At 60.3% G+C, this 57536-nt stretch carries 50 protein-coding genes and 3 tRNA genes (2 of these 53 cut by a window edge); 28 read left to right on the top strand and 25 right to left on the bottom strand.

Translation table 11 applies throughout. The features are described 5' to 3' along the window. The 3 genes in view from dksA to EA797_RS03835 are tightly spaced (at most 9 nt apart) and all read left to right on the top strand, a layout consistent with a single transcriptional unit that may run on beyond the window. Positions 1 to 66 carry the 3' portion of an RNA polymerase-binding protein DksA gene (gene dksA, locus EA797_RS03845; RefSeq protein WP_122163847.1) on the top strand. It extends 339 nt beyond the left edge of the window, so only the last 66 of its 405 coding nucleotides appear in the window; its start codon lies beyond the left edge, outside the window; it ends in the stop codon at positions 64 to 66. Between the two features lie 9 nt (positions 67 to 75). Continuing rightward, positions 76 to 1278 carry a zinc metallochaperone GTPase ZigA gene (gene zigA, locus EA797_RS03840; RefSeq protein WP_122163846.1) on the top strand — a complete coding sequence of 401 codons (1203 nt, stop codon included), beginning with the start codon at positions 76 to 78 and terminating at the stop codon, positions 1276 to 1278. Next, positions 1278 to 1922: a DUF1826 domain-containing protein gene (locus EA797_RS03835; RefSeq protein WP_122164675.1), complete on the top strand. Its 645-nt coding sequence runs from the start codon at positions 1278 to 1280 to the stop codon at positions 1920 to 1922. Before zigA ends, EA797_RS03835 begins: the two co-directional genes overlap by 1 nt. Positions 1923 to 1972: 50 nt before the next feature. Here the strand turns inward: EA797_RS03835 and EA797_RS03830 are convergent, their stop codons facing one another. Then, entirely contained in the window at positions 1973 to 2302 is a 330-nt protein-coding gene (locus EA797_RS03830) for a four-helix bundle copper-binding protein (protein WP_122163845.1), read from the bottom strand. A 191-nt stretch (positions 2303 to 2493) separates the two neighbouring features. On the opposite strand from EA797_RS03830, the gene EA797_RS03825 reads away from it, so the two are divergent. The 3 genes from EA797_RS03825 (at position 2494) to EA797_RS03815 (ending at position 4943) form a co-directional block, all read left to right on the top strand. Continuing rightward, complete coding sequence (locus tag EA797_RS03825) at positions 2494 to 3093, top strand: IMPACT family protein (protein ID WP_122163844.1); 600 nt, start codon at positions 2494 to 2496, stop codon at positions 3091 to 3093. Between the two features lie 112 nt (positions 3094 to 3205). Continuing rightward, positions 3206 to 3487 carry a hypothetical protein gene (locus EA797_RS03820; protein ID WP_122163843.1) on the top strand — a complete coding sequence of 94 codons (282 nt, stop codon included), beginning with the start codon at positions 3206 to 3208 and terminating at the stop codon, positions 3485 to 3487. A 505-nt stretch (positions 3488 to 3992) separates the two neighbouring features. Further along, on the top strand, positions 3993 to 4943 hold the full coding sequence (locus tag EA797_RS03815) for an adenosine deaminase (RefSeq protein ID WP_122163842.1): 951 nt from the start codon (positions 3993 to 3995) through the stop codon (positions 4941 to 4943). A 14-nt stretch (positions 4944 to 4957) separates the two neighbouring features. Here EA797_RS03815 and EA797_RS03810 read toward each other — a convergent pair whose 3' ends face one another. Then, positions 4958 to 5887 (bottom strand): LysR family transcriptional regulator, encoded by a 930-nt coding sequence (locus EA797_RS03810; protein ID WP_122164674.1) that lies wholly within the window; start codon positions 5885 to 5887, stop codon positions 4958 to 4960. 105 nt (positions 5888 to 5992) lie between these two features. On the opposite strand from EA797_RS03810, the gene EA797_RS03805 reads away from it, so the two are divergent. Beyond that, positions 5993 to 7006, top strand: a complete 1014-nt coding sequence (locus tag EA797_RS03805; protein ID WP_122163841.1) for a zinc-binding alcohol dehydrogenase family protein — start codon at positions 5993 to 5995, stop codon at positions 7004 to 7006. 21 nt (positions 7007 to 7027) lie between these two features. Here EA797_RS03805 and EA797_RS03800 read toward each other — a convergent pair whose 3' ends face one another. After that, positions 7028 to 8224: a multidrug effflux MFS transporter gene (locus EA797_RS03800; protein ID WP_122163840.1), complete on the bottom strand. Its 1197-nt coding sequence runs from the start codon at positions 8222 to 8224 to the stop codon at positions 7028 to 7030. A 205-nt stretch (positions 8225 to 8429) separates the two neighbouring features. Between EA797_RS03800 and EA797_RS03795 the strand changes: the two genes are divergently transcribed. Beyond that, a complete protein-coding gene (locus EA797_RS03795) occupies positions 8430 to 9059 on the top strand; it encodes a TetR family transcriptional regulator (RefSeq protein WP_122163839.1) in 630 nt (209 codons plus the stop codon). Between the two features lie 32 nt (positions 9060 to 9091). On the opposite strand, the gene EA797_RS03790 is transcribed toward EA797_RS03795, so the two are convergent. Then, positions 9092 to 9283, bottom strand: a complete 192-nt coding sequence (locus tag EA797_RS03790; protein ID WP_122163838.1) for a heavy-metal-associated domain-containing protein — start codon at positions 9281 to 9283, stop codon at positions 9092 to 9094. Positions 9284 to 9440: 157 nt separating this feature from the next. Here EA797_RS03790 and EA797_RS03785 point away from each other — a divergent pair, with 157 nt between their 5' ends. From EA797_RS03785 to EA797_RS03775, 3 genes are all read left to right on the top strand, one after another. After that, the gene (locus EA797_RS03785) at positions 9441 to 11822 is read left to right on the top strand and encodes a heavy metal translocating P-type ATPase (RefSeq protein WP_122163837.1); all 2382 of its coding nucleotides are present in this window, start codon (positions 9441 to 9443) and stop codon (positions 11820 to 11822) included. A 44-nt stretch (positions 11823 to 11866) separates the two neighbouring features. Next, positions 11867 to 12274 carry a Cu(I)-responsive transcriptional regulator gene (gene cueR / locus EA797_RS03780; RefSeq protein WP_122163836.1) on the top strand — a complete coding sequence of 136 codons (408 nt, stop codon included), beginning with the start codon at positions 11867 to 11869 and terminating at the stop codon, positions 12272 to 12274. A gap of 295 nt (positions 12275 to 12569) precedes the next feature. Continuing rightward, entirely contained in the window at positions 12570 to 14492 is a 1923-nt protein-coding gene (locus tag EA797_RS03775; protein ID WP_122163835.1) for a methyl-accepting chemotaxis protein, read from the top strand. Between the two features lie 60 nt (positions 14493 to 14552). Here EA797_RS03775 and bfr read toward each other — a convergent pair whose 3' ends face one another. Continuing rightward, the gene (gene bfr, locus EA797_RS03770; protein ID WP_122163834.1) at positions 14553 to 15020 is read right to left on the bottom strand and encodes a bacterioferritin; all 468 of its coding nucleotides are present in this window, start codon (positions 15018 to 15020) and stop codon (positions 14553 to 14555) included. A 234-nt stretch (positions 15021 to 15254) separates the two neighbouring features. Here bfr and EA797_RS03765 point away from each other — a divergent pair, with 234 nt between their 5' ends. From EA797_RS03765 to EA797_RS03755, 3 genes are read left to right on the top strand one after another with little or no spacing between them, the layout of a single operon-like run. Next, entirely contained in the window at positions 15255 to 16325 is a 1071-nt protein-coding gene (locus EA797_RS03765; RefSeq protein ID WP_244214077.1) for an efflux RND transporter periplasmic adaptor subunit, read from the top strand. Between the two features lie 4 nt (positions 16326 to 16329). Continuing rightward, on the top strand, positions 16330 to 19386 hold the full coding sequence (locus tag EA797_RS03760) for an efflux RND transporter permease subunit (protein WP_122163832.1): 3057 nt from the start codon (positions 16330 to 16332) through the stop codon (positions 19384 to 19386). Then, positions 19386 to 20885: an efflux transporter outer membrane subunit gene (locus tag EA797_RS03755; RefSeq protein WP_122163831.1), complete on the top strand. Its 1500-nt coding sequence runs from the start codon at positions 19386 to 19388 to the stop codon at positions 20883 to 20885. The genes EA797_RS03760 and EA797_RS03755 overlap by 1 nt, the downstream gene beginning before the upstream one ends. 295 nt (positions 20886 to 21180) lie before the next feature. Here EA797_RS03755 and EA797_RS03750 read toward each other — a convergent pair whose 3' ends face one another. Then, on the bottom strand, positions 21181 to 22071 hold the full coding sequence (locus EA797_RS03750; RefSeq protein WP_122163830.1) for a PA4780 family RIO1-like protein kinase: 891 nt from the start codon (positions 22069 to 22071) through the stop codon (positions 21181 to 21183). A gap of 158 nt (positions 22072 to 22229) precedes the next feature. On the opposite strand from EA797_RS03750, the gene ada reads away from it, so the two are divergent. The 3 genes from ada to EA797_RS03735 are packed head-to-tail and all read left to right on the top strand — an operon-like array spanning position 22230 to position 24377. Further along, a complete protein-coding gene (gene ada / locus EA797_RS03745; protein WP_122163829.1) occupies positions 22230 to 23267 on the top strand; it encodes a bifunctional DNA-binding transcriptional regulator/O6-methylguanine-DNA methyltransferase Ada in 1038 nt (345 codons plus the stop codon). 50 nt (positions 23268 to 23317) lie between these two features. Beyond that, positions 23318 to 23563, top strand: a complete 246-nt coding sequence (locus EA797_RS03740) for a hypothetical protein (protein WP_122163828.1) — start codon at positions 23318 to 23320, stop codon at positions 23561 to 23563. 34 nt (positions 23564 to 23597) lie between these two features. Beyond that, positions 23598 to 24377: a TatD family hydrolase gene (locus tag EA797_RS03735; RefSeq protein ID WP_122163827.1), complete on the top strand. Its 780-nt coding sequence runs from the start codon at positions 23598 to 23600 to the stop codon at positions 24375 to 24377. 131 nt (positions 24378 to 24508) lie between these two features. Here the strand turns inward: EA797_RS03735 and EA797_RS03730 are convergent, their stop codons facing one another. The 6 genes from EA797_RS03730 to nfi form a co-directional block, all read right to left on the bottom strand. Further along, a complete protein-coding gene (locus tag EA797_RS03730) occupies positions 24509 to 24877 on the bottom strand; it encodes a DUF3140 domain-containing protein (RefSeq protein WP_122163826.1) in 369 nt (122 codons plus the stop codon). Next, positions 24874 to 25392, bottom strand: a complete 519-nt coding sequence (locus EA797_RS03725) for a DUF5872 domain-containing protein (protein ID WP_122163825.1) — start codon at positions 25390 to 25392, stop codon at positions 24874 to 24876. The genes EA797_RS03730 and EA797_RS03725 overlap by 4 nt, the downstream gene beginning before the upstream one ends. Positions 25393 to 25483: 91 nt before the next feature. Further along, complete coding sequence (locus EA797_RS03720) at positions 25484 to 27514, bottom strand: methyl-accepting chemotaxis protein (protein WP_122163824.1); 2031 nt, start codon at positions 27512 to 27514, stop codon at positions 25484 to 25486. A 241-nt stretch (positions 27515 to 27755) separates the two neighbouring features. After that, positions 27756 to 28592 carry a regulatory signaling modulator protein AmpE gene (gene ampE / locus EA797_RS03715; RefSeq protein ID WP_122163823.1) on the bottom strand — a complete coding sequence of 279 codons (837 nt, stop codon included), beginning with the start codon at positions 28590 to 28592 and terminating at the stop codon, positions 27756 to 27758. 23 nt (positions 28593 to 28615) lie between these two features. Next, positions 28616 to 29167: a 1,6-anhydro-N-acetylmuramyl-L-alanine amidase AmpD gene (gene ampD, locus EA797_RS03710; RefSeq protein WP_122164673.1), complete on the bottom strand. Its 552-nt coding sequence runs from the start codon at positions 29165 to 29167 to the stop codon at positions 28616 to 28618. A gap of 75 nt (positions 29168 to 29242) precedes the next feature. Then, entirely contained in the window at positions 29243 to 29965 is a 723-nt protein-coding gene (nfi, locus tag EA797_RS03705) for a deoxyribonuclease V (protein ID WP_122163822.1), read from the bottom strand. A 167-nt stretch (positions 29966 to 30132) separates the two neighbouring features. Between nfi and EA797_RS03700 the strand changes: the two genes are divergently transcribed. Next, entirely contained in the window at positions 30133 to 31125 is a 993-nt protein-coding gene (locus EA797_RS03700) for a GlxA family transcriptional regulator (protein WP_122163821.1), read from the top strand. A 63-nt stretch (positions 31126 to 31188) separates the two neighbouring features. Here EA797_RS03700 and zapE read toward each other — a convergent pair whose 3' ends face one another. From zapE to EA797_RS03685, 3 genes are all read right to left on the bottom strand, one after another. Then, on the bottom strand, positions 31189 to 32283 hold the full coding sequence (zapE, locus tag EA797_RS03695) for a cell division protein ZapE (RefSeq protein ID WP_122164672.1): 1095 nt from the start codon (positions 32281 to 32283) through the stop codon (positions 31189 to 31191). Positions 32284 to 32435: 152 nt separating this feature from the next. Then, complete coding sequence (locus tag EA797_RS03690) at positions 32436 to 33794, bottom strand: tryptophan--tRNA ligase (RefSeq protein ID WP_122163820.1); 1359 nt, start codon at positions 33792 to 33794, stop codon at positions 32436 to 32438. Positions 33795 to 33889: 95 nt separating this feature from the next. Continuing rightward, the gene (locus tag EA797_RS03685; RefSeq protein ID WP_122163819.1) at positions 33890 to 34519 is read right to left on the bottom strand and encodes an alpha/beta hydrolase; all 630 of its coding nucleotides are present in this window, start codon (positions 34517 to 34519) and stop codon (positions 33890 to 33892) included. A gap of 233 nt (positions 34520 to 34752) precedes the next feature. Here EA797_RS03685 and EA797_RS03680 point away from each other — a divergent pair, with 233 nt between their 5' ends. After that, positions 34753 to 35184 (top strand): Z-ring associated ZapG family protein, encoded by a 432-nt coding sequence (locus EA797_RS03680; RefSeq protein ID WP_122163818.1) that lies wholly within the window; start codon positions 34753 to 34755, stop codon positions 35182 to 35184. A gap of 41 nt (positions 35185 to 35225) precedes the next feature. Here the strand turns inward: EA797_RS03680 and nadC are convergent, their stop codons facing one another. Continuing rightward, entirely contained in the window at positions 35226 to 36074 is an 849-nt protein-coding gene (gene nadC / locus EA797_RS03675) for a carboxylating nicotinate-nucleotide diphosphorylase (RefSeq protein WP_122163817.1), read from the bottom strand. 330 nt (positions 36075 to 36404) lie between these two features. Between nadC and EA797_RS03670 the strand changes: the two genes are divergently transcribed. The 3 genes from EA797_RS03670 to EA797_RS03660 all read left to right on the top strand — a co-directional run bounded on the left by EA797_RS03670 (position 36405) and on the right by EA797_RS03660 (position 40378). Continuing rightward, entirely contained in the window at positions 36405 to 38693 is a 2289-nt protein-coding gene (locus EA797_RS03670) for a DUF1631 domain-containing protein (protein ID WP_122163816.1), read from the top strand. A gap of 155 nt (positions 38694 to 38848) precedes the next feature. Beyond that, positions 38849 to 39022 (top strand): DUF3094 family protein, encoded by a 174-nt coding sequence (locus EA797_RS03665; RefSeq protein WP_122163815.1) that lies wholly within the window; start codon positions 38849 to 38851, stop codon positions 39020 to 39022. 60 nt (positions 39023 to 39082) lie between these two features. Beyond that, positions 39083 to 40378, top strand: coding sequence for an NAD(P)/FAD-dependent oxidoreductase (locus EA797_RS03660; protein ID WP_122163814.1), 1296 nt, complete (start codon positions 39083 to 39085; stop codon positions 40376 to 40378). A gap of 152 nt (positions 40379 to 40530) precedes the next feature. Here EA797_RS03660 and EA797_RS03655 read toward each other — a convergent pair. The 6 genes from EA797_RS03655 to rluD all read right to left on the bottom strand — a co-directional run bounded on the left by EA797_RS03655 (position 40531) and on the right by rluD (position 45435). Continuing rightward, a tRNA-Lys gene (locus tag EA797_RS03655) sits at positions 40531 to 40606 on the bottom strand. A gap of 5 nt (positions 40607 to 40611) precedes the next feature. Further along, positions 40612 to 40688 (bottom strand) — tRNA-Pro (locus EA797_RS03650). Positions 40689 to 40698: 10 nt separating this feature from the next. Further along, positions 40699 to 40774: transfer RNA gene (locus EA797_RS03645), tRNA-Asn, on the bottom strand. Positions 40775 to 40986: 212 nt separating this feature from the next. Then, positions 40987 to 43557 carry an ATP-dependent chaperone ClpB gene (clpB, locus tag EA797_RS03640; RefSeq protein WP_122163813.1) on the bottom strand — a complete coding sequence of 857 codons (2571 nt, stop codon included), beginning with the start codon at positions 43555 to 43557 and terminating at the stop codon, positions 40987 to 40989. A 172-nt stretch (positions 43558 to 43729) separates the two neighbouring features. Continuing rightward, positions 43730 to 44464 (bottom strand): peptidoglycan editing factor PgeF, encoded by a 735-nt coding sequence (pgeF, locus tag EA797_RS03635; RefSeq protein WP_122163812.1) that lies wholly within the window; start codon positions 44462 to 44464, stop codon positions 43730 to 43732. Beyond that, positions 44461 to 45435, bottom strand: a complete 975-nt coding sequence (rluD, locus tag EA797_RS03630) for a 23S rRNA pseudouridine(1911/1915/1917) synthase RluD (RefSeq protein ID WP_122163811.1) — start codon at positions 45433 to 45435, stop codon at positions 44461 to 44463. Before rluD ends, pgeF begins: the two co-directional genes overlap by 4 nt. A 288-nt stretch (positions 45436 to 45723) precedes the next feature. On the opposite strand from rluD, the gene EA797_RS03620 reads away from it, so the two are divergent. The 4 genes from EA797_RS03620 (at position 45724) to EA797_RS03605 (ending at position 50057) form a co-directional block, all read left to right on the top strand. Next, positions 45724 to 46731, top strand: a complete 1008-nt coding sequence (locus EA797_RS03620; RefSeq protein ID WP_122163809.1) for an outer membrane protein assembly factor BamD — start codon at positions 45724 to 45726, stop codon at positions 46729 to 46731. Between the two features lie 59 nt (positions 46732 to 46790). After that, entirely contained in the window at positions 46791 to 47027 is a 237-nt protein-coding gene (locus EA797_RS03615) for a PP0621 family protein (RefSeq protein ID WP_122163808.1), read from the top strand. Continuing rightward, positions 47017 to 48609 carry a sensor histidine kinase gene (locus EA797_RS03610; protein ID WP_122163807.1) on the top strand — a complete coding sequence of 531 codons (1593 nt, stop codon included), beginning with the start codon at positions 47017 to 47019 and terminating at the stop codon, positions 48607 to 48609. The genes EA797_RS03615 and EA797_RS03610 overlap by 11 nt, the downstream gene beginning before the upstream one ends. Before the next feature lie 107 nt (positions 48610 to 48716). Further along, positions 48717 to 50057: a sigma-54-dependent transcriptional regulator gene (locus EA797_RS03605; protein ID WP_122163806.1), complete on the top strand. Its 1341-nt coding sequence runs from the start codon at positions 48717 to 48719 to the stop codon at positions 50055 to 50057. A gap of 49 nt (positions 50058 to 50106) precedes the next feature. Here the strand turns inward: EA797_RS03605 and EA797_RS03600 are convergent, their stop codons facing one another. Next, on the bottom strand, positions 50107 to 51162 hold the full coding sequence (locus EA797_RS03600) for a DUF2333 family protein (RefSeq protein ID WP_122163805.1): 1056 nt from the start codon (positions 51160 to 51162) through the stop codon (positions 50107 to 50109). Positions 51163 to 51378: 216 nt separating this feature from the next. Here EA797_RS03600 and EA797_RS03595 point away from each other — a divergent pair, with 216 nt between their 5' ends. After that, complete coding sequence (locus EA797_RS03595; protein ID WP_122163804.1) at positions 51379 to 52992, top strand: response regulator; 1614 nt, start codon at positions 51379 to 51381, stop codon at positions 52990 to 52992. A 46-nt stretch (positions 52993 to 53038) separates the two neighbouring features. Then, positions 53039 to 55003 (top strand): methyl-accepting chemotaxis protein, encoded by a 1965-nt coding sequence (locus tag EA797_RS03590; RefSeq protein WP_122163803.1) that lies wholly within the window; start codon positions 53039 to 53041, stop codon positions 55001 to 55003. A gap of 51 nt (positions 55004 to 55054) precedes the next feature. On the opposite strand, the gene EA797_RS03585 is transcribed toward EA797_RS03590, so the two are convergent. Beyond that, positions 55055 to 57340 carry a YgiQ family radical SAM protein gene (locus tag EA797_RS03585; protein ID WP_122163802.1) on the bottom strand — a complete coding sequence of 762 codons (2286 nt, stop codon included), beginning with the start codon at positions 57338 to 57340 and terminating at the stop codon, positions 55055 to 55057. 110 nt (positions 57341 to 57450) lie between these two features. After that, positions 57451 to 57536, bottom strand: partial view of an alanine racemase gene (gene alr, locus EA797_RS03580; RefSeq protein WP_122163801.1) — the final stretch only. It continues 994 nt past the right edge of the window; only the last 86 of its 1080 coding nucleotides appear in the window; its start codon lies off the right edge, out of view — the gene reads right to left on this strand; it ends in the stop codon at positions 57451 to 57453.

Here is a 57536-nt window from a genome sequence, read left to right as displayed (position 1 = left end):
ACGACGCTGAGCATCGAAGCCAAAGAGCGCCAGGAAGAGCGCGAGAAACACCAACGAACTGCCTGAGAGATCGCCATGAACCGCCTCCCCGTAACCGTGCTGTCCGGCTTTCTTGGTGCCGGCAAAAGCACGCTGCTCAACCATATTCTTAAAAACCGTGAAGGCCGCCGAGTCGCGGTCATCGTCAATGACATGAGCGAAATCAATATTGACGGCGGCGAAGTCCAGCGCGACGTGACCCTCAACCGCGCCGAAGAAAAATTGGTCGAGATGAGCAACGGCTGCATCTGCTGCACCTTGCGCGAGGACCTACTCGAAGAGGTCGGCAAGCTCGCCCGCGAGGGGCGCTTCGATTATCTGCTGATCGAGTCCACCGGGATTTCCGAGCCGCTGCCGGTGGCCGAAACCTTCACCTTCCGCGACGAGCTAGGCCAGAGCCTTGCCGACCTGGCGCGACTGGACACTATGGTCACTGTGGTTGACGGGGTGAATTTTCTGCGCGACTTCCATGAGGCCGAGAGCCTGGCGAGCCGTGGCGAAACGCTTGGGGAAGACGATGAGCGCTCGATTACCGAGCTGCTCATCGAGCAGGTCGAGTTCGCCGATGTAGTGCTCATCAGCAAGATCGACCTGATCTCAAGCGCTGAACGTGAGGAGCTCATGGCGATCCTGGGCCGCCTGAATACACACGCGGAAATCCTGCCGATAACCATGGGCCAGGTACCGCTGGCCAAGATTCTCGATACCGGTCGCTTCGACTTCGAGCGCGCCGCCGAGGCACCGGGATGGCTGAAGGAAATGCGCGGCGAACACGTACCGGAGACCGAGGAATACGGCATCGCCTCGACAGCCTACCTCGCGCGGCGCCCCTTTCATCCCCGGCGCTTTCATGACTTCCTCAATCGTGAGTGGACCAATGGCCGCTTGCTGCGCTCGAAGGGCTATTTCTGGCTGGCGAGCCGGCCTGAAGAAGCAGGCAGTTGGTCACAGGCCGGCGGGTTGATGCGCTATGACTATGCCGGGCGCTGGTGGCGTTACACACCTGATGAGCAATGGCCAGAGGACGACGAGTCGCGCATCGCAATCGAGCAGAAATGGGACGAGGGTTGTGGCGATTGTCGGCAGGAATTGGTCTTCATCGGCCAGAACATCGACTTCACTCAGCTGCGTGCCGATCTTGATGCCTGCCTGCTTACCGACACGGAATTCGTCCTCGGCGCCGACCATTGGCTAAGCATGGATGACCCCTTCGTGCCCTGGCTGGAGGAGGTTGCATGATGTTGGCGCGACAATTGGTCCGCGAATCACCGCGGCAAGTATTCGGTGACACGCCAGCGGTACTTGGAGATGCGCTGACCGATGGAGTGAACCTCACGGTCTGGAGGCGTCAGTTGCCCTCGCACATCGCTGACTTCGCCCACACATTGTTGGCGCTGGACGAACCGCTGGCCGAGTCGCTGACAGTCGAGCCAGACGCCCACGGCGCTTCGCATATGCCGACGCTGGCCGCTGCCTACCAGGGCATTGCCGGGCACGCCGGGTTCATAGCCGATGTCGCCTGGCTCGTCCGCGCCTTTTCCTTCCTGCTGGACGCGCGGCGCATCGGGGTGCGCTTGCGCGTGCTGGACAAGTCAATGTGCCCGCGCTTCCATGTCGATCACGTGCCGCTGAGGCTGATCACCACCTACGCCGGCGCCGCCAGCGAGTGGCTACGCGAAGACGCCATGTCGCGTCGCCGACTCGGCGAGGCGGCCGCTGAACCCTTTGATGCTGCCCTTATCGAGCAATTGAATGCAGGCGAGGTCGCGTTGTTCAAAGGCGAAAAGTGGCAAGGGAACGAAGGCGCAGGAATCATTCACCGCTCTCCACTCGCTGCACCGGATAAGAAGCGGCTGATCCTGACGCTGGACTGGCTGGCATGAAAAAAGGCCGGCAGCTACGCTGACCGGCCTTTGCATACAGCTGCTTTCGATCAAGCTGCCATCTTTTCGCACTCTTCGGCACAGGTGCGGCAGGCCTCGGCACACGCCTGGCAGTGGTCCATGTTGTGGCTGCCACACTCTTGCGCGCAATCGCGGCAAACCTGAGCACAGATCCGGCACATCTCCTGCGCCAGCTTGCTGTCACGCGCCATAAGCGTGGCAGCGAGCGCGCAAAGATCCGCGCAGTCGCGGTCCAGCTCGATGCAGCGGGCCATCATCTTCACGTCTTCTTCGCGTAGGCAGGACGCAGCACAGGTTTCGCATACGATGGCGCAGTTGGAACAAGCCTGGATGCAAGCCTCGTACTTGGAATCGAGCATGGTTTCCTCCGTTTCGAGTCGTGGGAGAGATAGGGCTTCGAGACCCAACATGGAATTCGTGGCCGTAACATGCTGCAAAGTTCATCCAGATCTACTGAATGGTCATGAACTGATAGCGCCACGCCGCTAAACGGCCCGACTGGGCGCAGTCGCCGCTACACTACGCAGCCCATCCGAAAACCTGTTGCACCATGACGTCTACCCTCTCCGCCCCTTGCGAATATCAGGAATCCATCCGCAAGAGCCGCTTTATCGCCAAGGCCGCGCCGGTCGCCAGCCCGGAGGAGGCCCAGGCATTCATTCAGGCAGTCAGTGACCTCAGCGCTACGCACAACTGCTGGGCCTGGAAGATCGGCAATCAATATCGATTCAGCGACGACGGCGAACCCGGCGGCACCGCTGGCCGGCCAATGCTGACCGCTATCGAAGGTCAGGATTGCGATCAAGTGGTGGTGGTCGTGACTCGCTGGTTCGGAGGCATCCAACTCGGCACCGGCGGGCTCGCTCGTGCCTATGGCGGCTGCGCGGCCAAATGCCTGCAGGCAGGTGAGCGCATCGAACTAGTGGCCCGGGTTCGTTGCGGTTTGCATTGCCGCTTTGCCGAGCTGGCTCTGCTCAAAGCGCGTCTGAATGAGTACGAGGCATTGATCGAAAGCGAGACCTTCGATGCCGAGGGCGCCGCATTGCAACTGGCATTGCCAGCCGAGCAACACGCGCGCCTGCAGCGCATGCTCTCCGATATCAGCCGAGGCCGAATCGTGCTGCGGTCAATGGATGTAGACGCTGGCTGAACTGAGCGATCTCTAACAAGTCCTTACTACATCGAGGCTTGCTGGCCGGAAGCTGGCATAGACGGACACAGGCGTCGAAATCCACATTACGCAGTGATGAGGAGTGAAGACGATGAAATACAGATTCAGCTGGTTGATTCCCGGCGTTGTGCTGCTCACTAGCTTGGGCATGGCCGGTTGCGACGTCGAGCAAACCGAGGAAGGCTCGCTTCCCAACGTTGAAGTCGAAGGCGGCAACATGCCCGAGTACGACGTGGATGCACCTGACGTGGACGTAGGGACGAAAGAAAAGACCATCACAGTGCCTGACGTCGACGTTGACCTGCCTGACGATGAGCCAGAAGTCGGCGAGCCGGCTGCCCCCCGCGCCCCTGCACCCGCGCAGCAGAACTGATCGCTGACCAATATCGGCATGCTCATCTCACGGCCACGCTTGGCGCGCACCAAAGCGTGGCCTTTTGTCTTTTTGTTTTCCACCGATTGTGTGCATGAAATTGTGGATAAGAATGGGACAGACGTGGCGAACCCATGCGGAGTGGGGCGTAGACATCCGCGGTCAATTTTTAACCAAAACAAGCTGCAAGTTTGCAACCAGCGCCTAAGCCTGTTGATTTTGAAGATTTTTTACTCAATCAGGTTCGTTGACTCGGCGGTCATTCCGTAGCATGAGCGTCTTAAAAAGTTATACGCAGAACACGTGGACAAAACTGTGGATAACCTTTGGGCTAAACGACGGCAGCCACGGCTACCCTGGCCTTCCGCGGTGTGCCTGTTTATTGCACTGTTAAGCCTGTGTCGTGCTCTTGGAGTAGTAGGCCCGGTGGCTCAAGGCATCTGACTCTGGGGTCAACCCACCTGGCGTGATTAAATGTGCACAATTTTTTCGGACGAGGTTTCTCATGTACGACTGGCTCAACGCCTTGCCCAAAGCCGAACTTCACTTGCATTTGGAGGGCTCGCTCGAACCGGAATTGCTGTTCCGCCTGGCCGAGCGAAACAAGATCGCTCTGCCGTGGAAAGATGTCGATGCGCTACGCAGTGCCTACAACTTCGGCAATCTGCAGGAGTTTCTCGATCTGTATTACGCCGGTGCCGATGTGCTGCGGACCGAGCAGGACTTCTACGACCTGACCTGGGCTTATCTGCAGAAATGCGAAGAGCAGAACGTTGTGCACACCGAGCCCTTCTACGACCCGCAGACGCATACAGATCGCGGCATTCCATTTGAAGTGGCCATGCGCGGGATAAGCGGCGCGCTCGCAGACGGTCGAGAACTGCTGGGTATCAGCAGTGGGCTGATTCTCAGCTTCCTGCGCCACCTCCCGGAAGAAGAGGCCTTCAAGACCTTGGAGCAGGCGATGCCATTCCGCGATGCGTTCTTTGCGGTAGGGTTGGACAGCTCTGAAATGGGTCATCCACCAAGCAAGTTCGAAAGGGTATTCGCCAAGGCACGCGCTGAGGGTTTCCTTGCCGTCGCTCACGCCGGCGAAGAAGGCCCACCGCAATACATCTGGGAAGCGCTGGATCTGCTAAAGGTCAGCCGCATCGACCATGGCGTCCGCGCGGCAGAAGATCCGAAGCTGATCCAGCGGCTGATCGATGAGCAGATTCCACTGACGGTCTGCCCACTGTCGAATACCAAGCTTTGCGTGTTCGATGACATGAGCCAGCACAACATCCTGCAAATGCTGGAGCAGGGAGTGAAGGTCACCGTGAACTCTGACGACCCGGCCTACTTTGGCGGCTATGTGACCGAGAACTTCATGGCCCTGCACGACAGCCTGGGCATGACCGAGGATCAGGCGCGCCGGCTGGCGCAGAACAGCCTCGACGCCCGCCTTGCCAAGTGACGCAACGGGCCGCATCAGCGGCCCGTATCGTTGCGAAATGGCGCTCGTTCCAGCAGCGTCTGGCACCGCGTGACGAGATGCTCGCGCAGTAGTCGAAGGGTTTCGCCGAGATGTGCTCGGTGGGCACAGATCAGGTTCAGTGGCGCCATTTCTCCCTGCAACTGCGGCATCAACACCACCAACCTTCCCGCCTGGACATCCTGCGCGACGTCCAGCCAGGACTTGTACACCACCCCCTGCCCCGCTAGCGCCCAGCGACGCACCACGTCAGCGTCGTCACTGACACGGTCACCGGACACCTGCTGTTGCAGTTCGCGTCGGCCATCATGAAAAACCCAGCGCTCGTGAACTCGTCCCGTCAGCATGAAGCGCAGGCAATTATGTTCGCCCAGCTCATCTAGCGAATGGGGCTCTCCGTGCAGTGCCAGATACGCCGGTGAAGCACAAAGTACACGTCGATTGGCAGCCGCCACTGGGAGAGCCACCAGGCTGGAGTCCTCCGGTTGGCCGTAGCGCAGGGCAATATCCACTGGTTGCCGGAAGAGGTCAGCATTCCGATCCGCCAGCAGCAGGCGAACACTCAGCAACGGGTGCTGCAGCTGGAACTCGTCCAGCCAGGGGAGCAACACGTTGCGGCCGAAATCCGACGGTGCCGACAGTTGCAACGGACCACTGATGGTGGCCTTGCCACCCGCCAACAGCTGTTGGCCGGCCAACAGACTCTGCAGGGCGGCGCGCGCGTGAGGTAGGTACTGCTCACCTTCTCCCGTCAGCCTCAGACTGCGGGTCGAGCGCACCAACAAACGGCAGCCCAGACTCGCCTCCAGCCGCTTGAGCGCCGCGCTTGCCACAGCGGGCGAGAGCTCCAGCCGGCGCGCTGCAGCAGACAGGCTCCCCAACTCAGCGGTAAGCACGAACACGTGCAGGTCATCGGTACGTAGCATTTTCAATATTCCGTTGAAAGAGCCTCTGCGGAATATGCGGTTTTTCTTCGCAACCCGAAAGCCGAACATGGCGGCACTCAACATTCATCCATGACGGAGACCATCATGAAAGCCATCGGCTACCAGCAATCCCTGCCTGTCGACGACCCGCGCTCGTTGCTCGATATCGAACTCCCCGATCCCACACCGGGCCCACGCGATCTGCTGGTAGAGGTGCGTGCCATTTCAGTCAATCCGGTGGATACCAAGATCCGCATGCGTGTCCAGCCCGAAGACGGCCAGCATCAGGTGCTTGGATGGGACGTAGCGGGCGTGGTACGTGCAGTGGGCAGTGAGGTCACGCTGTTCAAGGCAGGCGACGAAGTGTTCTACGCTGGCGCGCTGGACCGACCAGGCGCCAACAGCCAGCTGCATCTGGTCGATGAGCGCATCGTCGGGCGCAAGCCCGCATCGCTCGACTTCGCTGCAGCCGCGGCGCTTCCTCTGACCTCGATCACTGCTTGGGAGCTGCTGTTCGAGCGCCTGCAGATCAGCGAAGGACAGAAAGACCAAGGCCAGCGCTTGCTGATCATCGGTGCAGCGGGCGGCGTTGGCTCGATCCTCACTCAACTGGCGCGTCAGCTCACAGCGTTGCAGGTCATCGGCTCTGCCTCACGCAGCGAAACTCAGGATTGGGTCCGTGAGCTGGGCGCCCACGAGGTGATCGATCACAGCCAGCCGCTGGCCCAAGCGCTGAAGGACCATGGCATCGACGATGTCACCCATGTCGCGAGCCTGACCCACACCGACCTGCACCTACCCCAGATTGTAGAAGCGTTGCGGCCCCAGGGGCGCATGGCATTGATCGACGATCCAGCGAGCCTCGACATCAGCCTGCTCAAGCGCAAGAGCCTCTCTCTGCACTGGGAACTGATGTACACCCGCTCGCTGTATCAGACGCCAGACATGATCGAACAGCACCGGCTGCTCAACAGAGTCGCCGAACTGATCGACAGCGGCGTGCTCAAGACCACCCTGGGCGAGCATTACGGAACCATCAGCGCCGAAAATCTGCGCCGCGCTCATGCCTTCATCGAGAGCGGCAAGGCAAAGGGCAAGATCGTTCTCGAAGGGTTCTGAATCAGGGCAAACGCCGCCTCATCACGAGGCGGCTCCTTCGCTGCGCTGTGCGAGCGCAATCTGACCGGTGTACCAGGCCAGGCATCCGGCCAACAGCGCGCACACGCAGATCACCAATGCCATGGGCACCGCCGTTCCATTGTGCAACCAACCAACCGCAGCCGATGCCACGGCCGCCACGCAGAATTGCAAGCTGCCCATTAGCGCCGACGCCAACCCGGCTTGCTTGCCCTGTTGCGCCATGGCACAAGCGGTAGCGTTCGGCAGAATGCTGCCAAGGCTGGCAAGCCCCGCAAACAGCGGAATCAGCAACGGCCAGAGCGCATCCGGCTTGCTAAGCGCGACCAGCAGCAAGGCCGCTCCACAGGCGAAATAGAACCAGACGAAGCGTCGCAACCAGAAGCCCGGCCCACGCCGTCGCAGCAGCCGCGCATTGATCTGCGAGACGATGATGAAACCTGCCGCATTGCTGCCGAACAGCCAGCCGTAGTGCTCGGCCGGCACGCCGTACAACTCGATGAAGACAAAAGGCGAGCCGGCGATATAACCGAACATGCCCGCCATAGCCACGCCACCAGCAAGGGCAAACGCAACGAACTCCCGATCACCGAACAGGGCGATGTAACGTTTGACCGTGCCGCTCAACGGGTGCTTGGGCGCATCGGCAGCAAGGGTTTCCGGCAACCGTAGTGCAACCGCAATTCCGCAGAGCGCACTGAAGGCCGTCAGCGAAACGAAGATCGATTGCCAGCCAAACGCGTTAAGCAACAGCCCGCCTCCCAGCGGCGCCAGAATCGGCGCCAGCCCCATCACCAGCATCAGCTGGGAAAATACCTTGGCCCCTTGCACCGGATCGCAGCTGTCTCGTACCACAGCACGCGTGATCACCATGCCGGCGCAACCGCCCAACGCCTGGATGAAGCGTGCCGCAATCAACCAGTCCAGCGATGGTGCAAAAGCGCACGCCAGCGAAGCCAGGGTGAATAACGTGACGCCAGCCAACAGCGGCCAGCGACGGCCGTAGCGATCGGCCAGCGGCCCATAGAAGAGCTGGCCCAGGGCCAGACCCACGAAGTAGGCGGCCAGCGATAGCTGAACATGCTCGACGTCTGTGGCAAAAGCGCGCGCCATCGAGGGAAAGGCTGGCAGGTAGAAATCGATGGCCAACGGGCCGAACGCGCTAAGCGCGCCCAGGATGAGCAAAATCGGAAGAGGCATTGGAAAAACTCGCGGAGCAAAAAAGGCTGAAGATCGACTCGCAATAGAGGCGCGGCCGAGATCGAACGTTTACAGAGAAGCTGAGATGCTGTTACATACACAGACGATTGTAAACACTCGAAGTTGCAGATGTTGAAGGACGAACTCCGCATCGCCCGCCCAATAAGGGCCTTCCAATGCAGCGTCAGGCTGCCGTAGCTCATCCATGCGAAGAACTAAAGAAGACGCCGAAAAGACCCGCATCGCCCTGCTCGCCTCGGCTGAACGATTGTTTCTCGACAAAGGCGTAGCGCACACCAGCCTCGACCAGATCGCTCGCGATGCCGGCGTTACGCGCGGCGCGGTGTACTGGCACTTCCAGAACAAGGCGCACCTGTTTCACGAGATGCTCAATCAGGTTCGGCTGCCTCCCGAGCAGATGACCGAACGGCTGACCAGCTGCACCCAGCAGCAACCCATGCGCACGCTTTACGACCTCTGCATCGAGGGCATCAGCGCGCTCGGGCGCGACGAGCAGAAGCGCCGGGTCATGACCATTCTGCTGCACCGTTGCGAGTTCACCGACGAACTGCGCGAGGCTGAGGAGCGTCACCACGCCTTCATCAACTTGTTCATCGAGCTCTGTGAAAAGCTGCTGGAAAGTGCATCAGGCAGTCTGCAGCCGGGCGTCACCCCGCGGCTGGCTGCGCTCAGCCTGCACGCGCTGATCGTTGGGCTGTTCAGCGACTGGACCCGGGACTCCACGCTGTTCGATCCGGAAAAGGACTGCGCAGCACTCATCGACCCCATGTTCCGCGGTCTGGTCAAAGACTGGGACAGCACCGCCAAGCACTGAATCGGCCGCGGCAGCACCGCTGCCGCTACGACTTACCGAACCTGATAGCCCTCCTCCTCGATTGCCTCGCGAATCGTCGTGTCATCGAGCCGGCCATCCACGCGCACCACGCCCGCACCCAGATCCACTTCGACCCTGGCGTCCGCGTCGCGGACCTGGATTGCATTGATCACGGCGCGCTCACAATGGGCGCAGGTCATGCCTTCAACATTGAACGTCTGCATGGGTCACTCCTGATGGGCTGATAGCACTGTTCTGATGTTCGACCTTGCCACGGTGTTAAGGTCAATGGACTTGCCGCGGCCAGCTGTCGCTCTGCTTGACCTTGCCATCGGGTCAAGGTTGAGCATTATCAAATCCAGGCTGCAACCGGAGCGAACCATGACCAGCGCCACCTATACACTGCCCATATCCGGCATGACCTGCGCCAGCTGCGCCGGCCGGGTCGAGAGAGCCCTGTTGAAGGTGCCTGGCGTCGACAGTGCCGCGGTCAATTTCGCAGCTGAGCAGGTGCGGGTGCAAGCCAACGGAGCCGATCTTGCGGGCCTGGTGCAGGCAGTAGAGAAAGCGGGCTACGGGGTTCCGGTGCAGAGCCTTGAACTGGCGATCGAGGGGATGACCTGCGCCAGCTGCGTCGGCCGTGTCGAGCGCGCGCTGCTCAAGGTGCCCGGCGTACGCAGCGCATCGGTAAATCTTGCAAACGAGCGGGCGCGTATCGAGGTGTTGGGCTCGCTCGATCCAGCCGTGCTGATCCAGGCCGTCGAAGCGGCGGGTTACAAGGCTCAGGGCGAGAGGGACAACCAGCCCGCTGCCGAAAAAGCCGAAACCCGGCTACGTTGGGAACGCTGGGCGGTCATCGCCGCATTGCTACTGGCGGCACCGCTGGTGTTGCCGATGGTCGGCGACCTGTTCGGACAACACTGGATGCTCCCTGCGTGGGCGCAGTTTCTACTGGCCACACCCGTGCAGTTCATCCTCGGTGCGCGTTTCTATGTAGCCGGCTGGAAAGCAGTGCGCGCCGGCGCCGGCAACATGGATCTGCTCGTCGCGATCGGCACCAGTGCCGGCTACGGCTTGAGCCTTTACCAATGGTGGGCTGCGCCGGCGGGACAAATGCCGCACCTTTACTTCGAGGCTTCAGCCGTCGTCATCGCTCTGGTGCTGCTGGGCAAGTACCTCGAAAGCCGCGCCAAGCGCCAGACCAGCGCCGCGATCCGCGCCCTCGAGGCACTACGCCCCGACCGTGCCGTGCGGGTCGTTGATGGGCGTGAGGAGGACGTAGCAATCGCCGCCCTGGGCCTGGACGACCTGATACTGGTAAAGCCCGGCGAACGCTTCCCGGTCGACGGAGAGGTGGTCGAGGGCGAAAGCCAGGCGGACGAAGCGCTGATCAGCGGCGAAAGTCTTCCAGTGAGCAAAGTGCCGGGTGATCGCATAACGGGCGGGGCCATCAACGGCGAAGGCCGGCTGCTTGTGCGCACCACCGCTTTAGGTGCCGAGACGGTGCTGGCACGCATCATCCGTCTGGTCGAAGACGCTCAGGCCGCCAAGGCCCCTATTCAGAAGCTGGTGGACAAGGTCAGCCAGGTGTTCGTCCCGGCGGTGCTGGTCATTGCCCTGCTGACACTCGCCGGCTGGTTGCTCGCGGGCGCATCGGCTGAAATCGCCTTGCTCAATGCCGTATCGGTCCTGGTCATCGCTTGTCCTTGCGCCCTTGGCCTGGCAACACCTGCCGCGATCATGGCAGGCACGGGCGTCGCTGCACGGCACGGCATCCTGATCAAGGATGCCGAAGCGCTGGAGGTCGCCCACGCCGTGACCGCGGTTGCCTTCGACAAGACCGGCACGTTGACGTCCGGCAAGCCGCGCATCGTGCATCTGCACGCCGTCGACGGCGATGAATCTGCGCTGTTGCGCGAAGCCGGGGCACTGCAGCGCGGTAGTGAGCATCCGCTGGCTCGTGCGGTGCTCGACCGCTGCGAAGAAGCAGGGCTCGCCGTGGGCGAGGTTGAGCGCAGCCAGTCACTTACCGGTCGCGGCATTGCGGGTGATCTCAACGGCCGTTCGCTGGCGCTGGGCAATCGTCGGCTGCTCGATGACAGCGGTTTGCAGCCGGGTGAACTGGCCAGTCAGGCGCAAGCGTGGGAAGCCGAAGGGCGCACCCTGTCATGGCTGATCGAGACCGCACCGCAGCCGCGAGTGCTCGGCCTGTTCGCTTTCGGCGACAGCCTCAAAGAAGGTGCTGCTGAGGCGGTAGCGGCTTTGAATGCGCGGCACATCCGTAGCCACCTGATAACCGGGGACAACCGAGGCAGCGCCCGAGTGGTAGCCGAAGCGCTGCAGATCGACAGCGTGCACGCGGAGGTCCTGCCGGCAGACAAGGCGGCAACCGTCGCGCAGTTGAAAAAAGACGGCGCAGTGGTTGCCATGGTCGGCGACGGCATCAACGACGCGCCGGCACTGGCCGCAGCCGATGTCGGTATCGCCATGGGTGGCGGCACGGACGTCGCCATGCATGCTGCTGGCATTACGCTGATGCGGGGCGATCCACAACTAGTCCCCGCTGCGCTCGATATCAGTCGCCGCACCTATCGCAAGATCCAGCAAAACCTGTTCTGGGCTTTCATTTACAACCTGGTGGGCATTCCGCTGGCAGCCTTTGGCTTTCTCAGCCCGGTGGTCGCCGGCGCGGCGATGGCGCTGTCCAGCGTCAGCGTGGTCAGCAACGCGCTGTTGCTCAAACGCTGGAAGCCGGAGGAGTAAGCGCAGCGACCAACCCACAACCCTCAAGATCGTTGGTACTCAGTATGAACATTGGGCAAGCAGCAAGGAAAAGCGGATTGTCGGCAAAGATGATTCGCTACTACGAATCGATTGACCTGATCTCACCGGCCGGACGCAGCGCCAACGGCTACCGCCACTACGGCGAAGAGGATTTGCACCGCCTTGCCTTCATCAAGCGGTCGCGGGACATGGGGTTTTCGCTCGAAGAGGTCAGCAAACTGCTCACCCTCTGGCAGGACCGCCAACGCGCAAGTGCCGACGTAAAAGCGCTGGCCGGCGCGCACATAGACGCGCTGAACCGGAAAATCGAAGAGCTGGTAGGCCTGCGCGACACCCTGCAGGAACTGGTCAACAGCTGTCAGGGCAACGACCGGCCGGATTGCCCGATCCTCAAGGACTTGGAGTCCGGCTGCACGCTCAAATCCCATTGAGCCCGCTGCGGTAGTCACCGCTGGCCTGGCGCGCTTGCACCCCGGTGGCTACGTGCCCGCCCACTCATTCGCCCATGGCGAGCAATGGCAGCTGTTGCAGGAGGTCGTGACAGGCTCGATGTGACTTCCCACCAAAGCGCCAGCGTCGCAGAAGCCTCGACAACCATTTGTCGAATTTATGGCGCCATATTAGCGACACACTAAAGTCCGTGTTTTCCATGCCGAGAACCGGGGCGCACCTTTGCTGCTGACATGACGTCGCGGCCTTCTGATCGTCCTTTGAATTGGTATCCGAATGAATAAGTGGTTTGGCAACGTTGGCGTCAGCCGCAAGCTCGCGATGGGCTTTGGCGCCGTTCTGGTTCTCACAGTGATCCTTGCCTGGAGTGGCTGGGGCAGCTTGGGAGGCGTGATCCAACGCAGCGGCTGGATGACCGAGATATCGCACCTCAACAATACGCTCACCGGGCTGCGCATTGCGCGTCTGCAGTTCATGCTGGCCAACGGCGACACGGAGTCCACCGAGCGGCTGGACAAGAACCTCGATATCTACCTGGCCCAACAGACCAAGCTGCTCAACGCATTCAAAAACCCCGTGAACGTCGCGATGCTCAAGGAACAGGCCGGCTACAACGAGCAGTATCAGCGCTCGCTCGGCGATATGCGCCAAGCCTATGCGCAGGCAAACGGAGCACAGCAGACCATCGACAGAGACGCTGTCCGGCTGAGCGCGCTCACTGACGCTATCAATGCGCGAGTCGTGCAGTTGCCCGAATACGACGAACAACGCTTCGATCAGCTGCTGGCCATCACCCAGGTCAGGGAAGAGATCAAGCAGGCGCAATATCTGCTGCGCATCTACCTGGCCTCGCCCACCGCTGAAAACATCAGCGCGGTCAATTCCCAGCTCGACGCCGCGCTGGCCACGATGGACAAGCACCAACGCGTGATTGACCAGCTCGGTGGCAATGCCGCCAGCGAGATTCGCGCCGTGTTGGGCGAGTACCGCACTGCGATAGCCACGTTGGCGAGCGCTACCCAGGCGATCGCCAAGGCACGTCAGGAGATGACCGACCAGCAGAAGGAAATCGTACGTATCAGCGACGCCCTGTACGAGTTTCAGCTCAATCGCCTGGACATCGAGAGCGGTGAGGCACGTAGCCGTCTGGTGATCAGCACGGCGCTGGCCTTGCTGCTCGGCGTTCTTGCGGCCTGGCTGATCACTCGCCAGATCATACTTCCCCTGCGCACCACACTGGCGGACGTGGAACGCATCGCCTCAGGCGACCTGACGGCCACTGCGGCCATCACCCGCCGCGACGAGCTGGGCGTCTTGCAGCAAGGCATTCAACAGATGGGTTCGACGCTGCGCGAGCTGATCGGCGGCATTCGCGACGGCGTCAGTCAGATCAGCAGTGCGGCCGAAGAGTTGTCGGCCGTAACCACGCAGACAAGTGCGGGGGTCAACAGCCAGAAGGAAGAGACCGATCAGGTGGCAACGGCCATGCATGAGATGTCGGCAACCGTTCAGGAAGTTGCCCGCAATGCCGAGCAAGCTGCGCAGGCCGCCACCGACGCTGACCATGAGGCACGCGAAGGTGACCGGGTAGTGGCAGAGGTTGTAACGCAGATCGAACGCATGGCCAGCGAAGTCATCCGCTCCTCGGAAGCGATGAATGCGCTGCAAAGCGATAGCGACAAGATCGGCAGCGTGATGGGCGTGATCCGTGCGGTGGCCGAGCAGACCAACCTGCTGGCGCTCAACGCCGCGATCGAAGCTGCCAGAGCTGGCGAAGCCGGACGCGGCTTTGCCGTAGTCGCCGACGAAGTGCGCGGTTTGGCCCAGCGCACGCAGAAGTCCACCGAAGAGATCGAGCAGCTGGTCACGGCGCTGCAGAGCGGCACCCAGCAGGTCTCTGCCATCATGCAGAACAGCCGTAACCTTACCGAGAGCAGTGTCGAGTTGACCCGCCGCGCAGGCACCTCACTGGCGCGCATCACCAGCACGGTGTCGAACATCCAGGCGATGAATCAGCAGATTGCCACTGCTGCCGAAGAGCAGAGCGCCGTAGCCGAAGAAATCAGCCGCAGCGTAGTCAATGTACGTGACGTGTCTGAGCAGACGGCGGCAGCCAGTGAGGAAACGGCGGCGTCGAGCGTGGAGCTTGCGCGCCTTGGCAGCCAGCTGCAGACGATGGTCAGTCGCTTCCGCATCTGACCTAACCAGAAACGACGAAGCCAGGCATCGCGCCTGGCTTCGTGCTGTCCGCCTAGTGAATCAGCTCGCCTGCGTCTGCAGGTAATTCTGCAAGCCGATGCGGTCGATCATGCCCAACTGCTGCTCGAGCCAGTAGGCGTGATCTTCTTCGGTATCCATCAGCTGCAACGCGAGAATGTCGCGAGTCTGGTAGTCGTTGTGCTGTTCGGCCAGAGTAATGCCCTTGGCCAGCGCTTCGCGCACCTTGTACTCCAGCGCCAGGTCGCTGCGCAGCATCTCGGGTACCGTATGGCCCGGATGCATCGGCTCTGGCGTCATGTCCGGAGTGCCTTCGAGGAACAGGATTCGCTTGAGCAGCGCATCGGCGTGCTGGGTTTCCTCTTCCATCTCGTGGTTGATCCGCTCGTAAAGCTTGGTGAAGCCCCAATCCGCGTACATGCGCGAGTGCAGGAAATACTGATCGCGCGCCGCCAGCTCCCCACGCAGCAGTTCTTTTAGATATTCGATGACTTGTGGCTGACCTTGCATTGCGACTTTCTCCTGCACTGACTTTTGAACGCCGGGCAATGATACGCCCAATCGGCGACAGATAGACCGTGCCCCCAATGCAGCAGGCAAAACCAGCTGACCGGCGGGTCACTTGAGAATTGGTCGAACTCCCGGGCCAGAGCGGGGCTCTACTGAATCTGTCGTAGCGCTTGGACGCTGCAAAGCCTTGCTCGTTCTAACCACTCAGGAGTACGGATGTCTCCGCTACAGCGAATGCCTCGAGCCCCTATTCATCACGTCTGCATAAGCGCATCACTTGGCCTGTTGCTCGTCCTGTCCGGCTGTGCCGGCGAGGATGAACCGGCCGAACTGCCGCCCCGCGTAGCCTTCGTCGAGCCACTGCAGCGCATCAACCAAAAGCCCGAGGCGCTGCGGTTTTCCGGCGTGGTCGAAAGTGTGACCACCACGCAGCTGGCCTTTCAGGTGCCAGGGCGGGTCGAACGCATTCTCGTCGACGAAGGCTCGCCGGTGAAGAAAGGGCAGGCGGTGGCCAAGCTCGACCGCACCGACTACGAACTGCAAAAGCGTGAGGCTGACGCGCGGTTGCGCCAACTGGAAGCGGATCTGACCCGCAAGCGCGCTTTGCTGGCCGAGGGCATCCTCGCACCGGCGGCCATCGAACCGCTGCAAGCCAACGTAGTGGCGGCGCGCGTAGCCCGTGACAGCGCCCTGCGCAATATCAAGCACAGCACACTGGAGGCACCGTTCGATGGCGTCGTCGCACGGCGGCTGGTCGAACCGGACATGGTGGTCGCCACGGGGTCGCCCATCATCGAATTGCAGAACAACCAGCACATCGAGGTTACGGTCGACTTGCCCGAAACCGCGGCGTTGAGCATTCCACTTAACGACACCTTGCAGGCCAGAGGCGAGTTGATCATCGGCGACCTCGAGCTGCCGTTGACCTACAAGGAGCACAGTACCCAGCCGCGCGAGGGCTCGCGCACCTACCGTCTGACCCTGCGCGGCGAACAGCCGACTGATTACAACCTGCTGCCGGGCATGGCCATGCGCGTGCATCTGCAACGCCCAGCCATCCCCCAGGACGATACGCAGCCGCGCTTTCGCCTGCCGCTCAATGCCGTGCAGACAGCACCCAATGGCAGCCATTACCTATGGCTTGCAGTGGACGACCACGCCCAGCGCCAGGACCTGAAGCTCGAGCGCATCGAAGACGATCACGCGGTGGTCAGTGGCGAGCTGAACGATGACATGCTCGTGGTGGTAGCAGGCGGCAGCAAGCTTTCGCAAGACCAGCCGATCAAAGCCGAACGGCGGAAGTAAGCCGATGGACTTAGCTCGTTACGCCATCGGCAAGCCGGTCAACATCTGGGTTCTGGTCCTCATCTGCCTGATCGGAGGCGTGCTCGCGTACTTCGAGATGGGCCGCCTGGAAGACCCCGAATTCACTATCAAAGAAGCCATCGTCACGGTGCAATATCCCGGCGCGACTGCGCTTGAGGTCGAGCAGGAGGTCACCGAGCCGCTGGAAAGCGCGATTCAGGAGCTTTCCGAGGTCAAGGAGATCCGATCTCGTTCGATGGTCGGCCTGGCTGAAATACGTGTCGAGATTCAGGATCGCTATTCCGGCGAGCAGCTCGATCAGATCTGGGATCAGCTGCGCAACAAGATTGGCGATGCCCAGCAGAAGCTGCCACCAGGCCTCGATCCGCCCCTGGTGAACGATGACTTCGGCGACGTCTACGGGATTTTCTTCGCGCTCACGGGTGATGGCCTGACGCTCAAGGAGCTGCATGAGGTCGCCAAGGATCTGCGTCGCGGCCTGATCACCGCCGAGGGCGTGGGCCAGGTGGAAATTGCCGGTGTGCGTGAAGAGCGAATTCTTGTCGAGGTCGATCAGGCGCGTCTTGCAGCGCTGCGTCTGTCGCCTCAGGAGCTGGTCGCCGCGCTGGCCGATGCCGATGCCGCGGTCGAATCTGGTGGCGTACGCGCTGGCGAGTTCTTCGTGCATATCCGCCCGACCGGCGCTTTCGATTCGCTCGACGCCCTGCGCGCCTTGCCGGTGGGCCAGGGGCAGCAAAGCGTCGATCTGGGTTCCATTGCGACCATCAAGCGCGACTATGCGGAGCGGCCGCGCCAGATCATCAGACATAACGGCGAGCCGGCATTGACCCTTGGCATCAGCGGTATCTCCGGCAGCAACATCGTCGAAGTGGGCCGCAGCGTCGAGGCGAAGCTGGAATCCATGCAGCACCTGATGCCGCTCGGTGCCGAGCTGCACCCGCTCTACCAGCAGCACAGCATCGTCAACGAATCGGTCAACAGCTTCGCGCTCAACGTTTTTCTTTCGGTCGCCATCGTCGTGGGCGTGCTGTGCCTGGCAATGGGCGTGCGCGCCGGGGTGATCATCGGCGCGGTGCTGTTCCTCACCGTACTTGGCACGCTGCTGGTGATGTGGCTGGCGGGAATCGAGCTGGAGCGTATTTCACTCGGCGCCTTGATCATTGCCATGGGCATGCTGGTGGACAACGCCGTGGTGGTCTGTGACGGCATGCTGATCGAGAAGCAACGTGGCAAAAGCATCCTCGAAGCCTCGCGCAAGACGCTGCAGCAGACGCAATGGTCGCTGCTGGGCGCAACCATCATCGGCATTCTCGCCTTCGCCGGGATCGGTCTGTCTCAGGACACCACCGGCGAGTTCCTGTTTTCGCTGTTCTTCGTCATCGCCACCTCGCTGCTGCTCAGCTGGTTGCTGGCGCTGCTGGTGGTGCCGCTATTCGGCTATTACCTGCTGGAGCGTAAGGGCGATCGACAAGAAGACGACGAGTCCGACGCAGACGAGGCTTACAGCGGCCCGATCTACAACCGTTACCGCCGCATCGCCGGCTCGGTACTTGCGCATCCCTGGCTGACGCTGGGCATTCTGGTGGTCCTCACAGTGCTCAGCGTGTTGGGCTTCAGCCGAGTGCCGCAGAGCTTCTTCCCGCCTTCGAGCACACCGATCTTCTATGTGAACCTGTTCCTGCCGCAGGGCACGCACATCCGCGAAACCAGCCGCACCGCCGAGGATGTCGAGGGTTACCTGAAAAAGCTGGAAGGCGTGAAGGATGTGTCCACTTTCGTCGGCTCAGGTGCATCGCGCTTCATGCTTACCTATGCGCCGGAGCAGCCCAACCCTGCACTGATGCACTTTCTGGTACGCACCGAGGAGCCCGACGTGATCGCCGGCCTGGTGCACGAGGTCAACCAGACCTTGCCGGGCCGCTACCCCTCCGCCGACGTGGCCGCAGCGCAGTTCATGTTTGGCCCGAATGCCGAGGCCAAGCTCGAAGCTCGCATCAGTGGCCCGGATCCCGAAGAGTTACGCAGGCTGTCAGCCGAAGGTCAGCGAATCCTTCACGAGCAAGGCAACGTCTTCAACATCCGCGATGACTGGCGCGCGCCTGTTCCGGTACTGCGACCTCGGCTGGCGCTCGATCGCCTGGCAGATGCCGGCCTGACCCGCCAGCAGGTATCGCAAGCCCTGTCGGTGGCCAGCGAAGGCCAGCAGGTCAGCGTGTTCCGTGAGCGGGACGAGCTGATCCCGATTCTGCTGCGCGCAACGCCGGAGGATCGCGTCGAGCCCGGTGACCTGATGCAGCGATTGGTCTGGAGCCCGGCGAGCAGCCGCTACGTGCCCTTGGCCCAGGTCGCCGATGGAATCGAGGCGACTACCGAGGAATCGATGATCCGCCGCTACGGCCGTGAACGGACCATAGCCGTGCGCGCCGAGCCGCGCGACGGCGAGAACACCAATGTTGCCTTTGAGCGGATACGCCCCCTGATGGAGGGCATCGAACTGCCGACCGGCTATACGCTGGAATGGGGCGGTGATCATGAGCAGTCCTCCGACGCCCAGCAGGCGCTGGCCAGCACCCTGGCGGTGCCATACCTGGCGATGGTGCTGGTCACGGTGTTGCTGTTCGCCAAGGTCCGGCAGCCTTTGATGATCTGGCTGGTCGTACCGATGGCACTCTGCGGCGTCACCCTTGGGTTGCTGGTCACCGGGCAGCCGTTCGGCTTCATGGCCCTGCTCGGCCTGCTCAGCCTCACGGGCATGCTGATCAAGAACGCCGTGGTACTGGTGGATGAGATCGATCGGCAGATCGCCGATGAAGTACCGCGTCTGACCGCCATCGTCGAAGCATCTGCCTCGCGCCTGCGGCCGGTGATGATGGCAGCGGGTACCACGGTACTGGGCATGGTGCCGCTGCTGTTCGACCCCTTCTTTGCCAATATGGCCGTCACCATCATGGGCGGACTGGGCTTCGCCACCCTGCTCACCCTGCTGGCGGTGCCCTGCCTGTACCTGTTGTTCATGCGCGTCAAACCGGAGGAAACCTGATGCCGAGCCGACTGCCCCGCACGCCCCTGGCCTGGGCATTGGCGCTGATGCTCGGCGCCTGCTCCAGCGTCCCGGAGCGGCCAGCGCCCGACGTGCCGGAAGCCTGGTTTCATGCCGTTCGCCAGCAGCCGGCCGATGCCGAGGCGCTTGCCGACTGGTGGCAGCAGTTCGACGACCCGATGCTGACTCGCACAGTGCGCCAGGCACTGGAGAACAATCGAGACATACGCCTGGCCATGTTGCGGGTCGACTCAGCTCGATCGCAGTTGCGCCAAGCCCGCGCCGGGCTGTTCCCAACCTTCGATCTTCCAGGATCAGCCAGCCGCCAATGGATCGAGAACAATAACGAGCCAGACCCGAATAGCCCCGTCGGCCAGTTCGTCCCGGACGAGGATGTGATCACCTTCGACAACTGGGAACTGGCACTGCAGGCCAGCTGGGAACTGGATATCTTCGGCGCCACGCGGGCGCGCACCGACAGTGCCCGGCAGCAGATCCGCTCGGCACAGGCGCAGGCGATAGCGGCTCGTCTGGCGGTGGCTTCCAACGCAGCGCAGGGCTATATGCAACTGCGGGCCCTAGAGGGGCAGCGTGCATTGCTGGTAGAAGGCATAGAGCTGGCAGCCGATCTGGAGCGAATCGCCGGCAGACTGTTCGAAGCCGGCGAAGTCACTCGCCTGGACGTGGCGGCCAGCGCGGCCGAACGCTCATCACTGGAAGCGGATCTCGATGAGCTGGACATCAACCTGGCCGAAGCGCGGCTGGCGCTGGACACGCTGCTCGCCGAGCCGCCAGGCAGCACCGCGCGGCAGCTCGAGGCGTCGACCAAGGTGCCTCTGGCGGACAAGCCCATTCCCCCCGGGCAGCCACTGGACTTGCTGCGCAGACGTCCGGACCTGATCGCTGAAGCCGCTCAACTGCAGGCAGCACAGCTGCAATCGCTGGCCGCGCGCCGCGACCTCTTCCCGACCCTCGCGGTGCAAGCAGCCGTCGGCCGCTCAGGGCTGGCACTGGGCGATGCCTTCTCCACCGCCTCTAACTTCGCGCGTCTGGGTGCAACCTTTGGTCTGCCCTTCCTCGACTATCGGCGACGTGGTGCGGCCATAGATTTGGCTGATGTAGAGGGTGAAAGCGCGTACATCGGCTTTCAGCAAGCACTCGCTCAAGCGATGGAGGAAGTCGAGCGATCGCTGGTGCGCCTGGAGGGACAACAACGTCGCCTGCATTCACTGGGCAACACGTTGCGACATCGCGAGTACGCCTATGAGCTGGCGCAAAAGAGCTACCGTCTGGGCGAGGCGAATCTCAATGAAGTGCTCGATGCACAGCGTGGTTCGCTGCAGGCTCGCCAGCAAGCGCTTCAAGGCCGAACGGCGCTCGCCACAGCGCAGGTCGCGATGTTCGTGGCGTTGGGCGGTGGTTGGGAGATGGAGCCGGATGCGGTAACGGATACTGATGCAAATAACGCAGGTGAAACACCGGAGCATTCGGAGCAGTAGTTCTGGGCGCCACCTAGGAAAAGCGCCCTGAACTGGAGCGGCCTGCACACGCTTACGCCGGAGCCTGCCTACTATCGTGGACCAACACCGCCGAAGGGCCCTGTAGGAGCCAACTTGCTGGCGATCCGGACTTGTACAGAAAGCCAGCATCGCGCGGACTCCGAGCCATGATTGCGAGCGAGCTCGCTCCTACGAAAAACAGAACGCCGACCAGCCCTGTGAATCGCAGCGCTCGACACACCCTCCGCCCTGTAGGAGCCAGCTTGCTGGCGATCCGGCGCCGCTACCGCAAGTATCAACCACGCATCCAGGGCGGCGTGGGCGGCTCGTCGCTGGGCTCGTCCGTTGCGTTGCGCAAGGCTTCCTTGCGTGCCTGCTCGGCCAGGGTTGCCTTGATCTCGCGCATTACGGCGTCGAGATCGGCCTCGTCTTCCGGTTCCGAAAACTCGCCGGTCAGCTCGGTATCCGGAGTCAGCTTGCCCTCTTCGTAAAGCGCCCACATCTCCTTGGCGTAACGGGTGAACTTGAGCTCGGGCGCGAATTGTCCGAAGTACGCGGACATGTTGCCTACGTCCCGCTCGAGCATTTCGAAGGCATGGTTGTTCCCCGCCGCATCCACTGCCTGCGGCAGGTCGATGATCACCGGGCCGTGCTCGTCGAGCAGCACGTTGAATTCGGACAGGTCGCCGTGCACCAGCCCGGCGCAAAGCATCTTGACCACCTCGTGAATCATGAAGGCATGGAATTCCCGGGCATCGTCAGGATGCAGGTCCACATCGTTGAGACGCGGTGCGGCATCGCCGTCCTCGCCGGAGATCATTTCCATCAGCAACACGCCGTCGAGGAAGTCGTACGGTTTAGGCACACGCACGCCGGCATCGGCCAACCTGAACAATGCAGCAACCTCTGCGTTCTGCCAGTTTTCCTCTTTTTCCTTGCGCCCGTGCTTTGAGCCCTTGGCCATGGCGCGGGCATCGCGGCTGCTACGGACCTTGCGGCCTTCCTGATATTTGACGGCTTGCCGGAAGCTGCGGTTGTTGGCTTCCTTGTAGACTTTGGCGCAGCGCAGCTCTTCGCCACACCGCACCACGTAAACCGCTGCTTCCTTGCCGCTCATTAGCGGGCGCAGCACTTCGTCGATCAGCCCATCCTCGACCAACGGCTCGAGTCGTTTTGGCGTTTTCATCAGCGGCTTACAGACCCTTTTTGGCTATGCAGATCTGCAGGTTACGGCAATCGCGAAGCGGCTTCCATGTTCGCCAGCAAGTTTGAAAGCGTACTGCGGATTGGCATCCCGGCCAGCCAAGGCGGAGAATCGAGCTCATTCATCCAGGGAGCACCGCAATGCTCGATTTCGACCACTGCTGGCAAGCGCTCTGCAATCGCGATCCGTGCTTCGATGGGCGCTTCGTGTTTGCCGTGCATTCGACTCGTATCTTTTGCCGCCCGAGCTGCCCGGCACGGCGTCCGAAGCGTGAGGGCGTCAGCTTCTTCATGCATACCCACGAGGCCGAAGCTGCTGGGTTCCGCGCCTGCCGACGCTGTTCGCCGCAGGGCAAAAGTCTAGCTGAACAGCTCGACGAGTTGGTGATTGCCGCTTGTCGCCTGCTGGATGAAAGCACCGAGCCAATGACGCTGGACCAGCTGGCTGCCCGTATCGGTTTGTCATCATCGCACCTGGGGCGCGCGTTCAAGGCACGAATCGGCCTGACCCCTCGCGCCTGGGCCGCAGCGCGGCGGCGCGAGCGGCTGGAAAAATCGCTTCCAGGCGCAGAGTCGGTACTGGGCGCAGCGTTGGACGCCGGTTTCGGCAGTACCCGTGGCGCCTATCAGAATCTGGCGAACCTGAGTCCGGCTCAACGTCGACGCAAAGGTGCAGGCGAAACCCTGCGCTACGCGATAAGCCCCTGCCCTCTGGGCCTTCTTCTGGTGGCTGCCAGCGACAAGGGCATCTGCGCCCTGCTGTTCGGCGATGAGCAGCAGGCGCTGCTCGACGAACTGCGTTCACGCTTCTGTGCAGCGCAACTGGTGCCCGACCAGGCCGGGCTCGGCGAATGGCTCCGCTCGATCGTCACCCAACTGGAAGAACCTAACCGAGCCGCTCAGCTCCCGCTGGATCTACGCGGCACGGCTTTCCAGCAACAGGTGTGGCAGGCGTTGCAGGACATCCCTATCGGCGAAACGCGCCGTTATGGCGAGCTGGCGACCAGTCTTGGCAGCCACCCGCGCGCCGTTGCTCGCGCCTGCGCCAGCAACCCGGTGGGCCTGTTGATCCCTTGCCACCGCGTGGTCGGCGCCAACCAGTCGCTTACCGGCTACCGCTGGGGTATTGATCGCAAGGCCGCGCTATTGGAATCGGAGCGAGAAGAATCGGGAGCCTGACAGCGATTCAGCGGTCGGATTATTCACATGCTATTGAAAGAGCCGCCGCAATGACCGAACTGAAACGCTACCGCATCCATTACCTGATTGATGGCAAGCCCGCCTCCCTGACACTGAGCGCGTTCGAGCAGCCGGACATGGAGCAGGCCGAACTGGAAATCCTGCTGCATCATGTACGTGAGCCACGAGCGGCGATTGATGCGCCCTGGGAGATTCCGGTACGCCCAAGCGAAGAGAGCCGCATGTCAGAACTGGGCGTAAGTGACATCCGGATCGAGGAAGACTCGAACCACTGAACCCCGCCCCACGTCAGCCCAGGAGATAACCGACGTGCGCCTGATCGACACCCATACCCACCTGGACTTCGACCCTTTCGATCACGACCGCAGCGAGGTGCTCGCGCAGTGCAAAGCGGTGGGCGTGGAACGAGTTCTGGTGCTAGGCGTTCACCAGGCGAACTGGGCCAGAGTCTGGCAGATGGCGCAGGACGAACCGGCCGTGTACGCCGCGCTGGGGCTGCATCCTGTGTTCCTGCAGGACCACCGACCGGCGCATATCGAAGCGTTGCGCGATTGGCTGCAACGCTTGCGAGGGCAAGAAAAGCTCTGCGCCATGGGTGAGATCGGGCTCGACTACTACATCGATAATCTGGACAAAGAGCGCCAGCAACAGCTGCTAGAAGCACAGTTCGAATTGGCGAACGAATTCGAACTGCCGGTGCTGCTCCACGTTCGCCGCGCGCACGCGCAGATGATCGCCACGCTCAAGCGCTGCAAGCTCAAACGCGCCGGCATTGCGCACGCTTTCAGCGGGAGTTGGGAAGAAGCGCGGGAGTACATCAAGCTCGGTTACAAACTCGGCCTGGGAGGTGCCGGAACCTGGCCCCAGGCGCACCGTATGCACCGGGTGTTACAGCAACTACCGCTCGACAGCATCGTGCTGGAGACCGATGCCCCGGATATCACGCCCCACAGCCACGCAGGCCAACGCAACAGCCCGGCTTTTCTTCCGGACATCTGCCGTGAACTGGCGGAACTGCGAGGCATCAGCCCTGAAGCACTGGCAGAAGCAAGCTATCGCAATAGCTGCGAGCTGTTTGGCTGGGAATGAGCTGCAGCTGACCGAGGCGCCGATGCGACCGACGGAGGGAGATTGGCTAGGCAACGGCAGCAATGATCATGCGAGACCGACACCCTGCCAGGATAGATAGCGACATGCAGCCTCGAACCACTGCGCAGACATCAGTCCTGCAGCGGATCGTGCCCCCAATTCATCAGCGAGTGGCGCCAGCGACTATCCCGTACGTCACCTCCTGGCCGCTGAGCGAGATGCCGTCGGATATAGCCTATAACCTTGCGCATGGCGCGGTACTCGTCCTCGCCCAGCTCGGCTTGGCGCAGCCCCTTGAGTTCAAGGATGCGCTCACCCATTGCGTGCCCTACAGCTTCGCCGTCAGCTGGCGAGGTGACTTTCTCTCCCTTAGCAGTCATACCGACGCTGCGACTGGTTTCAGTCTCGAGCCAACGCCGCAACTCGGCTGGCGCCATATTGATCAGTTCGCGGAACTCGGTGCGGACGTCTCGCTTCGAGTCTTCATCGAATTCGCTCATTGCTCGCCCTCGCGCCTGAGTGCCGCAACCAGCTCATCCTTCTTCATCCTTGATCGCCCGCGAATGCCCCGCTGGGCAGCGCGGCGCATCAACTCAGGCTTGTTCAGGCCGCTCAGCGCTGGTTCGCGCTCGCGGCCAGCCTTGCGCGCGACGTCCGCCGGCTGCTTCGAATGCTGCTGACCTCGGCGGGAATCTGCCCGCTTCTTGCGTGTCGTGCGGGCATACTCTTCATTGCTGAGGGACTCGCGAGCATGCTTGGGCAGGTAACGTTCACCTGTCTCGCCCGACGGTTTGCCCGATTGGGTACCCCAGTCCTCCTGGGTCCATTCTCGCAAATGGTTGTCGGCTGGTTTGCTGCCCTCGTAACCGCCGCCGCGCTTCTTGTATTCCTGCACGGCGTATTGCGCCTTGCGCGCCGACCATTGGCCAGGTTTGCCACCTTTGTCACCGTCGGTGACTTCCTGTTTGACCTTGTCCCACAGTTGCGGATTGCTTTTCTTAGCGGTGCTGGACATGTCGCGCTCCCCCAGGTTTACCTGATCGGCAGACCCGGGAGCGCTACGCACTGTTCAAAAGTGCCGATGGACGGAGCGCGCAATAGAAGCCCTAAACGCGAAATGCACCGATCAGCTGCTGCAGCCGGCCTACCAGTTCGGTGAGTTCCCGACTCGCCTGCTCGGTCTGGCCTGCGCCCTCCGCGGTACGCTGGCCGGCCTCATTGATGGCGACGATATTGCGATCGATATCGTGCGCGACGGCCGTCTGTTCTTCAGCCGCCGCAGCGATTTGCTGGTTCTGGTCGACGATGACGCCCACCGCCCCAAGGATGTTTTCCAGCGCCTGCTGAACCTGTGCCGACTGATTGACAGTTTCTTCGGCCATCGAGTGGCTTGAGTGCATAGTCTTGACCGCCGCACCGACGCCGCCCTGGAGCCTGCCGATCATCTGCTCGATCTCCTCGGTGGATTGTTGCGTGCGTTTTGCCAGGCTGCGTACCTCGTCTGCGACGACCGCGAAACCTCGACCCTGCTCGCCGGCACGTGCAGCTTCGATGGCGGCGTTCAGCGCCAACAGATTGGTCTGTTCGGCCACGCCTTTGATCACGTCCAGTACCTGGCTGATGGCCTTGCTGTCGCTGGCCAGCTGATTGATCACATTGACCGACTGTTCAATCTCCGCGGCAAGGCGCCCGATACCGCTGACCTGTGCATCGACCAGCGCTCGTCCGCTGACCGTTTCCTGGTTGACGCTTTGAGCGCTACCCACCGCCGCCTCGGCACTGGTGGCGACTTCCTGGGCGGTGGCCGACATCTCGTTCATGGCGGTTGCCACCTGCTCGATCTGCCCACGCTGCTCGGACACGGTCAGGTTGCTCTCGCCGGATACGGTTTCAACGCGTGAAGCCTGGCGCTCCACCTCGCCTACCGTCTGACCAACGCGTTCGATGAGCTCGCGGATCTTGGCCACGGACTCGTTGAACACTTGCCCCAACTCGCCAAGTTCATCGCGACTCTGGACTTTGAAGCGGGCCGTCATGTCACCTGCAGCTACACGGTCCATGATTGCGCCGAGGCTGCGCAACGATGCACGCGTGGACATGTAGAACGCGCTGTAGAGGTAGACCACCAACACGAAAATAAGCGCCAGCGCGGCAAGCATAAGAATCATCACCATCTGCTTCTGCGCCAGGCGCTGCTCAAGCTCCTCATCGAGAAAGCCAAGGATGGCGTCGTTGAATGAATATGTCTTCGCCATCTCGGCGCTGATCAGGTCGTAGAAGGATTCCCAGGGTAGATCCAGCGCCTCGGCCATGATCACCTGGTCCTGAAAGATGTCGTTGCTCGCCTGCAGAGAGCCGCGACTGGCGGTTGCCTGGCCTTCGAGTTGGCGCTGCGCCGCCGGGCTGCTGCCGAGTACGTCCTGCAATTGGGCTGCGTACTGCGCTTGTTGTTTTTCCAACTCGAGCAGCAGGCCATCGAGTTTGTTGCTGGCATCGGAGTTCAGATAGCCCTGGCCAAAGGTGTACGAGCCGATCGCCCGACCTTCGCCGAGCACAGCGGTGATCGTTGGCGTCACCGAAGTCAGGAGTTCTGCCAGCAGGCGAACATCACGCTGGGTATCCTGGCTCAAGCCGGACTGGCTGGCGATGAGCTTGATCATCACCTGGGCTTTACCCAGCACAGCACGAGCCATGACCGTCTTCGTCTGTAGCGACTGCTGCGACTGCGCTTCACGCAGCGCGGCGTCAAGTTCGTCGCGACGCAGGTTGAATTCAGCCACTTGCTCGGGGTTGTCGCTGACCGGCGTCAGACTTTGCATCAGCGCAGAAAGCTCCTGTTCGGCCTTGGCCAGTCGGCTCACGAGCGCTTGCACTTCTCCCGTCTGGCCGATGATGCCTTCGATCTCGACCAGGTCTTTCCAATCTTCGATTCCGCGGCGCAACTGCAACGCATTGCCCATCAGCTCGAGGCTGCGCAACTCGGTACGGGTGCCGACGAACTCATCATAGGCGTCGCGTACAAGGTAGAAGTTGGTCGCCAGCATGGGGACAAAGAACAGCACGCTGATAAGGCTGAACTTCATGCCGAAACTCAGACGGTTCATCAGTGCGATAGCCGGATACAACAGACTTTTCAAAAGACGTCTCCCAATTTCTTGTTGTATTGCTGCGGCATGGGCCGTGGCAGGGCTCGTCAGAGAATGGCGGGAATGAGCCTACTCGGGATATCGGTCAGTGCTTGAGTAACTTAAGGTAGTGGCAGAGTGACAGCCCGGCAACCGACAGAAGGCGCGCCGATCCCGACATATCCACCAGGCTTATATGGAAAGTACCCGACCGGCGTCGCTTGGCAGAAGCGTCGCGCGGTGATCGGGGTGGCTAGAGAAATAGCACCCAGAGCGCGATTGCCGCGTACCAGAGCATCCTCGTTCGAACGAGCAACGCCGCGAGGGCGTCCAGCCGGGCGATACCCTGATCGCCCGCACAGGGTTCTTCAAGATCGGCTGCCGCAGGGCCAACGTCGGCCAGCAGCTGACGCGCAGGAATGCTCCAGTGGAGCAGATCGTTGAGCATGGCGCGATTGGCTGCGACGAAGTTACCGACCAACCCGAAGCTGGCCAGCAGAACCCGAACCGGCAACCAGTCGAAGGCATGCTTCAGCTGCCCTGCCCGTTCGCGTATGGCCTGACTTTCGGCAAGCTCGACCGTCAATGCGAGGAGCCGATAGGCGAGTGCTGCCACCGGCCCAAGTAGTACGTACCAGAAAATGACCGCGAAGAAGCCCTCATGGCTGCGCCAGAGCAGCTGCGCTTCGACGGCCCGCAACAGCCCCGGCGCATCGTCTGCACTGAGACCCAGATCCCGCTGCCCTACGAGCGCGGCAGCCTCATGATCGCCCCGCCGCCATGCGTCGCGGAACGGCCCGAGCTCACGCTTGCCGTGACCGCGGCCAAGGCAATACAGCAGGACCAACAAGTGCAACGGCAGGCTGAGCCAGCCATAGGCCAGCGGCTCCAGCGCCGCCAGGAGGACGGCAAGCAGCAATACCGGCAATAGCACCAGCAGCATCAACCCGAGCCAGGGCCTGGATGCCAGGTCTGCTCGGCCCTCGACGCGCTGGCGCAGCCGTAGCCACGGCCCGTCATCCTGCACCACTCGCCGCCAATCGGTGAGTTTGTCGATGATCAGGGCCAGCAGTACAACCAGAAAAATCATGTTCGAATCCTGTCAGAACCAGTTCAGGCGATGATCGAAGCGGTGCGCAAGCGCTGCCAATCGAACGAAGGGCCCGGATCGGTCTTGCGACCCGGTGCGATGTCGCTGTGGCCGCAGACCCGCTCCGCGGTAATCGCCGGGTAGGCTTGCTGCAGCAGCTTGGAAAGGCTGATCAAGCTGTCGTACTGCTCATCACTGTAGGGCGTCTCGTCAGCGCCTTCCAGCTCGATCCCGAGGGAGAAGTCATTACAGTTTACGCGTCTGTCGAAGCATGAAACGCCAGCATGCCAGGCCCGATCCAGACATGAGACGAACTGAGTGATGGCGCCATCACGCTCGATGAGAAAATGCGCAGACACCTGCAGCGCTGCGATCTCCTGAAAAAATGGATGCTCGTCGACGGGCAAGCAGTTCTGGAAAAATTCCTGGACCTTACCCGTTCCGAAGCAGCCCGGCGGCAGGCTGATATTGTGGATGACCAGAAGTGAAATCTCGCCATCCGGACGCTGGTTGAAGTTGGGCGAGGGACAATGGCGAATGCCTCGGCACCAACCTGTCGCGTGATCCAACTGCATCTCGGCGAGACCTGAATGACTGCGGGGCATGCAGGCTAGCGCCTGGATACGACCTCCTGCAAGCAGGCCGCGTTATCACCGGTCCAGGGCGGGTTGCACCACGGCGCGCTTTTCATCGCGGCGCGAGGCCAGCCGGTCAGCCAGTCGGGTCGGTTCGGGAAGCCGGTAGCGCGTTACAAATCGCATCACCAGCTCCGGCGCGGTCATCAGGCTGACCCGGTTGCCCGGCGAAATGATCAGCGGGCGCACCTTTTCCTTGCTGCGCAATACGGTGCCGATGAACTTGCCGCCCTTGTCCAGCAGGTCGACCTGATCAGCACGTCGCTCACCGAGAGGGGCATGCTGTCCGGTGAGAATCTTTTTCGCTACGCCTATCGTCGGCAAGCCGGTGATGACGCCCAGATGCGCAGCAATACCAAGTCCTCGCGGGTGGGCGATTCCATGCCCGTCAGCGAAGATCAGATCAGGCATCTGGCCCAATGCATCAAGGGCTTGCAACACGGCAGGCAATTCTCGAAATGACAGCAACCCCGGGATATAGGGCATGCGGGTCGGTATTCGTGCCAGGGCTTGGGCCAGCGGCTCGAGCGTTTCGGCGTCGAGCAACACCGCGGCGGCCCGGGTGATCTTGCCCCCGTCCTCGAAGCCCACATCGACCCCTGCAATGAGCTTCAAGGCGCCAAAGTCATCAGCCAGGACCACTTTTTCTGCAAGTCTCATCTGCAGTTCGCGCGCCGCGGCGGTATTGCCGTCCCACTCACCGAAAGCGATATCGGATCGGTTTTCATGCGTAGTCATAAAGCCCCCTTTGGACGATCAGATGGGCAGGCACAACTCCGGTTCCGACAATGCCATCTATTAGGGACTGGACAGGCGCCGGAAAAGATAAGACGATCCCGCCGTACCACGGCAGTTTCACCCTTTTTTGCCTTACAAAAATAACCGGAATCGGCAGAAGACAAAGCATGCTTAGCGCTCAGCCTTTGAAACGCATCAGCATTCTGGCTACCGACGGGGTGTTTGCTTCCACCTTGTTGCACGCCAAGGATTTCTTCCACATGGCCAGCCTTCGCTATGGCAAACAGCTGGGCCTGGACCTCACACCTGCTTTCGAAACCTACCTGGTCAGCCCCGACGGCTGTGCGGTCAACACCTTCAGCGGCCCCCGCATCGATGTGGACGGAACCCTGGACGACGCCGACGCGGTAATCCTGCCCGCATTCTGGGGAGATTTCGACGCACTGTGCCAACAGTACCCGCAGGTCGCACCCTGGCTGAAAGCGCGCCATGCAGCCGGCAGCGCCATTTGCGGCGAGGCCAGCGGCGCTTTCTGGATGGCCGCCGCCGGTCTGCTCGACGGCCGCGAAGGCACGACACACTGGCGATTCGCTCGCGAGTTCGCCGAGCGCTTTCCGCGTGTTGTCTTCACGCAGGAAAAACACCTGACCGACAGTGACAACCTCTACTGTGCAGGCGGCACGACCTCTGCGTGCGATCTCTACATTCACATGGTGGAGCGCTTCTGCGGGCCACACATCGCCCAAGGCATGGCGCGCGATATCCTGTTCGAGGTGCGTCGAAGCTATAACCCGGGCCGCATTGGATTTGGCGGGCAGAAGCTGCATCTGGATACACGCGTTCTGCAGATTCAGGAATGGCTAGAGGAGCATTTCTCGGAGAAATTCCGTTTCGAAGATGTAGCGCGCGATCACGGCATGAGCATCCGCAATTTCATGAGACGGTTTCAGGCGGCGACTGGCGACAAGCCTTTGCATTATTTGCAGCGACTGCGCATCGAAACGGCGAAAACCCTGCTCTCAACCACTCGCAAAAGCATCAAGACCATCAGTTATGAAGTCGGTTATGACGATGCCAGCTTCTTTGCTCGTCTGTTTCGCCAGCACACCGAACTCTCACCCAATCAGTACCGCCAGCAGTATCGCCACAAAAGCGCCTGACGCACGAACAAAAACGGCAAGTCACGCAGCGCGTCGACTTGCCGTTCATGAGGCGTGAGAATTTCAGGGCTTGTGTGGACGTGACAGGTATTCGTGCGACTGCATTTCGAGCAAACGACTCAAGGTGCGCTGGAACTCGAACTCCAGGCGCCCGCCGGCATAGAGGTCCTTGAGTTCCACTTCAGCGGACAGGATCAGCTTGACGTTGCGATCGTAGAACTCGTCCACCATGTTGATGAAACGCCGCGCCATGTCGTCCTTGGAGACGTCCATCCGCTCGATGTTCGAAACCAGCACGGCATCGAAGATCTTGCCCAGCTCGATATAGTCGTTCTGGCTGCGAGGCCCATCGCAGAGCTCCCGGAACTCGAACCAGCCTACGCCGCTGGCAACCTTGCGCGCGACGATCTCGCGATTTTCGATCATCAGAGGCTCGTTTTCCTGCACCCGGCATTTCTCCGGTAGCAAGCTGCGGAAGCTCTTTTCCAGACTCTGCTCCGCCTCAGCGTCGAGTGGGAAGTGATAGAGCTCGGCCTGCTCGAGGGCCCGCAGACGGTAGTCGATACCGCTGTCGACGTTGACGATTTCGGTATGCTTCTTCAACAGCTCGATCGCCGGAAGGAAGCGAGCACGCTGCAAGCCATCCTTGTACAAACCGTCCGGCACGATGTTGGAAGTCGCCACGAGGCTCACGCCGTTCTTGAACAATTCTTCAAGCAAGGTCGCAAGGATCATTGCGTCAGTGATATCGGAGACGAAAAACTCGTCGAAACAGATCACGCGTGACTCATCGGCGAAGCGCTTGCCGATGATGGTCAACGGGTTCTTCTCGCCCTTGAGGGTGCGCATTTCCTCATGCACGCGCTTCATGAAGCGGTGGAAGTGGGTACGCGTCTTCTGTTCGAAGGGCAGTGCGTCGAAGAAGGTGTCGACCAGATAGGTCTTACCGCGGCCAACACCGCCCCAGAAATACAGCCCTTTGATCGGGTCCTGGTGCTTTTTGCCGAACAACTTGCCCATCAGTCCGGACTTGGTGCGGTCGTCTGCGACCAGATCGTCGTACAGGCGCTGCAGATGACGAACCGCAGTTTCCTGGGCCGCGTCGTGGAAGAAGTCAGGACGTTTCAGGTCTGCCTGATAGCGCTCAAGAGGGGTCATGGCGGGGTCTGGGTAGTGAAACGGGGCCGACACTTTAGCCGCGCCCTCGGTGGTTGGCAATTTACGCAGATCGTTCAAGCGCGCGAGCCTCGGTTGAGATCGTAAATCAGCAAGTTAGCGCCGATCAGGCCGTGATCGGCGAATCGTTTGTATCACGCGATAAGGGTAGCCACAGCCTGGCGTAGCCGTAGCATTGCCGCTTCCAGCGCCTCTTCGTCAGCGTGAGTGGGACTCTTTGCGATGCATTCGCCGTCCAGCCACAAGCTAAATTGATTCTCCTCGTCGGCCCGGAGTTCCAATGCATCCACTCCCTGTGAGAGCAGGCGCTGACTGATCACGCCGATTGCCTTCGGATCGTTGAACGGGCGAGACAGCAGGAGCTCCTCACCGTCGGCAGCGAAAAAGCGGAAACGGAAGTTGCCGTCGCTTTCACGGAAGCTGGCAAAACGTGCCGCCTTGCCGCCCTTCTTCTTGACCGGCGCGGCGCTTGCCGATTCGCTGCGGAAATTACGCAACCCGACCGCCTCACGTAGCTCGCCGAGAAATGGCGTCGCGACTTTACGCGCCTTTTTTGCACCGGCCTGGAGTATGTCTTCCAGCTCGCCGGGCCGCTGCATCAACGCGTGATACCGCTCACGCGCCTCGCCCAATTCGCTGTCGAGCAGGTCGAACAAACGCTGCTTCGCCTCGCCCCACGCCAGCCCGCCAATCAGATCTTCGCGGAACTGACCCAATTGCGCCGGTGTGGCAAATGCCTGGTAGATGGTGAACAGATGTGAGTCGTCCGGATCTTTCGGCTCGCCGGGTAGCTTCGAGTCCGTGACGATGCGGGCAATGGTGCTCTTCAGCGCCTTGGCACTGGCGAACAGCGGGATGGTGTTGTCGTAGCTCTTCGACATTTTTCGGCCGTCGAGGCCGGGCAACGTCGCCACACCTTCTTCGATCACGGCTGAAGGAAGGGTGAACATTTCCTTGCCATTACCGAACAGGTGATTGAAGCGCTGACCGATGTCGCGCGCCATTTCCACGTGCTGAATCTGATCCCGCCCCACAGGCACTCTGTGCGCATTGAACATGAGAATGTCGGCTGCCATCAGAACCGGATAACTGAACAAGCCCATGGTGATGCCCGCGTCCGGGTCCTCTCCCTGCTCGACATTCTTGTCCACCGAAGCCTTGTACGCATGCGCGCGATTGAGCAGGCCCTTGCCGGCAACACAAGTCAACAACCAGGTCAGCTCGGGGATTTCCGGGATATCCGACTGGCGATAAAAGGTCACCCGATCAGCATCAAGGCCACAGGCTAGCCAAGTCGCGGCTAACTCCAGGCGAGACTGCTGGATGCGCAACGGATCATCGCATTTGATCAGCGCGTGATAGTCCGCCAAGAAGTAAAAGGAGTCGGCATCGACTTCCCGGCTGGCTACGATGGCTGGCCGAATGGCGCCTGCGTAATTGCCCAGATGAGGCGTGCCGGTAGTGGTGATGCCAGTAAGAATTCGGGTTTTCATTCAGTCATCTCGTTTCAATCAGCGCGAACGACAAGCGGGACGCGTAAAGGGGCGCGAGCAAGCGACCGGGGCATCGCTACGCAACCTGCGTTCCATCAAACCAAGCGCGGTGCGACGAGCTCTTTGAGCTCCACCAGCTTGCCGTGAAAAAAGTGGCTGCATTCTGCCACTTTCAGCAGCTCGTGAGGATGTTCGAGCCCAGCGGAAAACGTATGGACCGAGGCAGGGTCGATCACCTCGTCGTCGTCAGGCTGAATGATGGTAAGGGCGGCGTCTTCGGCCAGGGGCATATCCACCAGACGAGACACGGCAGGAGCGACCATGAACAGCCGCTCCAGCGACTCGCCACGAGATTCGACGCGCCCCGCCAATGCCGCTGCGACAAAGCCGCCAAATGAAAAACCGAGCAAGGTCAGTGGCAGCCTTGGGTACTGAGCTCGCAGCCACGTCAGCGCAGCGTCGGCATCATCCACCTCGCCGAGGTTCATGTCGTGGCTGCCCGCACTGCCGCCGACACCGCGAAAGTTGAAACGAAGGGTGACGTAACCTGCGTCACGAGCAGTTCGCTGCAGGGTCGAGACCACTTTGTTGAGCATCGTCCCACCCTTCACCGGGTTGGGATGACAGATCAGCGCCAGGCCGCGCGCATCAGGTTGATCGAAATAGAGCCCTTCCAGCACACCGGCCGGACCCTCGATGGAAATGGGGTTTTCACGTTTCAACAAATTAACTCCGTGACCTTGGGGCTTGTCGGCTCGTCTTGCTTGCGCTGCCGGATCATCGTGCTTCGCGTTGCGGTATACACGGCAGGTACGAGACGTTAACGTATCAGCCCGTGGGAAAACCACCGCGCCAAGTGGGTGCTGTGCATGGATCGCCGGCCGCTTAGCTCAGGGATATCACCACCACAAGATTTTCACTGCTGTACGTCACAGCCGTTTATATAGAGGAAGTACTCGTGGAACAGACCCTCGCGACCTGGTTGCTACCCATACTCGGCGTCGTCGCCGGCATCGTCATCGGTTATCTGATTGCACGCAACAGCGCCCCCAGCAGCACGCAGCGTCAAGTGGATGACCTGCAGGAGCGCCTCGACACCTATCAGAGCGAAGTGGTCACGCACTTCAACACCACAGCCAGCCTGCTGCGCAAGCTAACCAACAGCTACCAGGACATGCAGAATCATCTGTCCGAGGGAGCTGATAAGCTCGCCCTCGATGAGCAGACCCGCCAGCGGTTGCTTGCTGCCCTCCATAGCGAAGAGACCCACAGCCATCGCGAGCGTCTTACATCGCCGACCTTCACCGAGCCGCCAAAGGACTACGCACCAAAAGGTCCGGACGTTCCGGGCACGCTGGACGAGAACTTTGGCTTGAAAAGCCGGCATTGAATCCTGCAGGCGGCACACCTGAGTGCCGCCTTGCTGCAGCGCTACTGTTTCAGCCGCATCGATAGGTCAATTGCCCGGATATGCTTGGTCAGGGCACCGATTGAAATGTAATCCACGCCAGTCTCGGCAATTGCGCGAAGTGTTTCATCATCGATCCCCCCTGAAGCCTCCAGCTTCGCCCGCCCCGCTGTAACAGCGACCGCGGTTCGCATGTCCTCCAGGCTAAGCTCGTCGAGCATCACCACATCCGCGCCAGCGCTCAGCGCCTGCTCCAACTCGCCGAGGTTCTCGACCTCAATTTCTACCGGCTTGCCCGGAGCGATGCGATGCGCAGCCTCGATCGCCTCGGCGATACCGCCGCAAGCCGCTATGTGGTTTTCCTTAATAAGGAAGGCGTCGAAAAGGCCGATGCGATGATTATGACAGCCGCCGCACGTGACAGCGTATTTCTGCGCCAGCCTTAGCCCGGGAATGGTTTTGCGCGTATCCAGCAACCGGACACCAGTGCCTTCTACCAGATTCGCATAGTGTCTGCAGCGGGTCGAAACCCCCGACATGGTCTGCAGGAAATTCAGCGCCGCGCGCTCTCCACTGAGCAGCGATCTCGCCGGTCCTTCTAGATGAAACAGTACACGATCGGCCGCAACCTGCTCTCCATCACTCACCTGCCAGTGCACCGCAACCCGCGAATCCAGCTGGCGGAATACCGCATCGACCCACGCCGTCCCGCTAATCACAGCATCTTCCCGGGTGATGACAGCCGCGTGTGCGAGCCGCTCTGCGGGAATCAGCTGCGCAGTGATGTCACCCGACCCTACGTCTTCGGCTAGCGCCTTGCGTACATTGTTCTCAATTTCAGCGGACAGATCCGCAAGGGTGATATCAGTCACGTAAGGCTCCCGTCCGTTTCGGCAAAGTATAAGTCTGACTCGTCGTAGAGCCCGGTTTGGCCCTAGTTAAAAGCGCTTTCAAAGCCTCGCGCATGGCTGCACCTACGGTTTTTCGACCGCCCGTAGAAATTACGCGAGTATGTGTGAGCTGCATCATGTCCAAAACAAATCCGCACTAGGCTAATGAACGAGGGGCCTATAATGAGCTCATATTTGGCGCCACCGAAATGGCGAACCATCCACGGAATGACAAGCCGTTGCCCCTGCGCATAATCAGCGGCATGCTACACGGTGTTGAGCGCTTGAATGACAGGCGACCGGAGAGTCTCGATGCGAACCGATGCGAAAGTGGTGCACCTCAAGGCCACCCCTGAGCAAAAGCAGACCTCGCCGGCAGGTAGATTACCTGTCGCGCTCATCAGTGTGCGCGACAAAGCCGCTCAACAGCTGAGACTGGCGCTTCAAACGCTTTTCGACAATGCAGACGACTCGCTTTTCGAAATCGCTGACCGCGCTACCAGCAACGCCGAACAAAATGCATTCTTCGAGGCCATGCGCGACCTGAGAATGAAGCGTCGCGGTATCGAGCGCGGTTTCCTGCAACAGGTGTTCGAGTCGTTCTCCAAGCTCAATCAGTACGAGATCGGCAAGCCGCTGCAGGAAGAAGCCTCTTTCGAAAGCCTGGCGCTGGTGCAGAACGACGAGCTGGAAGAGTCCGTTGCGATCGACACCATGGTCGCCAAAGTGCTGAGCCGCGCCAGCCAGCCGCTTGGCCATCTCACTACCCGCATGAATGTCCTGGTGAGCAGAAAGCTCGAGGACAAGACCAACCCGCTTGGCCCTCAGCAGCTATGTGAGTACTTCCTCGAGGCGTGCCGCACGCTCGGCGTCGAAATCAAGGTCAAGTTGATCATTCTCAAACTGTTCGAGCGCTATGTGTTGAGCGACCTCGAACAGCTATACGCTGAGTCCAACCAGACGCTCGTCGCCGCGGGCGTCCTGCCAGAATTGCAATCGGCCCAGCCGCGCCGGGCGCCTAACCGTCCTGGTACGCCAGGCGCCAGTGACGCCAGATCCAGCCAGAGCTTCAGCGATTCGCCTGCCTATGTGGAAGAAGGTGTGCACGAAGCATTCGGTACTCTCCAGGCGCTGCTGTCGGAATTGCGCGGAAGCGCACTTCCCGCGCGAAACCTGCCCAGCGACGCTATCCCGATATCCAGCAATGACCTGATGCGCCTGCTCTCGCACCTCCAGACGCGCACGCCACAGCAAGTCGACGAATACGATCTTCAGGGCCAACTCGAGCAACTGCTTCAGCGTGTTAGCGCCAGAAGCGGCAAGTCGCGTGTCGTGGGTGAAGTCGACGAAGACGTCATCAACCTGGTATCGATGCTATTCGAATTCATTCTTGACGACCGGACGCTTCCAGATTCGCTGAAGGCTCTCATCGGTCGGCTGCAGATTCCCGTATTAAAGGTCGCGGTCCTGGACAAGACTTTCTTCAGCCGCGGCAGCCATCCTGCGCGTCGCCTGCTGAACGAGATCGCCTCGGCCGCCATGGGATGGGTCGATCAGGATGAAGCCCAACGAGACAGCCTGTATCAGAAGATCGAGCAAGTTGTTTCTCGTCTACTGAACGATTTCGTAGACGACCCAGCCATATTCTCCGAACTGCTCGCTGATTTTCTCGCCTTTACCGGCGACGAGCGTCGTCGCAGCGAGCTTCTGGAACAACGAACCCGTGATGCCGAGGAAGGCCGCGCCAGAGCCGAGATGGCACGCCAGGAAGTGGAGCACGCACTCAATGAGCGCCTGCTCGGCAAGACACTTCCTGAGGTCGTTGTCCGGCTGCTGCAAGAGGCATGGAGTAAAGTTCTTCTCCTGACTTGCCTCAAGCACGGCACTCAATCCGAGCAGTGGCACGCAGCCCTTGCAACAATGGACGACCTGATCTGGAGCGTTGGCCCGCATGAGGATCCCGAGTCCCGCGCGCGATTGCTTGAACTCGTACCGAGTCTGTTGAAAAACCTTCGCGAAGGTTTGGTCAGCGCGGCATTCGACCCTTTCTCGACCAGCGATTTCTTTACGCGCCTGGAAGCGCTGCACGTCCAGACGCTGCAGCAGCTGAGCAAGCCAGCTCCAGTGCCACGGGCCAGCCACCCCGCTAGTGATGGTGGGATCCTCACCGACCTTAAGCTGGAACTGCCCCCTCGGGACGAAGAACCCGGCAAGCCTGGCATACCGGCAATGGTCGAGGTCAATGAAGAAATTGTCCTGCTCGCACCAGGCGAAAGCCGTGAGCAGGAACCTGAAATCAATCTGGCCGATAATGATGAAGCACTGACTCAGGTCGACAATCTTCGTGTCGGTAGCTGGGTCGAATTCCAGGAAGATGAAGACCATAAGCTCCGCTGCAAACTTGCGGCCATCATCAAGCCGACAGGTAAGTACATTTTCGTCAATCGCACCGGAATGAAAGTTCTCGAGAAGACGCGAATGGGGCTGGCTATCGAATTTCGTCGGGGCGCAATTCGCCTGCTGAACGATGCGCTACTCTTCGATCGGGCGCTGGAGTCGGTGATTGGCAACCTGCGAAGCCTGAAGCACAACGGCCGATGACCACCGAGGGAGGGCTGATCATCTTCCGACGCCCTCCCCGCACCGCCGCTTCCGAGCAATGCCCGCTCAGCAAGATTAGAATCGGCATACAGCCTCGTCACGCTTGGCTTTTGGCGGCGCACCGCTAGAATGCCTGCATCCCCTGCGAGGTGCGTATGCCCAGCCGCCTGAATCCAGAAGATCAGAAACGCGTCGATCAATATCTCAGCGCGCCGCAGCACCAAGTAGAGCGCAGGCCTTTTAGGCCCTGGCTGCTCCTAGTGCTGGTTCTGGTAGTCGTTTTAGGCTTGGGCCTGCTAAGCCGCCTCTTAAGCCGCCTGGTGCTATGACAGTTCTTGTCTTTGCCATGGCGCCTGACCGAATTCCGCAAAGCCTTATGAGTTCATCCAATGACACATCGCATCGTAATCGTCGGCGGCGGCGCCGGCGGCTTGGAGCTGGCCACCCGCCTGGGTAGAACCCTCGGAAAGAAAGGCAAAGCGCGCATCACGCTGATCGACGCCAATCTCACGCATATCTGGAAGCCCCTACTGCATGAGGTAGCAGCTGGGTCATTGAACTCGTCCGCTGACGAGCTCAATTATGTCGCCCAGGCCAAGTGGAACCACTTTGAGTTTCAGATGGGCCGCATGAGTGGGCTGGAGCGCGAGAGCAAATGCGTTCACCTCGCCGCGTCCTATGACGAGCATGGCGTCGAGCTGGTACCCGCTCGCACGCTGAGCTATGACACGCTGGTCATCGCAGTCGGGAGCACAACCAACGATTTCGGCACAAAAGGCGCGGCAGAGCACTGTATCTTTCTGGACACCCGCGAGCAGGCGGAGCGATTCCATCGCCTGCTACTGAGCCACTACATGCGCGCCCATGCCAGTGAAGGCCACCAAAGCACCATCAACATGGCCATCGTGGGCGCTGGCGCCACAGGCGTCGAGCTCGCGGCAGAACTGCACCATGCTGCAAGAGAACTCGCAGCCTATGGGCTGAACGGGATCAAGCCGGAAAACGTACATATCACGCTCATCGAAGCCGGACCTCGCGTGCTTCCAGCCCTGCCGGAGCGTATCAGCCAGCCAGTGCACCAGACACTCAATGATCTGGGAGTGACTGTACTTACCGATGCCGCTGTAAGCGAAGTGACGAGCGAAGGGCTGCATACCAAGGATGGCAATTTCGTGCCAGCCAAGTTGAAGGTATGGGCTGCAGGTATCAGGGCGCCAAGCTTTTTGAATGAGATAGACGGGCTGGAAACTAACCGAATAAACCAGCTGCAGGTCCTCCCTACTCTGCAGACAACCCGGGACGAGAACATATTCGCCTTTGGCGACTGTGCGGCGTGCCCGCAACCGGATAGCGATCGCAACGTGCCGCCTCGCGCTCAAGCTGCGCATCAGCAAGCGTCACTGCTCGCTAAATCGATCGCCCGCCGACTCGATGGGGAGGAGCTGGCCCCTTATCGTTATCGTGACTATGGCTCGCTGATCTCGCTGTCGACGTTTTCCGCAGTCGGCAACCTGATGGGCAACCTGACGGGGAACGTCATGCTAGAGGGGTGGCTGGCTCGCATGTTCTATGTCTCCCTGTACCGAATGCACCAGATTGCCCTGTACGGCGTTGCTCGTACCGGCCTGATGATGGTCGGGGACAAGCTAAGCACCAGCACGGTACCCCGCCTCAAACTGCACTAGCTCCATCTGCCGCGCCTTCCTGAATAGAACACAAGGGACTGGCGCGGCATCAAAGCGAACCGATGAAAAGGCTGCCCCTGGAAAAAAACGAGCGCAAAAAAAACCGGAAGGTCTGTGACCTTCCGGTTTCTTACGCCTCTAGCGAGACGATTTGGTGGGTCGTGTGGGATTCGAACCTACGACCAATTGGTTAAAAGCCAACTGCTCTACCAACTGAGCTAACGACCCAAAAATGGTCGGGGTAGGGGGATTCGAACTCCCGACATCCTGCTCCCAAAGCAGGCGCGCTACCGGACTGCGCTATACCCCGATATGGAATTTGGCTCCGCGACCAGGACTCGAACCTGGGACCCAATGATTAACAGTCATTTGCTCTACCGACTGAGCTATCGCGGAACTTCACTTCCAGCCCTTCAGTTGGCTTGCTGTACCGCTTTGCAAACCCCCCTCAGAGGCGCGCCATTTTACGGTTCTAGACGCGGCTGTCAACAGAAAAAATGCGATTTACTACAATGATTTGCGGGCACCCCCTGCCTGGTAACAAACGGAGCCGGTAACTGCCGGTTTCCACCAGCAAGGCCGCTCTATTCAAGCGGCCTTTCTGCGGCTCAGGACTTGGCAAACTGGATCTGGTCACCTTCCACTCTGCCAACGATTACGGAGCCAGCTTCAAATGCACCAGACAGTATGTTCTGGGCCAGCGGATTTTCGATCCATCGCTGGATGGCGCGCTTAAGCGGCCGTGCGCCGTATACCGGGTCATAGCCAACCGCAACCAGCTTATCCATGGCCTCGTCGCTGAGCTCCAGACTCAGTTCGCGCTCCGCCAGACGCTGCTGCAAACGACCCAGCTGGATTTTCGCAATCCCGGCAATCTGATCCCTCGCCAGCGGGTCGAAGACCACCACCTCGTCGATACGGTTGATGAACTCCGGACGGAAGTGATTGCTGACGGCGTCCATGACCGCCGCACGCTGCGCATCAGAATCGCCCACCAACTCCTGAATCTGACTGGACCCAAGGTTCGAGGTCATTACGATCACTGTATTACGGAAGTCGACAGTGCGCCCGTGGCTGTCGGTAAGCCGCCCGTCTTCAAGGACCTGCAACAGAATATTGAACATATCAGGATGGGCCTTCTCAACCTCGTCAAGCAGCACCACGGAGTAAGGCTTACGGCGCACCGCTTCGGTCAGATAACCACCCTCCTCGTAGCCCACATAGCCTGGCGGAGCACCAATGAGGCGTGCCACAGAGTGCTTCTCCATGAACTCGGACATATCGATTCTGACCATGGCTTCCTCTGTGTCGAACAGAAACTCGGCCAACGCCTTGCACAGTTCGGTTTTACCCACCCCGGTCGGGCCAAGGAACAGGAAAGAGCCACTCGGACGATTCGGATCAGCCAACCCCGCACGAGACCGGCGAACAGCATTAGCCACCGATACGACCGCCTCGTGTTGTCCAATCACGCGCTGATGTAGCAGGCCTTCCATCTTCAATAATTTGTCGCGCTCGCCTTCGAGCATCTTGGAAACGGGAATTCCAGTCCATTTGGAAACAACCTCGGCGATTTCCTCATCGGTTACCTTGTTGCGCAGCAGCTGGTTCTCGGTCTTCCCATGCTGGTCGACCATCTGCAAGCTGCGCTCCAGATCCGGGATGATCCCGTATTGCAGCTCGGCCATTCGCGCCAGGTCGCCCTTGCGACGCGCAGCCTCGAGGTCGGCCTTGGCCTGCTCGATTTTCTGTTGCATTTGCGCGGAGCCTTGCACCTCGGCTTTTTCCGATTTCCAGATCTCTTCAAGATCGGCGTATTCGCGCTCCAGCTTGACGATTTCCTCGTCGAGCTTGCCAAGGCGCTTTTTGGTCGCCTCGTCGTCTTCGTTCTTCAGCGCCTCACGCTCGATCTTCAGCTGAATGAGACGCCTATCCAGGCGATCCAGCTCTTCCGGCTTGGAATCGATCTCCATGCGAATTCGGCTGGCCGCTTCATCGATCAGGTCGATCGCCTTGTCCGGGAGCTGGCGGTCGGTGATGTAACGATGCGACAGCTTCGCTGCAGCGATAATGGCGCCATCGGTGATGGAAACACCATGGTGCACCTCGTAGCGCTCCTTGAGGCCACGCAGGATGGCGATGGTGTCTTCCTCGCTCGGCTCATCGACCTGAACGCGCTGGAAGCGCCGCTCCAGTGCCGCGTCCTTTTCAATGTACTGACGGTACTCGTCGAGGGTGGTCGCACCGACGCAATGCAGTTCGCCACGGGCCAGCGCTGGTTTGAGCATATTGCCCGCATCCATCGCGCCTTCTGCCTTGCCGGCACCCACCATGGTGTGTAACTCATCAATGAACAGGATGACCCGGCCTTCCTGCTTGCTCAGCTCATTGAGAACGGCCTTGAGCCGCTCCTCGAACTCTCCGCGGAATTTCGCCCCCGCAATCAACGACCCCATATCCAGCGCGAGCAGTCGCTTGTCCTTGAGGCCATCTGGCACCTCGCCGTTGACGATGCGCTGAGCCAAACCCTCGACGATGGCTGTCTTGCCGACACCGGGCTCGCCAATGAGTACGGGATTGTTCTTGGTGCGACGCTGCAGCACCTGAATGGTCCGGCGGATTTCGTCATCGCGACCGATGACCGGATCCAACTTGCCATCTTCGGCGCGCTTGGTCATGTCAACGGTATATTTATCCAACGCCTGACGGGACTCCTCGGCGTTGGGGTCGTTTACCGCTTCGCCTCCGCGCAGATTGCTGATGGCGTTCTCCAGAGCCTTCTTGCTAACACCTTGCGCCAGCAGAAGCTTGCCCAGGCGGGTGTTGCTATCGAGCGCCGCAAGCAGCACGAGCTCGCTGGAGATGTATTGATCCCCCTTCTGCTGCGCCAGCCGGTCGGCCTGATTCAGCAGGCGAGCCAGATCCTGCGACATATTCATGTCGCCGGTCGGATTTTGCAGCTTCGGTAACTGATCAAGTTCCTTGGTGAGGGTCTGGCGCAATCCATTGATGTCGAAACCCACCTGCATCAGCAGCGGCTTGATCGAACCGCCCTGCTGCTCCAGCAATGCCTGCATCAAATGCAATGGCTCGATGGAGGCATGATCGAAACCAACGGCGATGGATTGGGCATCGGAGAGCGCAAGTTGCAACTTGCTGGTCAAACGATCGATACGCATGAAATCACCTTTCTAGGTTAGGCAGGCCGGCGCGCACGAAAGCGCCTGAAACAAAGCCCGCGAGATGAACCTTAGATGAGGTTGATTGTTGGAGATTCAAGCCGTGTGGCATTGACGCAAATCACCAAGACAGGCGATCGCACGCGTTGGCGGTCCGCTGATGAGCACCAGCCTATACGAGCCAGATGAGGCTGGCGAAACGCCCGGTCACAGCAGCGCGGCGGTAGGAATAGAAGCGCGCGTCAGAGACCGTACAGAAGCCCCCACCATAAACTTCAGCGATCCCACATTTATGAAGTCGGATCCGCGCCAGCTGATAGATGTCAGCCATAAAGCGGCCGGCATTAGCGCTTGGGACAAACGCACCCACTGCCTCGGCATGCTGCGACACAAATGCATCACGCACCTCGCCGCCTACTTCGAACGCGCTTTGCCCAATAGCGGGGCCAAGCCAAGCTATCAGCTGATTGCCAGAGGTATGCATGGCTGCAACGGTAGCCTCCAGCACGCCGCCTGCAAGCCCTCGCCACCCGGCGTGAGCAGCCGCAACACGCGTTCCAGCGCGATCGGAGAACAGTACCGGCAGGCAGTCAGCGGTCAATACCGAGCAAGCCACACCTGCCTCAGCCGTCCAGCTTGCATCTGCAGTTGGGCAGGCGCGCGGATCGGCCTCTACAGCGATGCTGGAATGTACTTGACTCAACCAGGCGGGATTGCAATAAATGATCTGCTGCAATCTACGCCTGTTGGCATCAACGGCATCCGGGTCGTCACCTACATGAACCGCCAGATTGAAGCTGTCGAAAGGCGACTCGCTGCCGCCACCAGTGCGCGTAGTGATACATGCCCGAACGCGTGGGTGGGCGGGCCAATCAGGCAGGATCCAGTCGTCAGGCCAGCGGGTCACCCGACAAACGCCTCACGATCCTGCTGTAGCAGCGTCAGTAACCAGACGAAGTCGTCCGGCAAAGGCGATTCCCATTTCAAACGCTGACCTGTAACCGGATGATCGAGCTCGAGGAATCGCGCATGCAACGCCTGGCGCGGAAAATCGCGAAGCGTTTGCACCATGGTCGGATTCGCTGCCGGCGGGATGCGGAAGCGCCCGCTGTACAGCGGATCTCCCACCAACGGATAACCGATATGGGTCATATGCACGCGAATCTGGTGGGTGCGCCCTGTCTCGAGCTTGACCCGAACATGAGTGTGCGAGCGGAAGCGCTCCAGGACCCGGTAATGACTGACAGCCGGCTTGCCGCCTTCAGCCACGGCCATACGCTGACGCTGTTGGCCATGCCGGCCGATCGGCGCATCTATGGTGCCGCCCGTGATAATTACGCCTATCACGATGGCCTCGTATATCCGGCTGACACTGCGCGCCTGCATTTGCTCTACCAGCCGCGTTTGGGCCTGCAGGGTCTTGGCGACCACCATCAGGCCTGTGGTGTCCTTGTCCAATCTATGGACGATTCCGGCGCGCGGCACATTGATGATGTCTGGAACATGATGCAGCAAGGCGTTGAGCAAGGTGCCGTCAGCGTGCCCCGCAGCCGGATGCACCACCAAACCAGCCGGCTTGTTCAGCACCAGGATATGTTCATCCTCGAAGACGATATCCAGCGGAATGTCTTGCGCAACCCATTCACCCTGCGCCTGTTGCTCAGCGGACAGCTCCAACACGGCGCCAGCATGCACGGTGTCTCGCGGGCGCAATACGGCACCATCAACCTTAAGCAGGCCATCCTTTATCCATGCTGAAAGGCGGGAGCGGGAATGTTCCGAGAAGAGTTGCGCCGCGACCTGATCGAGGCGCTGCCCGCCGAGGTCGAACGGCACCTCTGCGCGAAGATGGATGGCCTGGGTTGAGATCGTGGACATATTTAGAAGCGCTTCATTAGTTGAGGATGGCATCCAAGCGGGCAACGGATGAGATAGAGGATGGGCAGCTGGAAGCGGCCAGGCCCCAGCTGCGGGCCAATACAGGGGACGAATCGACGATCGCGCACGGGCATGAACAGCCTATCGACCGCGACGCGGGTGCAGCCTTTGGTTTCGGCAACACGCTTGTGTTTAAATACCGCGTCTTTGTCCCGGTCAACCGGGGCGCTCATCATAACAGGACGGCTCCGCGCGAGACAGCCAGCCGTCACAGGGACGCAAGCCGCCATGCACGTGAAACACCTGCTGCTGATCGCCATTTTCGCCCTTACCGCCGCCTGTTCGTCCAACGAAACCGTCAGCGAGAACCTCGGCGAAGCGGAACTGTACCGGCAGGCACAGGCCGACCTGGACAACAAGAGCTTCACCAGCGCTATCAGCAAATTGAAAGCACTGGAATCCCGCTATCCCTTTGGGCGCTTTGCCGAGCAGGCGCAGCTTGAACTGATCTACGCCTATTACCGCAACACCGAGCCAGAAGCTGCACGCTCTTCAGCTGAGCGTTTCATCCGTTTGCACCCACAGCACCCGAGCGTCGATTACGCCTACTACCTCAAAGGCTTGGCTTCGTTCGACCAGGATCGCGGTCTGCTAGCGCGCTTTCTTCCACTGGACATGACCAAGCGTGATCCCGGTGCAGCGCGTGATTCGTTCAACGAGTTCGCCCAACTGACCACTCGTTACCCCAACAGTCGCTACTCGCCAGACGCTAAAGCGCGGATGGTGTACCTGCGCAACCTGTTGGCTGCAAACGAAATTCACGTAGCCGATTATTACCTGCGGCGCCAGGCCTACGTCGCCGCAGCTAACCGCGGTCGTTACGTAGTTGAAAACTTCCAGGGCACCCCTGCTGTAGGCGACGGCCTTGCCGTGATGACTGAATCCTATCAGCGCCTCGGCCTAGACGACCTGGCTGCCAGCAGCCTCGATACGTTGAAGCTCAACTACCCCCAACATCCCAGCCTTGAAGACGGCAAGTTCACCCCTCGTCAGAAGGAAGCAGATAACCGCAGCTGGTTGTCCCGCGCCACGCTTGGCCTGATCGAAACTGAAAACAGAGCCCCGGATAGCTCGCAATCCAACCGGGACGTAGTACGCCAATACGAGAATGCGGCACGGGATCTGCCGGACGAGCTGCGTCCCGTGCTGAGAGAGGCGGAAGCCGAAGCAGCAAACGAAGAGCAGAACAGTGGCCGCTCGTGGTGGAGTTACCTGACCTTCGGCCTGTTCGACTAGATACCCAATTAACGGCCTGCCCTCGGCAGGCCGGCATGGCTTAGCCAGGAATCGTAGATATGGGTCTGTTTCGTCTGTTGTTCTGGATCATCCTGATTGCGGCGGCCTTCTGGCTCTGGCGCCGCCTGACAAGCAAACCGAAAACGACCGGCGAACCGCCGTTGACTACCGTCACTACGGTGCGCTGTGCCGAATGCGGTGTGCACCTGCCGCGCGAACAGGCCTTGCAAAGCCATGATCGCTGGTACTGCAGCCAGGCGCATCTTGAACAGGACAGCAAGTCGGGTGGGAACTGAACGCCTGACGTTTCTCGGCTATCAGGGCCGGCGAATCCTTCGTCTCTACCATCTATACCGCGTCGCGATAGGCCTTGTGCTGGTCCTGCTCATCAGCAGTGACCTGCATAGCGACCTGATGCGAATGATAAATCCGGCGGCGTTTCACTACGGCGCCTGGATCTACCTGATTCTGAATATCCTCACCGCCGTCCTGCTTCAGAACCCGAAGCGGGAACTGCCGGTGATGGTCCTCGCTTTGCTTGACGTAAGCCTGCTTGCGGCACTGTTCTACTTTGCCGGGGGCACGCCAAGCGGTATCGGTAACCTCCTTATTGTGGCGGTTGCCATCGCCAACATTCTGCTGCACGGGCGGGTCGGATTCTTCATCGCAGCAGTTGCCGCGACGGGCCTCATTTACCTGACCTTCTACCTCAGCCTGAACGACAGCGCGGCGAGCGGGCAGTATGTTCAGGCCGCAGCGCTTGGCACGCTTTGCTTTGCCGCGGCACTGCTTGTGCAAGGCCTGACGAGACGATTGCAAGTCAGCGAAACGCTTGCCCGCCAGCGCGCCGAAGAGGTTGCCAACCTTGAAGCCCTGAACGCCCAAATACTGCAACGTATGCGCACCGGCATCCTCGTTCTTGACCCGCAGGGCCGCGTGTTGCTCGCCAATCAGGGCGCGCTCGAACTCCTCGGCCAGCAATCCCTGACCGGCGAACGCCTCGCTCCACGCTGCCCTGAGATCATCAAGGGTCTGCAGCAATGGCGCGATAACCCCACACTCCGGCCGCGCAACTTCAAGGCCACTCCCGACGGCGCGACGCTGCAGCCAAGCTTCGCTACACTGCAGCATGGGGTGAAGCAGGACACCCTGGTTTTTCTTGAGGACATCTCGCAGATCGCGCAAAAGGCCCAGCAGCTCAAACTTGCTTCCCTGGGCCGCTTGACCGCCAGCATCGCTCATGAAATTCGCAACCCGCTCGGCGCAATCAGCCACGCCGCTCAGCTGCTGCAGGAATCCGAGGTACTGGACCCGGCGGACCTACGCCTGACGCAGATCATCCAGGACCACTCCAGGCGCATGAACCTGGTCATCGAGAACGTGCTTCAGCTGTCTCGCCGCCGTCAGGCCGAACCGCAACTTCTCGACCTCAAATACTGGGTTCATCGTTTCTCCAGCGAGTTCCGGCAGACACTTTCCGCCCAGCACCTCGTTCACGTGGAAACCCAGGGCAGTTCACTGCAGACTCGCATGGATCCTAATCAGCTGATTCAGGTATTGACCAATCTGGTGCAGAACGGCCTGCGTTACAGCGGCCAGAAGCATGGCCAGGCGCAGGTGTGGCTGAAGGTCTTCCGAGACGAATCCAGCGACCTGCCAGTACTGGAGGTGCTAGATGATGGCGCAGGGGTGCCGGCCGATCAGGTCCAGAATATCTTCGAGCCCTTCTTCACCACAGAGAACAAGGGCACCGGACTGGGCCTTTATATTTCCCGAGAGCTCTGCGAGAGCAATCAGGCTCGCCTCGACTACCGGGAGCGGGAAGAAGGTGGAAGCTGTTTTCGTATCGTCTTTGCCCATCCCCGCAAGCTGACCTGACCGTTCCCTAAAAGGCAACGGGTCACACATCAGCTAACGTAAGGGTACAAGCCAGACGCTGTAGCGTTAACATTGCCTGCCGCACCATCCATGCAAAGATCGAAACCATGACTGCCCGCCAAAAAGCACTGATCATCGATGACGAACCCGACATCCGGGAGCTCCTGGAGATCACCCTCGGGCGCATGAAGCTGGACACCCGCAGCGCTCGCAATCTCAAGGAAGCCCGCGAGTGCCTGGCGCGTGAGCGCTATGACCTCTGTCTGACCGACATGCGCCTGCCAGATGGTTGCGGCCTGGAGCTGGTTCAGTTCATACAGCAACACTACCCGCAGATGCCGGTAGCGATGATTACCGCCTATGGCAGCCTGGACACCGCGATCGGCGCGCTCAAGGCGGGCGCTTTCGACTTCCTGACCAAGCCGGTGGATCTGGGCCGGCTCCGTGAGCTGGTCAATACCGCACTTCGGCTGCGAAGCCCTAATCCAAACGAACTGACGGTCGATAGCCGTCTGCTCGGCGCCTCGCCGCCAATGAATGTCCTGCGCAAGCAGATCGGCAAATTGGCGCGCAGCCAGGCACCGGTGTACATCAGCGGCGAATCGGGCAGCGGCAAAGAGCTGGTCGCGCGATTGATCCACGAGCAAGGTCCTCGTCATGAACAGCCGTTCGTGCCGGTCAACTGCGGCGCGATTCCCTCGGAGCTGATGGAAAGCGAGTTCTTCGGGCACAAGAAAGGTAGCTTCACAGGCGCAATGGAGGACAAGCCGGGCCTGTTCCAGGCCGCCAGTGGCGGCACTTTGTTCTTGGACGAAGTGGCCGATCTGCCCCTACCGATGCAGGTGAAGCTGCTACGAGCCATCCAGGAAAAAGCCGTCCGCGCGGTTGGAGGATCGAAGGAAGTCGTCGTCGATGTACGAATTCTTTGCGCAACACACAAGGATCTGGCCAACGAGGTTGCAGCCGGCCGCTTCCGCCAGGATCTTTACTACCGTCTGAACGTCATCGAACTGCGCGTACCGCCTCTTCGGGAACGCCGAGAAGATATCGCAAAACTGGCCGATAACATGCTCCGCCGCCTCGCCCAGGATAGCGGCGACACGCCGGCACGACTCCATCCCGATGCCCTGGCAAAACTACAGAGTTACCGTTTCCCGGGTAACGTGCGTGAACTGGAAAACATGCTTGAGCGCGCCTACACACTTTGCGAAGGCGAAGAGATCAAACCCGGCGACCTGCGGTTGTCCGACGCGCCAGGCGTTGCTGAGAATGGCGAAGCCAGCCTTGCGCAGATCGACAACCTTGAAGATCACCTTGAAGACGTCGAACGTAAGCTGATCATGCAAGCGCTGGAAGAAACGCGCTGGAACCGGACGGCCGCTGCGCAGCGGCTGGGCCTTTCATTCCGCTCCATGCGCTATCGTCTCAAGAAACTCGGGCTGGACTGAATCCGAGGCGCAGGTCGCAGTCCTGAGAGGATTGCGACCACTGCTAGCCTTAGCCCTGCGAAAGCAGGTTGCGCAGATCGATAACAGCCGCGTTGGCGCGAGAAATGTAGTTAGCCATTACCAGCGAATGGTTAGCGAGTACACCGTAGCCGCTGCCATTGAGCACCATCGGACTCCAGAGAGGCTCCTGTGCCGCTTCCAGTTCACGGATGATCTGCCGCACACTGATCGCCGCATTCTTCTTGGCCAATACGTCGGCAAAATCCACCTCGATGGCGCGCAGCAGATGCGACAGAGCCCAAGCCTGTCCCCGAGCTTCGTAGAAGACGTTATCGATCTGCAGCCAAGGCGTCTCGACTCGCGCCTCCTCGACAACTTGCTTCACACCTTCGCGTTCGAGCTCAGGTGCTACCTGAGCATCCAGGCGAACGCGCCCAACGCTGGCAGACAGACGCTGTGACAGCGAGCCAAGTCGGGTTCCGACATCGCCTAGCCAATTATTCAGATTGTCTGCACGGGAATAAAACTGCGCTTTGGGTGTTGGATCGCTCAAGCGCGCCAGGTAGCGATCCAGATGGCGGATGCCATTACGGTATTCCGACTCGCTAGCAGGCAAGGCCCAGCTGCGGTTATCGAAATTGAACAGGGGTTCGGCTTTGGACAGGTCCGCATCTTCGGTCGATTGGGACTGCGACCGCGCAAAATCCTTACGCAGAGCACGACTGAGGTCCCGCACCTGAACAAGCACGCCATATTCCCAGCTAGGCATGTTATCCAGCCACAAGCCAGGAGGAGCGATGTCATTGGTCAAGTAACCGCCTGGCTTATCCAACAATGTGCTGGCGACCTTTCTAAGCGTCTGGACAGTGGTATAGCCATTGACAATCTGCCGCTGCGAGGCCTCGGCTGACTCTCTTACATGCTGCTGCACGGGGAAACGCTCAGGTTCGGAGCTCCAGTACCAGCCCACCAGAAGCGCGACCAGTAAATAGAGCCCGAGCGCGATTGCGAGTGCCAGAACCAGGGGATTACGGGTCACTCCGACCGCTCCGCCAGTGTTTCCCGACGACCCAGGGCGGCCGAAGCGGTTCTTCCAATCCAACATGGGTATCAGTCCTTCTCTTTTGAATTCAAAGATTCGACCGCTGGTAACTCAGAGCGTCGCGGCATGTGAACCACTATAACGCAGCTGTTCATCGGCAAGCCTCATAATGAGAACCAGACCGCCAATGAGGCGGCTACGCAACGCCCGCTTCGGTGCTAGCATTGCGCCACCAAGGCACCCGTCAAAAGCACTGTCGCAGCGGGTCAGAGAAAAGACATGTCGGACCAGGAAGAACTCAAACAGCACTTCGCACAGCGAGTCATTCACCAGGCACGGGAAGTGCTCGAAGTATGGCAGCAGCTACAACGCAGCGAATGGAATGACAGCTACCGGTCCGCACTGGCTGATGCCAATCAGCGCTTGCGGCGTTTCGCCGAGCGCTTCGAGCAGGCCGAACATCGCCAACTGGCCCTAGGCATCGATGACTGTCTGGGCGACATCAATGACAACCGTGGGCGCCTATCGAGCGACACCATTGCCACCCTAAGCCAGTTGATCTACAGACTCGCACGCACCGGTTTGCGTCACGGTGATCCTCGCGGGCAATCCGGCTATGTTCCGCCGTTGAGCAAACCTGTCTACATCGCGCTAGAGGATCACGAGCGCGCCAACCATGTGGTGCGCCAACTGGAATTCTTCAGCATGACCGCCCGTGCCTTCGCCAGCGACAGCGAGTTCCGCGCAGCGATGCACGAACGCCACCCGGCGGCATTGGTCATGGATGTGGATTTCAATGGTGCCGGCGCAGGCCTGAAGCTTGCCGAAAGCATTCAGCAGGGCCTGGAGGAAAAGCTGCCATTGATATTCTTCAGCCACCAGGAAACCGATACGCCGATGCGGCTGGCGGCGGTGCGTGCTGGTGGGCTGGAGTTCTTTACCGGAGCCATCGACGCCTCGAGCCTGCTGGAAAAGATCGAGATCTTCACTCGGACCGCCCACTACGAGCCTTTCCGTGTCCTGATTATCGATGACTCGCGAGCCCAGGCCACGCATACCGAGCGCGTGCTGAACAACGCCGGCATCATTACTCAGACATTGAACGAGCCGATCCAGGCAATAACCTACCTGGCGGAATTTCAGCCTGATCTGATCATTCTCGACATGTATATGCCCGACTGCATGGGCACGGAACTGGCCAAAGTGATTCGGCAGCATGAGCGCTATGTCAGCGTGCCGATCATCTACCTGTCCGCCGAAGATGACCTCGACAAGCAGCTCGATGCGATGAACGAGGGTGGCGACGACTTTCTAACCAAACCGATCAAGCCCAGCCACCTGATCGCGACTGTTCGTACCCGCGCCGAGCGGGCTCGAAGCCTCAAGGCCAGGATCGTGCGAGACAGCCTGACAGGGCTGTATAACCATACGCACAGCCTTCAATTGCTCGAAGATGCAAGCTCACGTGCTCGCCGCGATGGCCGGCCTCTGTGCTTCGCAATGATCGATATCGATCACTTCAAGAAGGTGAACGACACCTACGGGCATCCCATGGGGGACAGGGTAATCAAGAGCCTCGCCCTGTTTCTCAAGCAGCGTTTGCGCAAGACCGACCATATCGGTCGCTATGGGGGGGAAGAATTCGCCGTGGTGTTGCCCGACACCGATCTACAGAACGCGGTAAAGGTGATCGATGAGATCCGCAAACGTTTCGCTGAAATTCACTACCCGGCGCAACCGGTAGATCTCAGCTGCACCTTCAGCTGTGGTATCGCTCAACTTCTGCCTGACATCAGCACCAAGCTGCTCACCCAGCAAGCGGATGAAGCTCTCTACCTTGCGAAAAACGGCGGGCGTAACCAAGTAGCAGGGTTTGCGCCGTCACACAAGTGACATCAAAACGCCATATCTTCTGACCTCCCCTACCCCGGAGGTCTGGATGCGCCTGAAGTCCCTCACCACCCTGAATACGCTGCTACTCATTGCAATCTGCCTTGCTCTAGGCGTAACGCTCTGGTGGTCCGAGAAGGCACTGGCACGTCCACATGATTTGATGGCGCGCTATCTGAGCCTGTCGCAGCGTTTTCAGCATCAGGTCGCCAGTAATATTCAGGACTATCTGATCAGTGGCGACGCCCTCCGGCACAAGGCAGCCCAGACAGAACTCGAAGGCCTCGCTACTGATATGGGCGCGTTGCCCTCGATACTTTCCACACGCTTGCGGCCTAGCCTGGAGCAGCTCGATCAGTTCACGGCCACCGAGTTACTGGCAGCTGGCAAATTGGCTGGCGATCCACAGGGCCTGCTGATTCAGGCCGAGCGCGAGATATCCGTTGCGCTGGAACAGTTGCACCGCTATGCGGCACAGAGCAGGCAGCCGGCGGCGGATCAGTACCAGGGACCGCTGTTCGAAGCGAGTCGACAGCTGGTTCGCCTAAGCCATGCACGCGCCAAGCTGACCAGCAGCGGTCAGGACGGGCTTGTTGCCGATGTAGAGCAAGCGCTTGAGGCGGTGAATCGCGCAGCGAATGCCCTGAATGCCCTTCCGCTGCTCGGCGTAATGACCGAACAAGCGTCGGGTGCCAACGCATTCGCCGCATTACTGGACCTCGAAGGCGCTGAAGATACGTCCACCATCGAAGATAAAGGTATCGTTCTGAAGCGAGAACTTTCCGCGCTGCTCAAGCGATTCCCCAGCGAGCTGCAACGCACGCGCTCACTGATCCAGCAGCGTAGTGAACTCAAGGAAAGCACCCACCTGAAAGTGGCAAGCGTGCAAGCGGCGCTCGATGCCCTTGAACCCGAAGTCCTCGCGGAGCACGGTCGAATTCAGATGGAAGTGCGCCTGATCCAAGGATCGATCATCGTACTGATCCTGCTGGTCGCCTTGGCCATCGATCGCCTGCAACGGCAGCTGACTCGGTCTTTAGGGCTGCTCGCACCGGCACTTGGCTCATGGGCCCGGGGCGACTTCCAGAAACCCATCGAGCTGGACGCGAAAACGCCGGAGGTGGTCGAGATCGGCGCATCGCTCAACCAGCTGCGAAACTATCTGCTTACTTTGGTCGGGACGTTGCGTGAGCATGCTCATGAGGTGACGGGCAGCAGCCGGAACCTTGCAGAATTGAGCACTGACCTGCATCGCAGCGCCAGCCACCAGAGCAGCGACACGGCGCAGATCCGTGACGCTCTTGGCGAGCTTGAAGCCACCATCCAGGATGTCGCGACCGGTGCTGGTCAGACTGCAGAGGCTGGGCGCGCAGCCAGTCAGGCCGTTCACCGAGGCCAAGATGTCATCAGCAAAAGCCTGAGCGGTCTGCATGGCCTGGTCGGCGAAGTACAGAGCAACGCCTTGGCCATCGAGCGACTGGCCGATGAAACCGACACTATCGGAAAGGTGCTGACCGTGATTCGCGCGATTGCCGAGCAGACCAACCTGCTAGCGTTGAACGCGGCAATCGAAGCAGCTCGGGCGGGTGCGCAAGGCCGTGGTTTTGCCGTCGTTGCCGATGAGGTGCGCACCCTGGCTCAACGCACCAGTGGGGCGACCGAGGAGATCCAACTGCTGATCGGTAATTTGCAGACGGCGGCTAATCAATCCGTGCAGGCAATGCGGACCCAGGTCAATCATGCTGAAGCCACCGCCCAGCTGGCCGAAACGTCTGATGCAGCGCTTGAGGAAATTGTTGCCACCATCGGGTCGATCGAACAGATGGCTGCGCAGATCGCGCTTGCGACAGCTCAGCAAAGTGACGCCGTAAGCGAGATCCGCGGTCACAGCGAGCGTATACACAGCTTGGGCGACAGCAACCTCGGGCACATCAACCGCGGCCGGGAGCAGAGCGAACAGATGCTGCGCCTAGCTGGGGCACTGAGTCAGGCCACGCTGGCGTTTAGAGGCTAACTACAGCTCCCGCAAGCCAGGCCGACACAAGAAGTGCATCGGCCCGATTGGTTAGCGTGGCACCGCTGGACGCTGAGAAGGCTTGCGCCCCTTACCGTTCGGCTTGCCACCTCCGGTCGCAGCTTTGCGGCGTGCCTCTGCGGCAGCCTTGGCTTGCTCCCGCTTGTCCCACGCGTTGCCGTCGTGGCTGCGGGGCGGTAGCCCGCTGTGCTGGGTCAGGATGGTGCCGCCCTGCCCGGCTTTTTTACTGCCCACGGGCGTCGAGTTCTTACGACGGGCGCTCTGATAGCCTTCTGTCGCCGGTTGATGTGCCGGGATCAGCTGATTCTTGCCACTGCCTATCAGATCCGCCCGACCCATCCGCTGCAGGGCTTCACGCAACATCGGCCAGCCCTTGGGATCGTGATAGCGCAAAAAAGCTTTGTGCAGACGGCGCTGTTCTTCACTTTTGACGATGGCAACGCCTTCACTCTTATACGTCACCTTGCGCAGCGGATTCTTGCCGCTGTGGTACATCGCTGTGGCACTGGCCATCGGTGACGGGTAGAACGCCTGGACCTGGTCGGCACGGAAGCCGTTGGCCTTGAGCCAAAGCGCAAGGTTCATCATGTCCTCATCGGTGGTGCCCGGATGCGCGGCGATGAAATACGGGATCAGGTATTGCTCCTTGCCCGCTTCCTTGGAGTACTTGTCGAACATCCGCTTGAACTTGTCGTAGCTGCCGATGCCCGGCTTCATCATCTTGTCCAGCGGACCGCGCTCGGTATGCTCAGGGGCAATCTTCAGATAACCGCCCACATGATGGGTGACCAGTTCCTTCACATATTCAGGCGACTCGACTGCAAGGTCATAACGCAACCCGGACGCGATCAGGATCTTCTTCACACCCGGTAGCGCACGCGCCTTGCGATACAGTTCGATCAGCGAGCTGTGGTCGGTATTGAGGTTCTCGCAGATGCCCGGGTAGACGCAGGAGGGCTTGCGGCAGTGCTGCTCGATTTCCGGACTCTTGCAGGCGATGCGATACATGTTCGCGGTGGGCCCACCGAGATCCGAAACCACCCCTGTGAAGCCTGGCAGCTTCTTCATTTCCTCGATCTCGTTGAGAATCGATTCGTGTGAGCGGTTCTGGATGATGCGGCCCTCATGCTCGGTGATCGAGCAGAAGGTGCAACCGCCGAAGCAGCCACGCATGATGTTTACCGAGAAGCGGATCATGTCGTATGCCGGAATCTTCTCGCCGCCATATGACGGGTGAGGCACTCGCGCATACGGCGAGGCGAAGACGTAATCCATCTCCTCAGTGGTCAGCGGAATCGGCGGCGGATTGAGCCAGATATCGTGATCACCATGGCGCTGCACCAGTGCACGCGCATTGCCTGGATTCGTCTCAAGGTGCAGAACACGATTGGCATGTGCGTAGAGCGCCGGGTCATTGCGCACTTTTTCGAAAGACGGCAGGCGGATCACGGTCCGGTCACGCTCGACCTTTGGACTCGGCAACAGCTGAACGACCTTCGGCTCGTTCGGATCTTCAGCCGGCCCCTTATCCTGCTCAATGGCACAGGCTTGCAGATCCTGGGTGTTGACGTAGGGATTGATGATCTTGTCGACCTTGCCCGGCCGATCGATACGGGTCGAATCGATCTCGAACCAACCTTCAGGCGCATCTCGGCGGATGAAAGCCGTACCGCGAACGTCGGTGATCTGATCCACCGACTCACCGCGCGCCATACGCTGCGCCACCTCGACGATGGCCCGCTCGGCATTCCCGTAAAGAAGAATGTCTGCAGTGGCGTCCATGAGAATGGAGCGACGCACCTTGTCCTGCCAATAATCGTAATGAGCGATTCGCCGCAAGGACGCCTCGATTCCGCCCAACACGACCGGCGTATCCTTGAAGGCCTCCTTGCAACGCTGGCTATAGACCAGGCTCGCCCGATCCGGGCGCTTGCCCGCCAGCCCGCCCGCCGTATAAGCGTCGTCGGAGCGTACCTTTCGGTCGGCGGTGTAGCGATTGATCATTGAGTCCATGTTGCCTGCCGCGATGCCGAAGAACAGATTCGGCTGCCCGAGCTTCATGAAATCGTCTTTGCTATGCCAATCCGGCTGACTGATGATGCCGACCCGAAAACCCTGAGCTTCCAGCAAGCGGCCAATGATCGCCATGCCGAACGACGGATGGTCGACATAGGCATCACCGGTCACGATGATCACGTCGCAGGAATCCCAGCCGAGCTGATCCATCTCCTCCCTGCTCATAGGCAGGAATGGCGCCGGACCGAAACATTCGGCCCAGTACTTGGGATAGTCGAACAGGGGCTTGGCTGCGTGCATGGCTAGAAACCGGGGCAACGAAAACGGGCGCGGAATATAGCACAAAAAATGATCAGGAAGGCCGACCAGATTGGTCGGCTTTTGCCGATTCCAAGCAGGCGAAACGGCGATCAGCCGTTTATATAGCGCCTGGGAACGCGCTGAGTGACCTTGGTGAGCAGCTCGTAGCCGATGGTACCGCAAGCCTGAGCGAGCT

The organism is Stutzerimonas zhaodongensis (assembly GCF_003696365.1).
GTDB classification, from domain to species: Bacteria; Pseudomonadota; Gammaproteobacteria; order Pseudomonadales; family Pseudomonadaceae; genus Stutzerimonas; species Stutzerimonas zhaodongensis.
This window is presented reverse-complemented; position numbering and strand designations above follow the sequence as displayed.

Excerpts from the sequence above, each read along its gene's own strand:
- EA797_RS03600 (WP_122163805.1), bottom strand. The coding sequence starts at position 51,162 with ATGTTGGATTGGAAGAACCGCTTCGGCCGCCCTGGGTCGTCGGGAAAC.
- zapE (WP_122164672.1), bottom strand. The coding sequence starts at position 32,283 with ATGACCCCTCTTGAGCGCTATCAGGCAGACCTGAAACGTCCTGACTTC.
- EA797_RS03830 (WP_122163845.1), bottom strand. The coding sequence starts at position 2,302 with ATGCTCGATTCCAAGTACGAGGCTTGCATCCAGGCTTGTTCCAACTGC.
- EA797_RS03805 (WP_122163841.1), top strand. The coding sequence starts at position 5,993 with ATGAAAGCCATCGGCTACCAGCAATCCCTGCCTGTCGACGACCCGCGC.
- EA797_RS03590 (WP_122163803.1), top strand. The coding sequence starts at position 53,039 with ATGCGCCTGAAGTCCCTCACCACCCTGAATACGCTGCTACTCATTGCA.
- EA797_RS03605 (WP_122163806.1), top strand. The coding sequence starts at position 48,717 with ATGACTGCCCGCCAAAAAGCACTGATCATCGATGACGAACCCGACATC.
- EA797_RS03750 (WP_122163830.1), bottom strand. The coding sequence starts at position 22,071 with ATGAAAACGCCAAAACGACTCGAGCCGTTGGTCGAGGATGGGCTGATC.
- EA797_RS03620 (WP_122163809.1), top strand. The coding sequence starts at position 45,724 with ATGCACGTGAAACACCTGCTGCTGATCGCCATTTTCGCCCTTACCGCC.
- ada (WP_122163829.1), top strand. The coding sequence starts at position 22,230 with ATGCTCGATTTCGACCACTGCTGGCAAGCGCTCTGCAATCGCGATCCG.
- EA797_RS03665 (WP_122163815.1), top strand. The coding sequence starts at position 38,849 with ATGCCCAGCCGCCTGAATCCAGAAGATCAGAAACGCGTCGATCAATAT.
- bfr (WP_122163834.1), bottom strand. The coding sequence starts at position 15,020 with ATGCAAGGTCAGCCACAAGTCATCGAATATCTAAAAGAACTGCTGCGT.
- EA797_RS03700 (WP_122163821.1), top strand. The coding sequence starts at position 30,133 with ATGCTTAGCGCTCAGCCTTTGAAACGCATCAGCATTCTGGCTACCGAC.
- EA797_RS03825 (WP_122163844.1), top strand. The coding sequence starts at position 2,494 with ATGACGTCTACCCTCTCCGCCCCTTGCGAATATCAGGAATCCATCCGC.
- rluD (WP_122163811.1), bottom strand. The coding sequence starts at position 45,435 with ATGTCCACGATCTCAACCCAGGCCATCCATCTTCGCGCAGAGGTGCCG.
- zigA (WP_122163846.1), top strand. The coding sequence starts at position 76 with ATGAACCGCCTCCCCGTAACCGTGCTGTCCGGCTTTCTTGGTGCCGGC.
- EA797_RS03740 (WP_122163828.1), top strand. The coding sequence starts at position 23,318 with ATGACCGAACTGAAACGCTACCGCATCCATTACCTGATTGATGGCAAG.
- EA797_RS03760 (WP_122163832.1), top strand. The coding sequence starts at position 16,330 with ATGGACTTAGCTCGTTACGCCATCGGCAAGCCGGTCAACATCTGGGTT.
- EA797_RS03595 (WP_122163804.1), top strand. The coding sequence starts at position 51,379 with ATGTCGGACCAGGAAGAACTCAAACAGCACTTCGCACAGCGAGTCATT.
- EA797_RS03585 (WP_122163802.1), bottom strand. The coding sequence starts at position 57,340 with ATGCACGCAGCCAAGCCCCTGTTCGACTATCCCAAGTACTGGGCCGAA.
- cueR (WP_122163836.1), top strand. The coding sequence starts at position 11,867 with ATGAACATTGGGCAAGCAGCAAGGAAAAGCGGATTGTCGGCAAAGATG.
- EA797_RS03725 (WP_122163825.1), bottom strand. The coding sequence starts at position 25,392 with ATGTCCAGCACCGCTAAGAAAAGCAATCCGCAACTGTGGGACAAGGTC.
- EA797_RS03775 (WP_122163835.1), top strand. The coding sequence starts at position 12,570 with ATGAATAAGTGGTTTGGCAACGTTGGCGTCAGCCGCAAGCTCGCGATG.
- EA797_RS03615 (WP_122163808.1), top strand. The coding sequence starts at position 46,791 with ATGGGTCTGTTTCGTCTGTTGTTCTGGATCATCCTGATTGCGGCGGCC.
- EA797_RS03785 (WP_122163837.1), top strand. The coding sequence starts at position 9,441 with ATGACCAGCGCCACCTATACACTGCCCATATCCGGCATGACCTGCGCC.
- clpB (WP_122163813.1), bottom strand. The coding sequence starts at position 43,557 with ATGCGTATCGATCGTTTGACCAGCAAGTTGCAACTTGCGCTCTCCGAT.
- EA797_RS03755 (WP_122163831.1), top strand. The coding sequence starts at position 19,386 with ATGCCGAGCCGACTGCCCCGCACGCCCCTGGCCTGGGCATTGGCGCTG.
- nfi (WP_122163822.1), bottom strand. The coding sequence starts at position 29,965 with ATGACTACGCATGAAAACCGATCCGATATCGCTTTCGGTGAGTGGGAC.
- EA797_RS03730 (WP_122163826.1), bottom strand. The coding sequence starts at position 24,877 with ATGAGCGAATTCGATGAAGACTCGAAGCGAGACGTCCGCACCGAGTTC.
- EA797_RS03820 (WP_122163843.1), top strand. The coding sequence starts at position 3,206 with ATGAAATACAGATTCAGCTGGTTGATTCCCGGCGTTGTGCTGCTCACT.
- EA797_RS03815 (WP_122163842.1), top strand. The coding sequence starts at position 3,993 with ATGTACGACTGGCTCAACGCCTTGCCCAAAGCCGAACTTCACTTGCAT.
- EA797_RS03660 (WP_122163814.1), top strand. The coding sequence starts at position 39,083 with ATGACACATCGCATCGTAATCGTCGGCGGCGGCGCCGGCGGCTTGGAG.
- ampD (WP_122164673.1), bottom strand. The coding sequence starts at position 29,167 with ATGCAGTTGGATCACGCGACAGGTTGGTGCCGAGGCATTCGCCATTGT.
- EA797_RS03795 (WP_122163839.1), top strand. The coding sequence starts at position 8,430 with ATGCGAAGAACTAAAGAAGACGCCGAAAAGACCCGCATCGCCCTGCTC.
- EA797_RS03765 (WP_244214077.1), top strand. The coding sequence starts at position 15,255 with ATGCCTCGAGCCCCTATTCATCACGTCTGCATAAGCGCATCACTTGGC.
- EA797_RS03810 (WP_122164674.1), bottom strand. The coding sequence starts at position 5,887 with ATGCTACGTACCGATGACCTGCACGTGTTCGTGCTTACCGCTGAGTTG.
- EA797_RS03690 (WP_122163820.1), bottom strand. The coding sequence starts at position 33,794 with ATGAAAACCCGAATTCTTACTGGCATCACCACTACCGGCACGCCTCAT.
- EA797_RS03835 (WP_122164675.1), top strand. The coding sequence starts at position 1,278 with ATGTTGGCGCGACAATTGGTCCGCGAATCACCGCGGCAAGTATTCGGT.
- ampE (WP_122163823.1), bottom strand. The coding sequence starts at position 28,592 with ATGATTTTTCTGGTTGTACTGCTGGCCCTGATCATCGACAAACTCACC.
- EA797_RS03800 (WP_122163840.1), bottom strand. The coding sequence starts at position 8,224 with ATGCCTCTTCCGATTTTGCTCATCCTGGGCGCGCTTAGCGCGTTCGGC.
- EA797_RS03670 (WP_122163816.1), top strand. The coding sequence starts at position 36,405 with ATGCGAACCGATGCGAAAGTGGTGCACCTCAAGGCCACCCCTGAGCAA.
- EA797_RS03790 (WP_122163838.1), bottom strand. The coding sequence starts at position 9,283 with ATGCAGACGTTCAATGTTGAAGGCATGACCTGCGCCCATTGTGAGCGC.